Source organism: Phytopseudomonas flavescens (assembly GCF_900100535.1).
GTDB lineage: Bacteria > Pseudomonadota > Gammaproteobacteria > Pseudomonadales > Pseudomonadaceae > Aquipseudomonas > Aquipseudomonas flavescens.
Genome location: NZ_FNDG01000001.1, coordinates 196,698 through 251,188, shown reverse-complemented (window position 1 = coordinate 251,188; position 54,491 = coordinate 196,698). Strand labels below are relative to the sequence as shown.

At 61.2% G+C, this 54,491-nt stretch carries 63 protein-coding genes (1 of these 63 only partly in view); 38 read left to right on the top strand and 25 right to left on the bottom strand.

What is annotated here, in order from left to right:
* From BLR94_RS01200 to BLR94_RS01135, 15 genes are all read right to left on the bottom strand, one after another.
* Positions 1–1,297, bottom strand: the 5' portion of a protein-coding gene (locus BLR94_RS01200) for a DNA methyltransferase (protein ID WP_084305492.1). The gene continues 1,259 nt to the left of window position 1, outside the view; 1,297 of the gene's 2,556 nt are visible here — the first part of the coding sequence; the start codon lies at positions 1,295–1,297; its stop codon lies beyond the left edge, outside the window.
* Positions 1,298–1,535: 238 nt separating this feature from the next.
* A complete protein-coding gene (locus tag BLR94_RS01190) occupies positions 1,536–1,805 on the bottom strand; it encodes an Arc family DNA-binding protein (RefSeq protein WP_084305488.1) in 270 nt (89 codons plus the stop codon).
* 6 nt (positions 1,806–1,811) lie between these two features.
* The gene (locus BLR94_RS01185; RefSeq protein WP_084305486.1) at positions 1,812–2,594 is read right to left on the bottom strand and encodes a hypothetical protein; all 783 of its coding nucleotides are present in this window, start codon (positions 2,592–2,594) and stop codon (positions 1,812–1,814) included.
* A gap of 38 nt (positions 2,595–2,632) precedes the next feature.
* Positions 2,633–3,553 carry a recombination-associated protein RdgC gene (rdgC, locus tag BLR94_RS01180; protein WP_084305485.1) on the bottom strand — a complete coding sequence of 307 codons (921 nt, stop codon included), beginning with the start codon at positions 3,551–3,553 and terminating at the stop codon, positions 2,633–2,635.
* An 11-nt stretch (positions 3,554–3,564) separates the two neighbouring features.
* Entirely contained in the window at positions 3,565–3,963 is a 399-nt protein-coding gene (locus BLR94_RS01175; protein WP_084305483.1) for a hypothetical protein, read from the bottom strand.
* Between the two features lie 10 nt (positions 3,964–3,973).
* A complete protein-coding gene (locus tag BLR94_RS01170; protein ID WP_084305481.1) occupies positions 3,974–4,462 on the bottom strand; it encodes a zinc-finger-containing protein in 489 nt (162 codons plus the stop codon).
* A gap of 10 nt (positions 4,463–4,472) precedes the next feature.
* Positions 4,473–5,057 (bottom strand): 3'-5' exonuclease, encoded by a 585-nt coding sequence (locus tag BLR94_RS01165; RefSeq protein WP_084305479.1) that lies wholly within the window; start codon positions 5,055–5,057, stop codon positions 4,473–4,475.
* Positions 5,058–5,128: 71 nt separating this feature from the next.
* Entirely contained in the window at positions 5,129–6,139 is a 1,011-nt protein-coding gene (locus BLR94_RS01160; protein ID WP_084305477.1) for a DUF1351 domain-containing protein, read from the bottom strand.
* A 5-nt stretch (positions 6,140–6,144) separates the two neighbouring features.
* Positions 6,145–6,924 (bottom strand): hypothetical protein, encoded by a 780-nt coding sequence (locus BLR94_RS01155; protein ID WP_084305475.1) that lies wholly within the window; start codon positions 6,922–6,924, stop codon positions 6,145–6,147.
* Between the two features lie 10 nt (positions 6,925–6,934).
* A complete protein-coding gene (locus tag BLR94_RS01150) occupies positions 6,935–7,162 on the bottom strand; it encodes a helix-turn-helix transcriptional regulator (protein WP_084305473.1) in 228 nt (75 codons plus the stop codon).
* Positions 7,163–7,396: 234 nt separating this feature from the next.
* Positions 7,397–7,537, bottom strand: a complete 141-nt coding sequence (locus BLR94_RS27455) for a hypothetical protein (protein WP_167359693.1) — start codon at positions 7,535–7,537, stop codon at positions 7,397–7,399.
* Complete coding sequence (locus tag BLR94_RS01145; protein ID WP_084305471.1) at positions 7,530–7,742, bottom strand: hypothetical protein; 213 nt, start codon at positions 7,740–7,742, stop codon at positions 7,530–7,532. The genes BLR94_RS27455 and BLR94_RS01145 overlap by 8 nt, the downstream gene beginning before the upstream one ends.
* Positions 7,735–7,893: a hypothetical protein gene (locus tag BLR94_RS27450; protein WP_167359692.1), complete on the bottom strand. Its 159-nt coding sequence runs from the start codon at positions 7,891–7,893 to the stop codon at positions 7,735–7,737. Before BLR94_RS27450 ends, BLR94_RS01145 begins: the two co-directional genes overlap by 8 nt.
* Positions 7,890–8,249, bottom strand: coding sequence for a hypothetical protein (locus tag BLR94_RS01140; RefSeq protein ID WP_084305470.1), 360 nt, complete (start codon positions 8,247–8,249; stop codon positions 7,890–7,892). Before BLR94_RS01140 ends, BLR94_RS27450 begins: the two co-directional genes overlap by 4 nt.
* A gap of 124 nt (positions 8,250–8,373) precedes the next feature.
* A complete protein-coding gene (locus tag BLR94_RS01135) occupies positions 8,374–9,015 on the bottom strand; it encodes a helix-turn-helix domain-containing protein (protein ID WP_084305468.1) in 642 nt (213 codons plus the stop codon).
* 114 nt (positions 9,016–9,129) lie between these two features.
* Between BLR94_RS01135 and BLR94_RS01130 the strand changes: the two genes are divergently transcribed.
* The 13 genes from BLR94_RS01130 to BLR94_RS01065 all read left to right on the top strand — a co-directional run bounded on the left by BLR94_RS01130 (position 9,130) and on the right by BLR94_RS01065 (position 19,672).
* On the top strand, positions 9,130–9,372 hold the full coding sequence (locus BLR94_RS01130; RefSeq protein ID WP_084305466.1) for a helix-turn-helix domain-containing protein: 243 nt from the start codon (positions 9,130–9,132) through the stop codon (positions 9,370–9,372).
* Positions 9,373–9,382: 10 nt separating this feature from the next.
* Positions 9,383–9,556, top strand: coding sequence for a hypothetical protein (locus BLR94_RS27445; protein WP_167359691.1), 174 nt, complete (start codon positions 9,383–9,385; stop codon positions 9,554–9,556).
* Positions 9,557–9,961: 405 nt separating this feature from the next.
* Positions 9,962–10,666 (top strand): hypothetical protein, encoded by a 705-nt coding sequence (locus BLR94_RS01120; protein WP_139207401.1) that lies wholly within the window; start codon positions 9,962–9,964, stop codon positions 10,664–10,666.
* On the top strand, positions 10,663–11,400 hold the full coding sequence (locus BLR94_RS01115) for a replication protein P (protein ID WP_084305461.1): 738 nt from the start codon (positions 10,663–10,665) through the stop codon (positions 11,398–11,400). The genes BLR94_RS01120 and BLR94_RS01115 overlap by 4 nt, the downstream gene beginning before the upstream one ends.
* Complete coding sequence (locus tag BLR94_RS01110; protein ID WP_139207400.1) at positions 11,400–11,750, top strand: hypothetical protein; 351 nt, start codon at positions 11,400–11,402, stop codon at positions 11,748–11,750. Before BLR94_RS01115 ends, BLR94_RS01110 begins: the two co-directional genes overlap by 1 nt.
* A 62-nt stretch (positions 11,751–11,812) precedes the next feature.
* Positions 11,813–12,304 carry a hypothetical protein gene (locus BLR94_RS01105; protein ID WP_244158042.1) on the top strand — a complete coding sequence of 164 codons (492 nt, stop codon included), beginning with the start codon at positions 11,813–11,815 and terminating at the stop codon, positions 12,302–12,304.
* On the top strand, positions 12,301–12,573 hold the full coding sequence (locus tag BLR94_RS01100) for a hypothetical protein (RefSeq protein ID WP_084305455.1): 273 nt from the start codon (positions 12,301–12,303) through the stop codon (positions 12,571–12,573). Before BLR94_RS01105 ends, BLR94_RS01100 begins: the two co-directional genes overlap by 4 nt.
* Positions 12,570–13,232: a recombination protein NinG gene (locus BLR94_RS01095; RefSeq protein WP_084305453.1), complete on the top strand. Its 663-nt coding sequence runs from the start codon at positions 12,570–12,572 to the stop codon at positions 13,230–13,232. The genes BLR94_RS01100 and BLR94_RS01095 overlap by 4 nt, the downstream gene beginning before the upstream one ends.
* A gap of 88 nt (positions 13,233–13,320) precedes the next feature.
* A complete protein-coding gene (locus BLR94_RS01090; protein ID WP_084305792.1) occupies positions 13,321–13,779 on the top strand; it encodes a hypothetical protein in 459 nt (152 codons plus the stop codon).
* A 71-nt stretch (positions 13,780–13,850) separates the two neighbouring features.
* A complete protein-coding gene (locus BLR94_RS01085; RefSeq protein ID WP_084305451.1) occupies positions 13,851–14,453 on the top strand; it encodes a hypothetical protein in 603 nt (200 codons plus the stop codon).
* A gap of 451 nt (positions 14,454–14,904) precedes the next feature.
* The gene (locus BLR94_RS01075; protein ID WP_084305448.1) at positions 14,905–15,750 is read left to right on the top strand and encodes a terminase small subunit; all 846 of its coding nucleotides are present in this window, start codon (positions 14,905–14,907) and stop codon (positions 15,748–15,750) included.
* A gap of 2 nt (positions 15,751–15,752) precedes the next feature.
* A complete protein-coding gene (locus tag BLR94_RS01070) occupies positions 15,753–17,372 on the top strand; it encodes a terminase large subunit (RefSeq protein WP_084305446.1) in 1,620 nt (539 codons plus the stop codon).
* Between the two features lie 11 nt (positions 17,373–17,383).
* The gene (locus BLR94_RS01065; protein WP_084305445.1) at positions 17,384–19,672 is read left to right on the top strand and encodes a portal protein; all 2,289 of its coding nucleotides are present in this window, start codon (positions 17,384–17,386) and stop codon (positions 19,670–19,672) included.
* On the opposite strand, the gene BLR94_RS01060 is transcribed toward BLR94_RS01065, so the two are convergent.
* Positions 19,673–20,119, bottom strand: a complete 447-nt coding sequence (locus tag BLR94_RS01060; RefSeq protein WP_084305443.1) for a hypothetical protein — start codon at positions 20,117–20,119, stop codon at positions 19,673–19,675.
* Between the two features lie 187 nt (positions 20,120–20,306).
* Here BLR94_RS01060 and BLR94_RS01055 point away from each other — a divergent pair, with 187 nt between their 5' ends.
* The 13 genes from BLR94_RS01055 (at position 20,307) to BLR94_RS00995 (ending at position 29,107) form a co-directional block, all read left to right on the top strand.
* Positions 20,307–21,356, top strand: coding sequence for a hypothetical protein (locus tag BLR94_RS01055; RefSeq protein WP_084305441.1), 1,050 nt, complete (start codon positions 20,307–20,309; stop codon positions 21,354–21,356).
* Positions 21,357–21,389: 33 nt separating this feature from the next.
* The gene (locus BLR94_RS01050) at positions 21,390–22,682 is read left to right on the top strand and encodes a phage capsid family protein (RefSeq protein WP_084305439.1); all 1,293 of its coding nucleotides are present in this window, start codon (positions 21,390–21,392) and stop codon (positions 22,680–22,682) included.
* A gap of 59 nt (positions 22,683–22,741) precedes the next feature.
* The gene (locus tag BLR94_RS01045; protein WP_084305437.1) at positions 22,742–23,221 is read left to right on the top strand and encodes a hypothetical protein; all 480 of its coding nucleotides are present in this window, start codon (positions 22,742–22,744) and stop codon (positions 23,219–23,221) included.
* 62 nt (positions 23,222–23,283) lie between these two features.
* A complete protein-coding gene (locus tag BLR94_RS01040; RefSeq protein ID WP_084305435.1) occupies positions 23,284–24,144 on the top strand; it encodes a RyR domain-containing protein in 861 nt (286 codons plus the stop codon).
* A 3-nt stretch (positions 24,145–24,147) separates the two neighbouring features.
* A complete protein-coding gene (locus BLR94_RS01035) occupies positions 24,148–24,816 on the top strand; it encodes a phage adaptor protein (RefSeq protein ID WP_084305433.1) in 669 nt (222 codons plus the stop codon).
* Positions 24,817–24,918: 102 nt separating this feature from the next.
* Entirely contained in the window at positions 24,919–25,164 is a 246-nt protein-coding gene (locus BLR94_RS01030) for an HP1 family phage holin (RefSeq protein ID WP_084305431.1), read from the top strand.
* A complete protein-coding gene (locus BLR94_RS01025; protein WP_084305429.1) occupies positions 25,161–25,673 on the top strand; it encodes a lysozyme in 513 nt (170 codons plus the stop codon). The genes BLR94_RS01030 and BLR94_RS01025 overlap by 4 nt, the downstream gene beginning before the upstream one ends.
* Positions 25,670–26,161 (top strand): lysis system i-spanin subunit Rz, encoded by a 492-nt coding sequence (locus tag BLR94_RS01020; RefSeq protein WP_084305428.1) that lies wholly within the window; start codon positions 25,670–25,672, stop codon positions 26,159–26,161. The genes BLR94_RS01025 and BLR94_RS01020 overlap by 4 nt, the downstream gene beginning before the upstream one ends.
* Positions 26,158–26,541, top strand: a complete 384-nt coding sequence (locus BLR94_RS01015) for a Gp49 family protein (protein ID WP_084305427.1) — start codon at positions 26,158–26,160, stop codon at positions 26,539–26,541. Before BLR94_RS01020 ends, BLR94_RS01015 begins: the two co-directional genes overlap by 4 nt.
* Before the next feature lie 10 nt (positions 26,542–26,551).
* Positions 26,552–27,154, top strand: coding sequence for a hypothetical protein (locus tag BLR94_RS01010; RefSeq protein WP_084305425.1), 603 nt, complete (start codon positions 26,552–26,554; stop codon positions 27,152–27,154).
* A gap of 252 nt (positions 27,155–27,406) precedes the next feature.
* Positions 27,407–28,018 carry a hypothetical protein gene (locus tag BLR94_RS01005; protein WP_084305421.1) on the top strand — a complete coding sequence of 204 codons (612 nt, stop codon included), beginning with the start codon at positions 27,407–27,409 and terminating at the stop codon, positions 28,016–28,018.
* A 10-nt stretch (positions 28,019–28,028) separates the two neighbouring features.
* Complete coding sequence (locus BLR94_RS01000) at positions 28,029–28,586, top strand: hypothetical protein (RefSeq protein WP_084305419.1); 558 nt, start codon at positions 28,029–28,031, stop codon at positions 28,584–28,586.
* A gap of 74 nt (positions 28,587–28,660) precedes the next feature.
* A complete protein-coding gene (locus BLR94_RS00995; protein WP_139207399.1) occupies positions 28,661–29,107 on the top strand; it encodes a hypothetical protein in 447 nt (148 codons plus the stop codon).
* A 6-nt stretch (positions 29,108–29,113) separates the two neighbouring features.
* Here BLR94_RS00995 and BLR94_RS00990 read toward each other — a convergent pair whose 3' ends face one another.
* Positions 29,114–29,434, bottom strand: coding sequence for a GrlR family regulatory protein (locus BLR94_RS00990; RefSeq protein ID WP_084305416.1), 321 nt, complete (start codon positions 29,432–29,434; stop codon positions 29,114–29,116).
* 73 nt (positions 29,435–29,507) lie between these two features.
* Positions 29,508–29,684: a DUF1654 domain-containing protein gene (locus tag BLR94_RS28270; RefSeq protein WP_139207398.1), complete on the bottom strand. Its 177-nt coding sequence runs from the start codon at positions 29,682–29,684 to the stop codon at positions 29,508–29,510.
* Positions 29,685–29,744: 60 nt separating this feature from the next.
* Between BLR94_RS28270 and BLR94_RS00985 the strand changes: the two genes are divergently transcribed.
* Entirely contained in the window at positions 29,745–30,146 is a 402-nt protein-coding gene (locus BLR94_RS00985; protein WP_244158041.1) for a DUF4113 domain-containing protein, read from the top strand.
* Here the strand turns inward: BLR94_RS00985 and BLR94_RS00980 are convergent.
* A complete protein-coding gene (locus BLR94_RS00980; RefSeq protein WP_139207397.1) occupies positions 30,136–30,861 on the bottom strand; it encodes a hypothetical protein in 726 nt (241 codons plus the stop codon). The two genes, BLR94_RS00985 and BLR94_RS00980, sit on opposite strands and share 11 nt — an antisense overlap.
* 124 nt (positions 30,862–30,985) lie before the next feature.
* Between BLR94_RS00980 and BLR94_RS27035 the strand changes: the two genes are divergently transcribed.
* Positions 30,986–31,261 carry a hypothetical protein gene (locus BLR94_RS27035; protein ID WP_139207396.1) on the top strand — a complete coding sequence of 92 codons (276 nt, stop codon included), beginning with the start codon at positions 30,986–30,988 and terminating at the stop codon, positions 31,259–31,261.
* On the opposite strand, the gene BLR94_RS00975 is transcribed toward BLR94_RS27035, so the two are convergent.
* On the bottom strand, positions 31,215–32,321 hold the full coding sequence (locus tag BLR94_RS00975; protein ID WP_084305412.1) for a DUF6161 domain-containing protein: 1,107 nt from the start codon (positions 32,319–32,321) through the stop codon (positions 31,215–31,217). The two genes, BLR94_RS27035 and BLR94_RS00975, sit on opposite strands and share 47 nt — an antisense overlap.
* Before the next feature lie 157 nt (positions 32,322–32,478).
* Between BLR94_RS00975 and BLR94_RS00970 the strand changes: the two genes are divergently transcribed.
* From BLR94_RS00970 to BLR94_RS00940, 7 genes are read left to right on the top strand one after another with little or no spacing between them, the layout of a single operon-like run.
* A complete protein-coding gene (locus tag BLR94_RS00970) occupies positions 32,479–33,684 on the top strand; it encodes a hypothetical protein (RefSeq protein WP_084305410.1) in 1,206 nt (401 codons plus the stop codon).
* A complete protein-coding gene (locus tag BLR94_RS00965) occupies positions 33,669–34,181 on the top strand; it encodes a hypothetical protein (protein ID WP_084305408.1) in 513 nt (170 codons plus the stop codon). The genes BLR94_RS00970 and BLR94_RS00965 overlap by 16 nt, the downstream gene beginning before the upstream one ends.
* 9 nt (positions 34,182–34,190) lie before the next feature.
* Positions 34,191–34,637, top strand: a complete 447-nt coding sequence (locus BLR94_RS00960; protein WP_084305406.1) for a hypothetical protein — start codon at positions 34,191–34,193, stop codon at positions 34,635–34,637.
* Between the two features lie 5 nt (positions 34,638–34,642).
* Complete coding sequence (locus BLR94_RS00955) at positions 34,643–36,481, top strand: hypothetical protein (RefSeq protein WP_084305404.1); 1,839 nt, start codon at positions 34,643–34,645, stop codon at positions 36,479–36,481.
* Positions 36,478–38,586 (top strand): hypothetical protein, encoded by a 2,109-nt coding sequence (locus tag BLR94_RS00950; protein WP_139207395.1) that lies wholly within the window; start codon positions 36,478–36,480, stop codon positions 38,584–38,586. The genes BLR94_RS00955 and BLR94_RS00950 overlap by 4 nt, the downstream gene beginning before the upstream one ends.
* Complete coding sequence (locus tag BLR94_RS00945) at positions 38,583–39,626, top strand: hypothetical protein (protein ID WP_084305400.1); 1,044 nt, start codon at positions 38,583–38,585, stop codon at positions 39,624–39,626. Before BLR94_RS00950 ends, BLR94_RS00945 begins: the two co-directional genes overlap by 4 nt.
* 7 nt (positions 39,627–39,633) lie before the next feature.
* Positions 39,634–40,581, top strand: coding sequence for a hypothetical protein (locus tag BLR94_RS00940; protein ID WP_084305398.1), 948 nt, complete (start codon positions 39,634–39,636; stop codon positions 40,579–40,581).
* Positions 40,582–40,788: 207 nt separating this feature from the next.
* Here BLR94_RS00940 and BLR94_RS27030 read toward each other — a convergent pair whose 3' ends face one another.
* Positions 40,789–41,511 (bottom strand): hypothetical protein, encoded by a 723-nt coding sequence (locus BLR94_RS27030; protein WP_139207394.1) that lies wholly within the window; start codon positions 41,509–41,511, stop codon positions 40,789–40,791.
* Positions 41,512–41,748: 237 nt separating this feature from the next.
* Between BLR94_RS27030 and BLR94_RS27025 the strand changes: the two genes are divergently transcribed.
* Complete coding sequence (locus BLR94_RS27025; protein ID WP_139207393.1) at positions 41,749–42,735, top strand: hypothetical protein; 987 nt, start codon at positions 41,749–41,751, stop codon at positions 42,733–42,735.
* Between the two features lie 2 nt (positions 42,736–42,737).
* Here the strand turns inward: BLR94_RS27025 and BLR94_RS00930 are convergent, their stop codons facing one another.
* Positions 42,738–43,094, bottom strand: a complete 357-nt coding sequence (locus BLR94_RS00930; RefSeq protein ID WP_208601320.1) for a hypothetical protein — start codon at positions 43,092–43,094, stop codon at positions 42,738–42,740.
* Between the two features lie 433 nt (positions 43,095–43,527).
* Positions 43,528–44,292: a hypothetical protein gene (locus BLR94_RS00925; protein ID WP_084305392.1), complete on the bottom strand. Its 765-nt coding sequence runs from the start codon at positions 44,290–44,292 to the stop codon at positions 43,528–43,530.
* A 285-nt stretch (positions 44,293–44,577) separates the two neighbouring features.
* Between BLR94_RS00925 and BLR94_RS00920 the strand changes: the two genes are divergently transcribed.
* Together BLR94_RS00920 and BLR94_RS00915 are read left to right on the top strand one after the other, a co-directional pair.
* Complete coding sequence (locus BLR94_RS00920) at positions 44,578–45,159, top strand: KilA-N domain-containing protein (protein ID WP_084305390.1); 582 nt, start codon at positions 44,578–44,580, stop codon at positions 45,157–45,159.
* Positions 45,160–45,245: 86 nt separating this feature from the next.
* Entirely contained in the window at positions 45,246–52,715 is a 7,470-nt protein-coding gene (locus BLR94_RS00915; RefSeq protein ID WP_084305388.1) for an LPD38 domain-containing protein, read from the top strand.
* On the opposite strand, the gene BLR94_RS00910 is transcribed toward BLR94_RS00915, so the two are convergent.
* Positions 52,712–52,966, bottom strand: a complete 255-nt coding sequence (locus BLR94_RS00910; RefSeq protein ID WP_084305386.1) for a hypothetical protein — start codon at positions 52,964–52,966, stop codon at positions 52,712–52,714. The genes BLR94_RS00915 and BLR94_RS00910 overlap by 4 nt on opposite strands.
* Before the next feature lie 25 nt (positions 52,967–52,991).
* Positions 52,992–54,221, bottom strand: a complete 1,230-nt coding sequence (locus tag BLR94_RS00905; protein ID WP_084305385.1) for a tyrosine-type recombinase/integrase — start codon at positions 54,219–54,221, stop codon at positions 52,992–52,994.
* Between the last annotated feature and the right edge of the window lie 270 nt (positions 54,222–54,491).

The window sequence follows — 54,491 nt, the reverse complement described above, 5'->3', positions numbered from 1 at the left end:
CGCGCTCGGCCTCGGTGTAAATCAGGTCTATGCGGACGCGCTTGGTCTGGCCGAACCGCTGGATGCGGTGCACGGCCTGGATGAAGTCGCGAAATTTGAAGCCGATGCCCAAGAACACGGCCTGGTGGCAGTGGCGCTGGAAGTTGCAGCCGGCGCCGGCGATGACGGGTTTGGCGGCCAACTCTGGGAACTTGCCGTCGCTGAATTCGACGATCAGCTGCTCGCGGTCATCCAGCGGCTGACTTCCGTAGACGCTGACGACGCCCGGGATGGCTGCCTCGATCGCGTGGCGCTCTGCTTCCAGGTCGTGCCAGATGAGCCGGTGGGCGTCAGGATTCTCGGCGCGGATCTGCTGCAGGCACGCGATGCGCGCCGACAGGCTGCTGCGCTTCACCTTGGCGGCGTCCTGCACGCCAATCGCTGCATTGGCGAACAGGCGGCCCTGGCCATCCTTCTCGGCGCCGGCCTGGCTGTGGTCGCTCGGCAGCTCGTGCCAGTGCAGGTCGAGTTCCGGCAACTGGTATCCGTCATCGCTGAAGCCCAGGTCACTGGGCTTCTGGACGAACAGCGCCCAGCTGGCCACCCACAGCCAGAACTCCTCTTCCTTGTGCGGGTGGATGGTCAGGCTGTCGGCCTTCTCGCTGTTGCGCTTGAAGAAACGGGTCTTCGCTGCGCCGATATCCATCACACCCAGGTAGGCGGCGTAGGCCAGCAACTCGATGTAGTCGTTCGGCGATGGGGTGGCCGTGGCCACGAACCGATACCGAATACCCTCGGACTTCACGCCGGCCTGGCGGTCGTCGCCTGCGAACAGCCGCATGAATTCGCGGAATGTCTTCGACCCGCCGAACCCGCGCAGGCAGTCGGCCTCGTCCAGGCTGGTGGCTACGAAGTGACGCGGGTCCAGCTTCCCGTCGCGAACGGTCTCGTAGTTGGTGAGGTAGACGCCGGTGGCGTCCGCCTCCTCGATGCTGCGGATGAAGCGCGGCGGCTCGGCCCAGCCCAGGCGCTCGACCGCATCGCGGCGGAACTCCTGGCGCACGCCCAGCGGAATGGTGATCAGCCCGCGGCCGCCGGCATGCTCGGCAGCCAGGCGTACAGCTTCCAGCTGGATCACGGTCTTGTGCAGGCCGAAGCTGGCGAACAGCGCGCGCCGGCCGCCAGCCAGCAGCCAGGGCACGATGGCCCGGCAGTGGGGCTTCATGCGATCGCTTACCAGCTCCGGCAGCACTTCGAAGCCGTAGGTCGGCGCCACACAGACCTTCTGCTGCAGGAACTTCTCGTAGCAGACGGTCATGCCGAGGCCTCCGCGGGATGGCCAAGACATTCACCCTTCGAGCCGACATGGTCGCAGCTCGGAATCACCTCATAGCCCTTTTCGGCGCACTGACGGGCGACGGTTAGCACCTCTTCGCCAGTCAGCGGGCGACCAGTTGCCCGGTCATGTAGGGTGCCGTCAAGCGCCCTGGGGCGGCGCGCACGGGCGATGACGTATGTTATGGCGAGGGAAACGTGGAACGTGGTGGCTTCGCGGATCATGCCGGCACCCCCGCATTTTCTGTGCGCCACTGCTCGAAGCTGATCGGCGTGTTGCCGGCAGCAAGGAAGCCCTGGTACTGCAGGTTCAGCTCCAGCGATTCCAGCAGCAGGGCCTGGCGCGCTTGGCCGGCCAGATGCGCCTCGATTGCCCGGACAATCTCGGTGTTCATGCTGGTGTACTGGTCACGTGCCATCTGCTCTACACGTGCACGCATGCCATCAGGCAAGCGAATTACGAACTTGTCGGCGTTGCGGGAATTAGTCATGGCCGATTACTCGTACAGGCCATAGCTGAAGTCCTGCGGATCGCAGTCGACTACCAACTTGGCGTTGCCGAAGTAGAGGGCGGCGATGATCCGCTCCCACTTGGTATTGATGCGCATGGCCACGCCGATCTTCTTGTCGTCGAGCTTTGCCGAGTAGACGTCGCAGATCTGATCGGACTCGCGCCACCGATCGCCGGTGTCGCGTTCTTCCTCGACCCGCATATGCACGGCGTGCTTGAGCTGGTATTCGCTCCGTCCGCTTCGTTGGTAGCCAGCCGATATGAAGGAAGATTCCGGCTCGGGATCGAAGTACAGGTGTATGAACTTGGTGCCGTACTGCTCGACTTCTTCCAGGCGAACCTCAGGCGCTTCCCAGCGGTTTTCGGCTGCCTCCTCCTTGTGGTCGTCGATGAAGGCCTGGATCAGCTCACGCAGTCCGTACTCGGCCTTCAGCACACCACCATCGCTGAAGATTTCATCAATCGCTTTGTGGGCGTTTTCGACCAGGCTCGATTCCACGCCGAGGGCGCTCCAGCGTTCTTTGAGCGCGTTGGAGATCAGGGCGTTGTAGCGGTCCAGTTCTACGAAGTCGCTTACATTGGCTGGCAAGGCCGCTTTCACGGCCTCCTTGATCATCTTGGTGAAGTCGCCGTAGCTGCGGAACGTGTCGTCAATGACCTCTTTGAACATTTTGTCGATGCCCGCGTCGATCAGCTCGGCCGGGCGCGCGCTGGCGGTATAGGCCAGGATACGATCGGTGAGCAGTTGCTGCAGAGTTTGCTGAGTCATGGTGTTTCCCTCGGAATGGTCGAAGTCGTGTGGTCGGGTCAGATACCGGTAGGGATGTCTTCGCCGCCCAGCGCTTCGAGCAGCGCCGGTAGGAATTCGCGGAAGGTGAGCATCATCAGGACGAAGGAGGCGTCGAACTGGCTGGCGTCGTCATCGCCCCCGTCGTTGCTGGCCTGCTCTTGCAGGAGGTCTTCGAACTTCAAGCGGCTGATGACCAGCTTGTCGTCGAGTACGAAGGACACCTTGTCCTGCCAGGCCATCGACAGCTGGGTGACCTGCTTGCCTGCACTGAGGTGCACCTGGATCTCTTCGCCGGTGAGGTCTTGATGCTTGGCGGCGATGGAGCCGCCGTCTTCGTGGGTGTCGCGCAGGAACGCCTGATCCAGCAGGTGGAAGTCGGCCGCGGCCTGCTGGGTCTTCAGCCAATCAGTGAGGGTGGCGGAGGGCGCGATCTTCACGGTGATGGGACGCACCGGCAGGCTGCCGATCGCTTCACGCAAGGTCGACAGCAGATCTTCGGCGGCTTTGGGGCTGCTGGAGTTGACCAGCACCAGGCCCTCGGCCGGCATGATTGCGGCGAAAGTGGCCTTCTTGCGGGTGAACGCGCGGGGCAGGAACGCCTGGATGATCTCGTCCTTGATCTGGTCGCGCTCCTTCCGGAACACCTTGCGGTTCTGGTCGGCTTCGATTTCCTCGACCTTCTCGCGCACGGCTTCGGTTACCACGCTGGCGGGCAGCAGGCGTTCTTCCTTGCGGGCGGCGATCAGCAGGAAGCCCTGGGCTTCACGCACCAGGGGCGCGTCTTCGCCTTTGCCATAGGGCGAGACGAAGCCATAGGTGGCCAGCTCCTGGCTTTCACAGGGGCGGGCGGGCTTCTGGCGTAGTGCCTGTTCGAGCGCTTCTGTTGTGAACTCGACAGCTTGGGTGAGGCGGTAAATCAGGAGATTACGAAACCACATAGTGATGATCCTCAGGCTGCGTTAGGGCGGTTGGTGAACGAGAAGTCGTGCGCACGGCAGATGCGGTCGAGGCGGTCGCAACCGATCTTCAGTTGGCGGGATGCGGCGTAGCGGGACAGGCCAATGAAGGCCATGGCCTTGGCGCGCTCGACCAGCGCGCTGTCGTCGGCGGTGGTGCCGAACGGGCGGCCACCCTTGCGGGCAGCCTTTTGCGATTGCTCTTCACGACGCGCCGGGGTGATGACGGTCATGCTGGATGCAGTCCATTGGCGATTGCTGAGCGGACGCTGCTCGATTGGTGACTCAATGACCTGCACGGCCCCAGATTTGGCCATCATTGCCGCCAGCCATTGGCGATCGGCTTCCTTGGATGACGGGGTCGGCAGGTTGAGTGTTGTGAGATGGTGCATGGCTGATTCCTCAGTGAATCGCGACGGAGTTCAGGAACTGCTGGCAGACCTGGCGGGCGAACAGGCAGCGCGGGATGTCGAACAGGCCGAAATGGCACTCGTCGGGCTGCAGCCCCATCTGCTGGCCGAGCCAGGCATAGGCCGCAGAGCGCGACATGTGGCCGTCACGCCAGATCCGTTCGAATGGTTTCTTGCTGCTGCTGCGCGCAAGGCGTAGCGGCTTGTTGGCCAGGGTGCCCAGCGGCAGATCGGTGCCCGGATGCAGGCCGATGTAGGCGAAGCAATCGCGGCAGAGGTAGGCGTAGGGCCACTCGCCGTAGCTGGTGCCGTTGTAGATGGCGGCGTTGTCGACCAGCTCGATGCGCGTGCCCTGGCAGCAGTTGCACTGGGTCGGGATTGGCAATGCGTCCCGAATGCGCAGCAGACGGCGGCGGCTCACCACCGGCAGCGGAGCAGGGGGCACGATTGGTTCGGGGCTGTGGGCGCGCGGATCGATCATGGTCGACGCCTCAGGCTGCTGCTGGCATAGCAACGCCCTGCAGGGCGAAGTAGATGCGGGCGCAGGCGAGGGCGTCAGGCATGGCGCGGTGCGCCTCGGTCAGATCCTCGCCGGTGAAGTGCTTGTAGGCCTCGGCCAGGGTGGGGAGCTTCTTGCCGGGCAGGTTCAGCACCGGGCGGGACTCGTAGCAGGTGCAGAACTTCGTGGTGGAGGTCTTGAACGAGTCGGCTAGTTCTTTGCTGTGGTAGCGGGCGATGGCGATACGGGCGATGCGATCGTCGAAGGTGGCGTTGTGGGCGGCGCGGATGCCAGCGCGGGCATGGATCGACAGGAAGCCTTCGAGGGCTTCGATTTCCGGGATGCCTTCGTCCATGGCCTGCTCCATGGTGATGCCATGGATCGCCGTCATCTCCTCGCTGATCTCCCAGCCGGCCGGGCGGACGATGGCCTGGAAGCGGTCGATGATGTTGCCGGAGGCGTCGCACAGCAGGGCGGCAACCTCGACGATATGGGGCTGGTGGCCGGCTTCGCTCGGCTGTTTCCAGTCCGGGATGCCGGTGGTTTCGAAATCGAATACGTTGGTATCAGTGCTCATTTTGCTGACTCCAGGGTGTAGGAACCCCAACCCACGCCGGAAGGCCGGCGCGGCGGGCAATTCAGGGTTGGTTAGGCGGCGCGGTTGACGGGCTGGGCGATGACGCCAGGCAGTTCCAGGGCGGCGCGCTTGTCGTTGGCCAGGCTGTCGAGGGCGAGCTGGTCGATGATCAGCAGATCTTCAGTGCCGTAGCCGGCGGCGATCGCTGCGATGAGGGCGGACTTGTCGGTAACGACGGCGCGCCACTGGCGGTTGTCCTGGGCGATGCGTTTCGCAGGAGCAGGCTCGGTGACAACTGCCTTCGCTGCGGCCTCGGCAACCGGTGCAGGGCTTTCTTCGGTGGGAACAGCTGGCAACAGGGCAGCGCGCTCACGCTCAAGCTGCTCGCGCTGCAGGCGCATTTCTTCCTGTTGGCGCTGGATATCCTGCTGCTGGCGCTGCATTTCCGCCTGCTGCTCGTCGAATTTGCGTTGCAGCTCAGCGTGCTCGGCCTCTGCCTTCTGGCGCGCCTCCTCGGCAACCTCGAATTCCAGGCGGTCGGACAGCATCTGGGTCAGCTCGTCCATGGCGTTCTGGCGTGCGGCCACGGCTTCCTTGGTGAGGTCGTAGAAGTCGTGCATCGCGTCGATCTCGCCGACGCGGTCGAGCATGTCGGTGATTTCCTGGCTCGACTTGCCGCGCACCAGGCCGGGCATGGCCACGATGGCGTCGACCTTCTTCTGCAGACGCGCGATTCGTTCCTGGCGCTCGCGCTCGATGCGATCGTCGACCAGCTTTTTGGCTGCCTTCATCGGATCTTCCAGGGCGACCAGCGCGGTGGTGATGCGCTTGGCCTCGGCATCGAGGATGCGGCCGGCCTGAAGGTGTGGCTCTTTGGCGGCCTTGCGGGCGGCTTCGAGCTTGGTGCGCAGGCCGGTCAGCTCTTTGATGCCATCCTTGACGAAGGCATAGCCTTCCTCGGTGTTAGCATCGGGCACGGTCTGGTAGCGCTCGCGCAGGCTGGCGAGGGCAGCATCGGTTTTGCTGTATTCGGCTATGTTGACTTTGCCGGTCTTCAGATCCACGTCATTGGCGATAGTCATGGCGGTTACTCCGGGGTGGTGAGACGTGCGGATGGATATTTCTCGTCGAGGAAGGCCATGCGCTCAGCCGCCGCCTCGTTGATGCGTTGCTCGATGTCGCTTGGGTCGTAATTCACGACCTCAGCTTTTTCGCGCGCCTTGGCGCAGACGTTTTTGCGGAGCGCTTCCAGGGCGCGCTGGTTGTTGGCCTTGCCCAGGATCTGGATCTGGGTTTCGACCCAGTTGCGGAATTCGGCCTTGGCTTCGCTCAACACTTCCTGAGCGCCGTCTTCGCCGGCTTCCTCGAGGCGCTGTTTCAGCTTCAGGCCTTCGAGATAAACCTCGTCTTCGAACATGCCCAGGTGCACGTCAGCGCTGAAGCCAACGAGACTCAGGGATTTCTTGATGGCGTCAGTGAGGCTTTTCTTCGGCGCGTCGAAGTCGGTGTATGGGCCGAACTGGCTCTTGCGAACGAACGGAGTGTGACCGTAGTGGGTCACGTGGTTGCGCTTGCCACCGCGGACGTACCAGAGCTTGATCTGGATGGTGTGCACCTGCTCGTAACCAAGCAGGATGCCGTCCTTGCCGGTGATGGGGGCGCCCTGATCGAAGCGATCAACCAGAATGTCGTAGCCCCAGCCCTTGCCGATTGGGCCGAATGCCTCGGTAGCACGCTGCACGATGTACATGCCGTTGATGCTGGTGACGGGGCGGCCGTCCAGTTGCTGGGTCTTGGTGTACTTCTTGTCGGTGGTTTTCACCGAATCCCACAGCTGCATATGCGGGTTGGATTTTTCCAGGGCCATGGTGGCTCTCCTATGCCGCGACGTTTGCGCGGGCGTTCTTGCGTTGTTCGATCCACCCTTCGATTTCATCGAGGGGCCAGGCAACTGGTGCGCTGCGCGCGTCGGAACCGCCGATATCGACGGACTTGGGGAAGGTGCCGGCGCCCATGCGGCGATAGATCGTCGCGCGAGACAGGCCGGTCATCTTCAACACCTCCGGCAGGCGGATAAGCGTGTTGGCTGGTGTGGCTGTGGACATGTGGGTCACCAATTGGCGATGCGATCGGCCAGGCCGAGCGCGACAATGAAAACGATGAAGAAGCCGAGTGCTGCGGCGAAGCTGCGCCAGAGCACGATGCGTCGGGCTCGCTGGTACTGGGTCATGGCGCGCACTCCCCGCTGATCAGGTACACCTGGATGGCGTCCATCAGGCTCGTATCACCGGCGAAAAGGATCACCAGTAAGGTCAGGCAGACGCAGAACACGCTGTCACTCATGCCGGCACCTCGCAGGTGATGAACCAGGTGCCGCGGCGGCGCACAGTGCGTTTGATCTGTGCGGGGCTGGTGAGCCCTGCCGCGATCGCCAGGGCCATTGCCTGGGCGAACTGCTGGCCGGTAAATGGCTTAAGCACGGCGAGCCTCCTGGTTGTCTGCGATGTCTGCCTGACGGCGAAAGTCGTCGTGCTCGGCATCGGTGATCAGGTTTTCGGCATACGCCAGCTCGATCATTCCGGTGGCATAGGCGAAGTTGATGGCGCGGTGCTGGACGCTGGCGCATTGACTGCGCGCCAGGTCGGCGATCGCGCGGCGGATGAGGCGGCGGGAAGTCTCAGACATGGTCGAAATCCCACTGGCGATACAGTTGGCCGCCTTCGCCGGCGTACAGCTCGGCTTCCGCTTCTTCTTCCTGCTCTTCAGTGCTGAGCGGGTCGAGGTAGTCCGGGGCGCGAGGATCCAGGCGAGTGCGCCATTCGTTGTGAGTGTTCACTGGGGCAGCTCCTGCACCAGGGCGGTAGCGATGCGGCGCTCGACTTCAACAGCCACGAACAGCTCTTGGCACTTGTCGACGTGCTGGCGCAGCCACTTCAGAGCTTCACCCTGCAGGCTGTTGTCGCGGTGAATTCGGGAAAGGCACAGAGCGACAGTGGTGTCACTGTCCAAGCTGGTGGCGCAGAAATCGGCGAAGGCACTGCACAGGGCAGGATCGCCTTGCTGGATCTCGTTCACGACAATCAGCTTCAAGGCATCCAGCGAACGGACGCGCTGCTGTTGACGATCCAGCTCGCTCAGGATGACTGAGGGTTGCTTCTTTGCTGAGTCGATGATGCTTTGGCTGAGGTACATAATTGCGCTCGCTGCTTGCGTGGTACGCCATAAATTAGACGTCCCACGCCAATGGCGTCAAGCGCATTTTTTTCGCAGGCCAAAAAAAACCCGCCAGCGGCGGGTTTGTTTTATCGGCTTAGATCTACACCAGCTTCTCCAATTTGGAGATAACAACACCAGAAATCGAGGCGTCTTCATGGATCTGGATGATGGGCTCAGGCCATGAGGGGTTGAGCGCCTTTAAGTACTGCTTGGCGCCTTCGATGACGAGTTGCTTGAAAGTGGCTTCTTGATCGTCATCCAATTTTGCAATGATCAGCGACTTGTTAATCGCGGGCCGATCGGGATCCACAAAGATAAAGTCGCCATCGCGAAAAGACGGTCGCCCGTGCGGGTTGTACATGGATTCGCCGCGAACCCTGAGAACGTAAGTCCTTGGCCCGTGCGCCACAGGGCAGGGTATCCACTCCTCTGCGTCGCCTACTGAATAAACGTCGACCACTTCATTCCAGCATCCCGCTTGCACCCATGAGATCAGGGGAACCATGCCCCTGATGCGTGGGCCATCCTCAACATTGGGAGGCTCAGTGGTGCTTATGTTGATACCCAATGCATCGAATGCGGCCGCCAGGGGCGTGGAGTTCATCGCCTGGGTGCCGCGTTCAACGCGCGAAAGATTGCTCGCATCGAATTCCACTCCACGGCGGGAGAGTTCATCGACGAGCTGTTGAAGCGTCCAGCCCTTGGCCTTCCGCGCATTTCTGATGGTCTGTCCGAAGTTCATGTGTGCATTTTTTCAGTGGATTGCGGCTGACGCAAAGCGTACGGCGCCATTTTTCTTGCATTGGTATTGCGTCCGACGCACACTTATTGGGAGATCAACTGAGCGAGACTCGCTATGACTCCCTTGAAAAAAGCCAGATTGAACCGCGGCTGGCGCCTCAGCGATGTGGCGACCCGCCTGGCCGACCATGACTGTTCGCTTGATGCCGCGAACATATCCCGGATTGAGCGGGATAAGCAGAAGGCCTCTCCCTCCATTGCGGAAAAACTCTGCCTGGCATTTGGCGGTGAACTCACAGAACTCCAGATCCTTTACCCCGAACGGTTTATGGAACCTGCCCCGAAAGCGGTGGCATGAGGAGCGATGCATGTTTCCCCCTGTGAAAGAGAACGAAATCAAAGCCCGATTCGATGACGAAACCCTCGACCGGATCCTGGAGCAGTGCCGTAAGCAGCGGAAACGCCGCGCGGTGCTGATCCGGGAAATTGTCGAGCGTTGGCTCGATGAAGAAGAGCGTAAGGCAATTAGCAATGCGGCCTGAAGGCCCGCGGGAGGCCCTGTTGAGCAGTACAACACCAAGCGCCGGTCGAGACCTGGTTGCCCAGGCGATCGGCGAGATGACAACGGGCGAGCGAACGCGGCTTGAAGCTGCTGCGCGCGCGGCTGGGCTCACGGTTGAGCAGGCTGTTGTGATGGTTGTCAGCGCATCGCTCGCAGGTGAGGGGCGCTGATGGATTGGCTCAGGTGGTGGCACGGGACTGTAACTGACCCGAAATTTCAGCGCATTGCACGTATGGCCGACTCGACTGTTGGCGAGGTGCTGGCTGTATGGGCGTGCCTTCTTGAGAGTGCAAGCTCGGTGCCGGAGTGTGACGCGACTGTGACGCCTTGTGACGTCACATGTGACGGAGGTGACGCCCCTGTGACGGCTGTAACGCGCGGTGACGTGTCGAATTTCGACTGTGACGATCACGATGTTTTGTTGGGCTTTTCCGATGGCAAATGCGCACGGATCGTTGCCGCGCTGACTGAGCGGGGAATGATCTCTGCAGGCCGGCTGGCAAGTTGGGATGAGCGTCAGCCTGCGGTTCGTGATTCCTCGGGCAGGCGCCAGAGCTCAAGTGCGGCGCGGACTGCAGCCTATAGAGCGCGGAAAAAGGCGCTGAATGGTGTGACGCTCGGTGACGGTCACAGTGACGACACTCCTGTCACAGGTGACAAAAGTGACGCTGGTGACGCACCAGAGAAGAGAAGACTAGACAAGAGTAGTAACCCCCCTAGCCCCCCTGTTGGGGGAAAGGCGCCCGGCAAGGCCAGTCGCAAGCCGCAGCCGAAGGCCAAGGCCGCTGCGCCTGCCGTGAAGTCGGATCGGGCCAAGCCCAAGCGTGCCTTGCCACTGCCGTTCCTGATGTCTCCCGAAATGCTCGCTTGGGCTGCCAGTAAGGCGCCTGCGGTGACGCTCGACCGTGAAACCGAGCGGTTCATCGATTACTGGACTGGCCAGGGCGGCGTGAAGGCTGACTGGCCCGCTACCTGGCGCAACTGGATGCAGCGGGCGCAGGACGATCTGGAGCGACGTGGCTTGGCCAAGCAAGCGGCGAAGGGCGACGGCAGTGACACGAGCTGGATTCACGAGGAGGACGGCGTATGAAGTCCGCCACCGAAGTGCTGAAAGTGCTGCCTAACCTGCCCGCTGCGCAGGTGGATGATCCCCGGGCACGCAAACCCACCGACGAGACCGCACGCATCGTAAACACGCTGTTCGATGAGCTGCGGTCGATCTTCCCAGCCTGGAAGCAAGCTTGGCCGAACGATGCAGCGGAGAAGCGAGCGAAGCGCACCTGGGTGAAGGGCTTCATGCGAGCTGGTGTGACGACGGTCGAGCAACTGCGCTATGGCATCGAAGCCTGCCGGCTGATGGATACCGACTTCGCGCCCAGCGTGGGCAAGTTCGTGAAGCTGTGCGTGCCTACGGCGGCAGATCTGGGCATTCCCTTGGATGACCACGCCTGGCGCGAGGTGGTGCGCAACTGCGCCAACCCTGGCCATCACACGTGGAGTCACGAGGCTGTTCGCCTGGCTGGCTCGTCTGTGGGCTGGTTCAACTTGCGCTGCAGCAGCATCCCCGAGGAGACGCTGCGCAAGCGCTTCGATCACGCGTACTACCAACTGCGCCGGCGCCTGGCCATGGGCATGCCGCTCGAGGAGCCGCGCCAGGGCATTGAAGACCAGAGCGGGCAATTGACGCCAGAGCAGGCCGATCGCCGTGGCGAGCAGGCAGTGCAGCACCTCATGCGCGTGCAGGGCCTGGACAAGATTTCTGGCGAGGAAGCTCGCCTGCAACTGCTGCAGAAGATGCGTATTCGACGTGGGGAGGTGGAGTGATGGCCGTGCCTAAAGACAATGAGCCTTTGGCGAAAATGGCTCCCGGATACCGTGAGATGCTGGAGCTGGCGGCGAGGGCCGCCGGTTACGAGATCGTGATCGATGAATTCACCTTCGACTACGACATCTGGCTTGGTGACGAGTGCTGGGATCCTCTTACGTGTGACGGCGACGCGCTACGGCTGGCAGTGAAGCTGGAAATCAACATCTTGCCGACCATGGAGCAGGCGAGCTGCCGCAATCCGGAATATACGGGCTGGATCAACGAGGATGCTTCGCGCGATCCGTTCGCTGCCACCCGCCGCGCCATCGTCCGTGCTGCCGCTGAGATTGGGAGCGCGATGCCATGACGAGCACAGCGACAGCCACAACAAGTAAGACAACAGCCAAGGCGGCGGCCAAGAAGCGCGCCGTGCGGCCGATCTACATGGTCTGGCGGAAGGTCATCGACGAGCAGACCGGCGAAATGCGCATGGGCCTTTGCGCCGATAGCAGCATCGACCAGTTCCTGTGCCGTGAGCGCGAGTACCGCGCCGGCGACCAGGTGCGCTGCGAGATCAAGAAGGCTCGTAACGTGAAATTCCACCGACTGGTGCATGCCCTCGGCCGCATGGTCAGCGAGCAGGTGGAAAAATTCCACGGCCTGGACGCCCACACCACGATCAAGAAGCTGCAGCTCGACGCCAGCGTGTGCTGCACCTACGAGGCGTTCGACATTCCCGACCTGGGCCGGGTGATGCGCCAGATTCCTGAGTCGATCAGCTTCGACTACATGACCGAGGAGCGCTTCCGCGAGTTCTGGCGCGGCATCTGCCAGCACCTGATCGAGAAATACTGGCCCGGGCTGACCGAGGAAGCGATCGAGCAGATGACGGGCCTGATGCCTGGGGAGCGTGAGCAGTGAGCGTTCTTGATCATTTCACTGACGATCAGCTGTTCGAGGAGCTGGTGCGCAGGCGGAACAGCGCGAAGAGCAAACGCCAGCCAGCGCGCTGGTGTGAGCAGTGCCTGAACTTCCGCACCTGGACAGGCCGCGGCGAAGTGCCCGACGACTACAACCCCTGCGCCATGAAGCATCACATGGAATTTCACACGCCCACAGCCTGGCAGTCGCCCGAGTGCTACGGGCATTACCGGACGATCTGCACCGATCGCCAGGAGTGCCCGGAGTGAAGCGCACCGAACTGAAGCGAAAGACGCCCCTGAAGGCCAAGGCCAGCGGCATCAAGCCGCGCACACCGCGGCAGAAGACCTGCGCCAACCCGGTGTGCGGCCAGAAATTCACGCCGGTACCGGGCGCGATCGGCCAGAAGGTCTGCACCTGGCAGTGTGGCCTGGCCATCGCAGATCAGCCCGAAAACCAGAGGAAGGCGCGCGTGGCCCTCGAGCAGTTGGAGCGGCGTGAGATCCAGGTGCGCAAGAAGAAGCTGAAGAGCAAAGGTGACCACACGCGCGAGACTCAGTCCATCTTCAACGAATGGGTTCGCGAGCGTGACCGTGGCCTGGGCTGTGTTAGCTGCGACGCAGAGTCGAGCGATTCTGACTTGCTCACCGGCAGCCGCTGGGACGCCGGCCATTACCGATCCGTTGGCGCCTGCCCGGAGCTGCGTTTCGAGCCGCTGAACGTCCACCGCCAGTGCGTGAAGTGCAACCAGTACCTGTCTGGCAACGTGGTCGAGTACCGCATCCGCCTGGTGAAGAAGATCGGCGCCGACGCGGTTGCATGGCTTGAAGGTACGCACGAGCCGAAGAAATACACGATCGAGGATCTGCAGCAGATCAAGGCCCATTACCGGGCGCTGCTGCGCGAATTGCAGAGGGGCCGTGCGTGAACGATCCAGTTTTTCAGGCCTGGCTGGCCGAGCAGTACCGGATCCTGCGCGAGCAGGGGCTGATTCGATGAACAAGGGGGAGGGGAGCATGGTGAAGCGCACATCGTCGACACAGATCGTGCTGGAGGCGCTGCAGGATCTGCATGCGCAGGAGCAGATAGTCACGCGTGAGGCTCTGTCCGACGTCACCGGCCTGAAGGTGGCTGTGGTGGATGATCGGCTGAAGTCGCTGGTGGCTGATGGGTTGGTCGCCCGGGTGCAGCGCGGTATCTACGTGCCGGTGGAGCAGCACCCACCGGCGCGCCAGATCAGCAAGACGATCCTGCCTGACGGCACGGTAAAGATCGATATCGGCGATGATGTGCTCACGCTGACGCCGCGGGAGGACCGGATGCTCGCCAATCTTTTTGCCGGGGTGACGCTACAGTCGGCGACAATTGAGCTGGGGCATCAGGCGGCGCTGATGTCTGGGACCATGAACTCTCGGCTGAATCGACTGGAGAGGATGTTGGTGCGTGCTGTTGCTGAGGGCGGCGAAGCAGAATGAGGCAGAAGTTGTTCGTTGGGTAGAGTGCGTCTACAGTCGGTTCGTCATTTCTAGTATTGGATGGATCCACTATGTCGCTCATGCAAACAGACAAGTTGTCGTTGTTGAAACAGGATGGCACGCGTACAGACGGTATCTTGGGGGTTGTTACGGCAAAGGGGATTTTCTTAGAAGTTAGTCAGCCCGGCGTGAAAAAGATGCCGCGCGTCGAGCCTGGGGATCTTTTCATCCGATTTACCTCAGTTGGCGATGAAACCTACGAGGTGCTTGATCCGCGATTCTACGAGCTGGAAGCAGGGCTCACTGACGCACACTACCAGTGCAAGGTGAAGAAACTGGGTGTGCCGGAGGCAAAGGCCGCGGTACAGAGCATCACATACAATGTCAGCGGGAATAACTCCCGAGTGAACGTCAATTCCGTAGACAACTCCGTCAACACCGTGAACGTCGATTCCCAGGTGACACAGCTCATCTCTGACATCCGCAATGCGATCAAGGCAGCCGATTTGCCGGCATGCGATGCGCAGGAAGCGCTGGAAGTCGTGGATATGGTCGAGGAGCAGTTCCAATCAGCTAAGCCTAAGCGCTCAGTGGTGCGTGCACTTCTGCAGTCCCTGCCTACAGCTCTGAGTGTCGCATCCTCAATTGCTGGGATAATGGCAGTATTTGATTAGTTGGATGTGAATTCCCGTTAAGGAGCTGGCAATGCAGGAACGGTATGGATATTCCATTGTGTTAGAGGGGCGCCACAGTCGAGGATTCGCATGCGAATTCAAGCCGGTGAATACAGACTCCTTGTGGAACAGAGACACGTACATCGGTTTCTGCGCACTGACCCTCGTCCGTAGTACGTTCGAGCGTGCAGACTATTTGTTTGATGCCTCTGGGCATCTGCTGCAGATCACTGTCGTTGATGGGAGTGGGGAGCGTGCCTGGGACCCGGTTAATAACCAGGATCAAGCGAGCCAGGTTCTAGGCTACAGCGCTTCTGATGAGAAAGCTGAGCGTAAAACACAGATTTACAGCCTTATTCACGACCAGCATCCACAGACCGTAGTAGTCCCCTTTCTTAGCGACCCCTTGTAGGGTTCGACACTCCCCAGGCCACCCGGAAAAAATCCGGGTATGGCCAAAGAATTCCAGGGCGCCAAGCCCACCCCCAAGAAGACCCCGAGTAAGCCGGTAGCCAAGAAGGCAGCCGGCTCGTCTGCGCGTGCGCGTAACACCGTGAAGGTGCATAACGCTGAGGTGGTGCTTACCGCTCTGCAGGTGCGCTTCGTTGAGGAGTACCTGGTAGACCTGAACGCAACCCAGGCAGCTATTCGTGCTGGGTACAGTGCAAAGACTGCAGGGGTCGTAGGTTGCGAGAACCTTACGAAACCTAATATTCAGGCTGCGATCGCTGAGGCCAGGCAGAAGCAGCAGGAGCGCACCGAGATCACGGCTGATCGCGTTCTGCGTGAGGCGTGGAATCAGGTCACGGCTGATGCTCGCGAACTGACCGAGCTGATCGTGGTGTGCTGCCGTCACTGTCACGGCGATGGACACCTGCGGCAGCGCACAGAGATCGAGCGCGACTATGCGTATGCGCTCTGGGTGGCTGAAGGCGAAGACCCTGATGCATTCCCCGAGGACGGCGGCGTCGGCTTCGATTCGAACCGCGAGCCACATTCCAACTGCCCGGAGTGTGGCGGCCATGGCTACCCGCGTGTGGTGCTGAAGGACACGCGCAAGCTCTCCCGCGGCGCTGCATCGCTGTTCGCCGGCGTGAAGCAGACGAAGTACGGCATCGAGATCCAGATGCACAGCAAGGATGCGGCCATGGAGAAGCTGTTCAAGCACCTGGGCCTCTACGAGAAGGACAACCAACAGCGGGTCGACCCGCTCGCCAGCCTGCTGCACTCGATCGCCAACGGTAATTCGAACGGTTTCAAGCCAGTGGCGAAAGACCCTGAGCATGGCGAGGACTGATCATGGCCATGCGCGTGGTGCACGACCAGCCGCTGCAGCCGCTCCCCACGAATGCCGAGGAGTTGGCCAAGTGCCTGGCTGACCCGGAATGGCGGATCTTCTCCGGCTGCCTATACAAGATCATGGTGAAGGGCGACGACAAGCTCGACGAGGACGGCAATATCGTCGAGCAGGGCGAAGCCTTCGTGATGCCGTTCTCGCCGAACAGGGCGCAGAAGCGATTCCTCACACGGCTGTGGCATCGCAACCTGATCCTCAAGGCACGCCAGCTCGGTTTCACCACGCTGATCGCTATCCTGTGGCTGGATCACGCTCTGTTCAACGGTAACCAGCGCTGCGGGATCATCGCCCAGGATCGCGAGGCGGCTGAGACGATTTTCCGCGACAAGGTGAAATTCGCTTACGAGAACCTGCCCGACGAGATCCGTGAGCGCTTCCCGCTGGCAAGAGACAGCGCGATCGAGCTGCTTTTCGCACACAACAACAGCAGCGTGCGCGTGGCCACGTCCATGCGCTCCGGCACCATCCACCGGCTGCACGTCTCTGAGTTCGGGAAGATCTGCGCGAAATTTCCTGACAAGGCGCAGGAAGTGGTCACCGGCTCTATTCCGGCGGTGCCCACCAATGGCGTGCTGGTGATCGAGAGTACTGCCGAAGGCCGCGAGGGCGAGTTCTTCAACATGGTGCAGGTCGCCGAGCGTCAGCACCGGGACAAGAAGATCCTGACGCCGAAAGATTACCGGTTCCACTTCTACGCCTGGTGGCAGGAGCCGAATTACCGCCTACCGAGCCGCACCGTGCCGATCAGCCACGACGAGCACAAGTACTTCGACAAGCTCGAAAAGCTGATGGACTGCAAGATCGACCCCGACCAGCGCGCCTGGTACGTGGCCACGAAGCACGCCGACTTCCCGGGCAAGGAAGAACGCATGTGGCAGGAATACCCCGGCACGCCAGACGAAGCGTTCCAGGTCAGCACCGAGGGCAACTACTACGCCGAGAACATGGCCGACCTGCGCAAGCGCGGTGGTATTACCCGCGTTCCCGTCCTGGATCTGCCGGTAAACACCTTCTGGGACATCGGCAACAGCGACGGCTGCGCGATCTGGTTTCAGCAGGAGCTGCGGGGCGAGGATCGCTTCGTCGACTACTACGAGGAGCACGGTAAGGATCTGCGCCACTACGCCCAGGAGCTGAAAGACCGTGGCTACCTGTACGGCGTGCACTACCTGCCGCACGACGCGGCGCACAAGCGCCTGGGCGACTACAACCGCAGCGTGTTGGAAATGCTCGAGGAGCTTCTGCCGGGCCACACCTTCGTGGTGTTGCCGCGCATCACCGAGCTGATCACCGGCATCCAGCAGACCCGCAAGCACATGAAGGGCTGCTACATCGATGAGGATCGATGCGCCGAGGGCATCAACAGGCTGGAGAACTACAAGAAGAAGTTCAGCCGCTCCGAAAACCGCTTTCTCGACAACGCTCCGAACAAGGCCAACGGCTGCAGTGAGGGCGCAGACGCCTTCCGGCAGTGGGCGCAGGCCAAGGAGCTGAACATGCTGGGCTACATACCGGGCCAGCGCACGTACACCGAAGCCCCAGCGCCTGACTGGCGCACTTGAGGAATCACCAGATGGACGCTACCGCGATCAAATATGTCGATGACCCGCTGCAGGACGAGCAGCCGGTGGACGAGCTTGCCCTTACCCTGGACGAGTACTCCGAGATCATGCGGGAGATCGAGGAACAGCCGAAGTGGCGCAGCACGGCTGACAAGGAGATGGATTATGCCGATGGCAACCAGCTCGACAGCGACCTGCTGGCCCGTCAGCGTGCGCTGGGCATTCCGCCGGCGGTTGAAGACCTGATCGGCCCGGCGCTGCTGTCGATCCAGGGCTATGAGGCCGAGACGCGCACCGACTGGCGTGTGACCCCTGACGGTGAGGTCGGCGGCCAGGATGTTGCCGATGCGCTGAACTACCGCCTGAACCAGGCCGAGCGCCACAGTAGGGCCGACGCAGCGTGCAGTGATGCCTTCCGGCCGCAGATATCGATTGGCCTGGGCTGGGTCGAGGTTTCGCGCGAGAGCGACCCTTTCAAGTTCCCTTATCGCTGCGGCAGTGTGCACCGCAATGAAATCCACTGGGATTTCAGCGCGCAAGAGCGCGACCTGAGTGATGCACGCTGGGTTCGCAGGCAGCGCTGGTTGCGGCCTGACCGCATTGCCCGCGTTTTTCCGGAGCACAAGGAACTGATCATGGCGGTAGGGCGCCACGGCTCGAGCTGGTGGATGGACGATCCGATCGGCAACTATGACGGCGGCGCATCGACAGGCCTGCACAACGCCTGGGCAGAGGCTCGCGCGTGGAGTGTGCAAGAGGAGCGCTGGTACAACCCGACCTCGAAAGAGGTATGCCTGGCCGAGGTCTGGTACCGGCGCTGGGTCGACGTGGGCGTGATCACCGCGCCGGATGGCCGCGTGGTGGAGTACGACGAGACCAACATCGCCCACCAGGTGGCGCTGGCCAGTGGTATGTCGCAGTACAGCCGCGCAGTGGTTGCCCGGGTGCGCCGCAGCTACTGGCTCGGGCCGCACCGGTTGCACGACGGCCCGACGCCTTACAGCCACAGGCACATTCCCTACGTGCCTTTCTGGGGTTTTCGTGAAGACAGCACCAACGTGCCCTATGGCTACGTGCGCGGCATGATCTACCCGCAGGACAGCCTGAATAGCGGCATCAGCAAGTTGCGCTGGGGTATGGCTTCGGTGCGCACCGAGCGGACTAAGGGCGCCGTCGACATGACGGATGCACAGTTCCGCCAGCAGGTGGCGCGTGTGGATGCCGATATCGTCCTGAATCCGGTAGAGATGGCCAAGCCTGGCGCGCGCTTCGAAGTGCATCGCGACTTCCAGCTCAACCAGCAGCAGTTCCAGATGATGCAGGACAACCGGTCGGCCATTCAGCGCGTATCCGCTGTTACCACCGGCTTCATGGGCAAGGAAGGCACCGCCACCAGCGGCCGTCAGGAGCAGATGCAGATCGAGCAGAGCAACCAGAGCCTGGGCCGGGTGATGGATAACTTCCGCGCTGGCCGGATGATGGTGGGAGAGATCCTGCTGTCGATGATCGTCGAGGACCTGGGCGACAAGCCGCACGAGATCGTGATCGAGGGTGATGCCGTGCGTGAAGACCGCGTGGTGGTGATCAACAAGCCTGAGCAGGATCCCGCCGGCTACACCTACCTCTCGAACGACCTGCAGCGCACTCGCCTGAAGGTATCGCTCGAGGATGTGCCGAGCACCAACAGCTATCGTGGCCAGCAACTGTCGGCGCTGTCCGAGGCGGTCAAGTCGTTGCCGCCCCAGTACCAGGCCGCGGTGCTTCCATTCCTGGTCAGCCTCATGGACGTGCCGTTCAAGCGCGATGTGGTTGAGGCGATCCGCGCGGCCAGCCAGCAGGAGAGCCCCGAGCAGATCGAGCAGCGCATCAAGAAGGAGGTGCAGGACGCACTGGCACGCTCTGGCGCCGAGGCGAAAATGCGCGAGGTCGCCATCAAGGAGCGTCGTTCGGATGCGGAGATCGAGCAGATCCGCGCCCAGGCCGTGCAGATCGGCGTGCAGGCTGCCTATTCAGCCATGCAGGCCGGCGCCCAGGTCGCGCAGATGCCGATGATCGCGCCGGTGGCCGACGAGATCATGAAAGGGGCAGGGTACGTGCGCAAAGCTGGGGACGACCCGGACTTCCCGACTGCTGAGGCGACGGCGGCGATGAACATCAAGTCGCCGTACATTCAGGGGCAGGGCGCCGATGATCTGGCCGCGGTGCGGGAGAACACCAGCCCCGCGCATCCGCCGGTGCCGGCGGAGCCTGGGACTGGGATGAGCGGCATCGAAACGGCGGATGTTCGTGACAATGTGTAGTTACCAGTCGTAGTAGTGGACGCCGTTACGGATGACTGGCTGCTTGATGTAACCATCCCCTTCGATACGCACTCTGCCATTCCCAGACTGCGCTCCACCGAACGCACCGCGGACAACCAATTCGCCGAAGTTGGCGATGGATCCAGCTAGTCTTCCGCTTGGCTCAATCAATACGCGTGCTAGGTTGGCTAGGCTGGCTGACCCGTTGCACCTGCCGAGAATAGTGACAGTGCACATCTGATCAATTGCTAGCGAGCCATTCACTTGGCCTTGGATGATCACCGAGCCGCCTTGATACACCGATATAGAACCGTTAACGGTTCCCAGGATGGTGAGCTGACACCCGACAACTTTGATGCTTCCTTGATGCTTGTCGCTTATGACCGTATCAGAGGTGATTGTTAGCTGGGGTACTTTTCGGCCGTCGATGATGTCGTAGGAATCCATTGCCAAGCTCCATGATTGAACGAGCTGATCATATCCCGCTGCGCGACCCCCTGTAGGGTTTTTCCTTTCTTCCTCCCCCCTCGACACTCGTTTGCAAGCCAGGCACGCGCCTGGCGATGCGCGGGGCGCGCTTGCGCCTTGCATCAGCTGAACCCTTGCGGCCACGGCGATATGTGGCGGGACAGGCATGAAACCAGACGAGTTTATCCAGCAGCACGCACCCGACGGTGTGTTGACCGCAGAGCAGGCCGCCCAGCTGATCGAGCTGGCGGAACAGGGCGATACCAGTGCCGAGTCACTGGAAGAAGGCAGCGCGCCCGCCGTTGCCCCTGAAGCTGCAGCAGCACCTGAAGCGGTAGCGGCTGCCGACGACGTATCGAAACCCAATGAGCCCGCGGCTGCCACTCAGGACGAGGTGGATCCGGCCAATGCCGTGATCCTGGCGAAGGACAACAAGCACACCATTCCGTATGACCGGCTGGTGGAAGCGCGGGAAGGTCGTCAGGCCGCCGAGGGCAAGGCGCAGGAAGCGCTGCAGAAACTGCAAGAGGCTGAGAAGGAACTGAACGCGCTGAGGGAGCAGGCGCAGCAACGGGCGGACGCCGGAGCGGCGCCCACCGATGCCGACAAGAACCTGGCTGTCGCCGAGGCAGCCATCGGAGCCGGTATCGACCCGGAGATCTTCGGGGACTTTTCTCCCGAGGAGATGGCCAAGGGCGTGCAGAAGCTGATCGCAACCAGTGTTCCGACGCTGATTGCGCAGGCGCTTCAACAGCAGCTGGCCCCTCTGCAGCAGAAGCAGGCGACCACCGAGCATGAAGCTCACCTGGCGCTGATTCAAGCCAAGCACCCTGATCTGGATTCGATTCTGGAGAGCGCGGAGCTGCAAGCCTGGATCGATTCGCAGCCGAGCTTCGCCCGCCCGGGTTACCAGGCGGTGATCGGCGGCGGATCAACCGAGCAAGTCATTGAGTTTTTGGACACGTACAAGGCAGCAACTGGGAAAGCTCAGGCAGCCGCTGCGCCCTCTGCAGAGAGCGTGCAGGAGGCAGCCAAGAAAGCCATCGCCGCGGCCAAGCCGCAGGTACCCGCCAGCCTCTCGGACATTCCGGGCGGCAAGGTTGGTCCTGCAACTGGGCACGAAGCGCTGGCGACCTTAGGCGCCACCGATATGGCCGAGGCCTTGATGGACAAGAGCCCGGAACAGATCGAGGCATTTCTGAACCGGAGCGTTTGACGCTCCGGGTCCCGTTGAACAAGGAGATTCACCGTGTCCGATAAGACGCACATGCGCTACGGCGACCCCAAGGCGATGGTGGAGCAGGCCGTTGGCCTCTTCGCCGTGCATACCCAGCGCAACACCACCCTCAACCGCCTGACCGGCAAGATGCCGAAAGGCGAGGCGGGTGCTGAGGCCACTCTGCGCAAGCAGACCACTCAGCACATGCCGATCGTCCGCTGCCAGGATCTGGGCAAGGGCCGCGGCGACGAGGTGACCTTTCACCTGCTGAACCCAACCGGCGGCTACCCGATCATGGGCAGCGCTTACGCCGAGGGTCGTGGCGTGGGCATGAAGCTGTCGGAAGACAAGCTGCGTGTGAACCAGGCGCGCTTCCCGATCGACCTGGGCGACACCATGACCACCATCCGCAGCCCGGCCGACTTCCGTCGCCTGGGTCGTCCAGTGGCGCAGGCCAAGATGGACGCCTACGTCGACCAGAGCCTGCTGGTGCACATGGCTGGTGCCCGTGGTTTCCAGGACAACATCGAGTGGGCGATCCCGACCGAAGCGCACAAGGACTTCGGCGCGATCATGGTCAACCGCGTGAAGGCGCCGACCAAGAACCGTCACTTCATCGCGGATGGCGGCAACGGCATCAAGCAGTTTGCCGTCAATGCCGGCGAGGTCGACCTGGCCACCACTGACCTGCTGAAGATGGACACCGTGGACGGTGTGCGCAACTTCATGGACCAGATCGCGCTGCCGCCGCCACCGGTGATCTTCGAGGGTGATGCTGCTGCGAACGACTCGCCGCTGCGCGTGATGCTCGTCTCTCCGGCGCAGTACAACCTGTTCGCCGCGGATCCGAACTTCCGCCAGCTGCAGGCGAGCGCCATGGCGCGTGCTCAGCAGGCAAAGGGGCACCCGCTGTTTCTGGGTGAGGTGGGGCTGTGGAACGGCATTCTGCTCTGCAAGATGCCGAAGCCGATCCGCTTCTATGCCGGCGACACCATTCGCTACTGCGCCGCGAGCGACAGCGAGAACGAGAGCACCTGCGTGGTGCCGGATTCGTTCGGCAGCAACTTCGCGATCGACCGCGCCATCCTGCTGGGTGGCCAGGCCGTGGCCGAGGCGATGGCTGCCAGCGAGAAGTCGAAGATCCCGTTCTTCTGGAGTGAGAAGGAACTCGACCACGGCGACAAGGTGGAGCTGCTGCTGGGTGCGATTCGCGGTGTGAGCAAGATCCGCTTCGCGATCGAGACCGGCAACGGCACCGAGTTCACCGACTACGGTGCCACCGCGATCGACACCGCCGTGCCGATCATCGGCGCCCGCAAGTGATGGGCTGGGCCGGGTAACGCCGGCCCACCTTTCCATAACCCCATCGAGGAGAGCCCATCATGGCCAAAGTTACTCTGCGCCAATACGGCGAGCGCCAGTTCGGCGGCGCTGCAGGCGCCTACGGCAACACCACCACCCTGCGTTTCCAGCTCGTGACCATCGCCAATGGCAGCGCGCAGAACGCGGATGTTTCCACCCCGATCGCTTCTGGCGATGTCGTCGACCTGGGCCCACTGCCAGAAGGCTTCCGCCTGGATGATGCTCAGATCCTGGTGACCACCGGCATGACCGCCACCATCACCGGCTCGCTGGGCTTTGCCTACGAGGATGGTGTCGACGATGCCGGCGTGCCGCAGGACGCGGCGTACTTCGGTGCCGGCATCGACCTGGCCGCTGCCGGCCGCAAGCGTGCCACCGGCTCCAAGCTGGTAGTGCTGCCCAAGCCTGCGCGCCTGATCCTGACCACCGCTGTAGCGGCCAACGCCAAGGCCAGTGCGATCAACGTGCTGGTGAGCGGCGAGCTGCAAGGCCCGCGCTGATCCGCGCTTATCGGGAGGGCCTTCGGGCCCTTTCGTTTATCCAGACCAAGCAGGACATCGACATGAAAGTCATCGTAATTGCTGGTATCGCACACGCGATCCTGTCGTCGCTCAAGCGGCTGGCGGGTGAAGAAGTGATCGCGTGGGCAGATACCGAAGAGAGCTATCAGCAAGGCCTTGTCGCAGGCGTAACTGCGTATGTGGCGGATCCTGAGCTGACCCCTGAGGCTGAGCACAAGGCATGGCTGGAGGCACGTGTTGCTGATGGCTGGACCCACGGCTCTGCTTTTGATGCTGGGCCCAAGAATCACCCTCTGATTCTCCCGTTCGAAGAGCTCCCGCAGGATCACAAGAACATGGCTGTGGTGCTGCACGCGACCGTGCATGCGCTGAAAGATATCCCGGATGCTGATGATGCTGTTGCCATTGCCGTGGCTGAACTGACCGCAGCTGGCCAGGCCACACCTGCTGCGGCCTCGGTTGCCGCTGCGCTGCCTGCTGGCCACATCCCCGTGCAGTACATCGGCCGGCGTGAGAGCTTCACCGATCACCTTTACGGCACCGGCCTGGTGTTCTCGAAAGATCAGGTGCGCAACCTGCCAGGTGACCTGGCCCGCAAGTTCCTGCGCCACGCCGATCAGTTCCAGGAATGTCAGGCGGTTGCCGTAGCCCCGGAGCCGAGCAGCACCGTGCCTGCTGACGACACCGATGCAAAGTTGGCTGCAGCGCAGAAAGCCAAGGAAGACGAGCAGAAGGAGCAGGATCAGCTCAACGACCTGCGTCAGCAGATCGGCGTGATGACCAAGGACGCGTTGTTCGACTACGCCTTCACCCGTTATCAGCAGAAGCTGGACAAGCGCGCCTCTGTCGACAGCCTGCGTCAGCAGGTGATCGGCCTCGTTGACCAGTACGGCCCGGTGTAAACCATGACCCTAGATGAGCTGGTAAAGGACTTTCGCACCACCACCCAGGACAAGGTGGAGCCCTACCTGTTCGAGCAGCAGGATGTGGCGCGCTGGCTCATCGAGGCCGAGCAGGAGGCGTGCATTCGTGGCCGCCTCCTTCATGAGTCTGAAAACAGCGCAGTGTGCGAGATTGCAGTGGTAGTCGGCCAGGCCAGCTATCCGCTGCATGCTGCCCTGTACGAGATCGACCACCTTGGGCTGCTCAACGCCGGCTGCTCTCACCAGCAGCAGATGCGGCTCGTGTCCCGCGAGTGGCTGGATGACAACCAGCCAGGCTGGCGTGACCGGGCCGATGTGCCGCGCTTCGCCATCCAGAGCGACACCAGCATCCGGCTGGTCCCTGCGCCTACCACGGCTGGCATCCTCAAACTGGAAGGCTTCAGGCTGCCGATCCGTGGCCTCACAAGTGACCGCACGTCCAAGCCGGAGATCAGCGCCGCGCACCACCGGCATCTGGTCAACTGGGCGCTGTATCGCGCGTTCACCGTACCCGATGCAGAGACGCTGAACCTGGGCAAAGCAGGGGATGCGCTGGCCGCTTTCACCGAGTACTTCGGCGATCGCCCAGACAGCGATCTGCGCCGCACCACCCGCCATGACGTCGAGCACCACAACAAAGCCTGGGCCTGACCCCCTGTAGGGTTAGCTCGCGCGTCTCCTGCCTCATAGCCTTGCTGCATCACAAGCCCCGCTCTGTGCGGGGCTTTCCATATCTGCAGTAGGGACCGGCGAATGAGTGCCACCGAGAAAGCCATAACCGGGAGCAGCTACATCGGCGCTGTCTTGTCGATCATTGGCGGCATGACGCTGACTGACTGGGGCATCGTGGTCGGCATCATCACCGCGCTGCTGACCTTCGGCGCGAACATGTACTACCAGCGCCAGAAGAACGCGCGCGAGCAGCACCTGTACGAGCTGGAGCTGCAGTTTAGCTACAAGCCGCGCGAGGAAGCCCGGGCAGACGGTGGCCAGCAATGAGGGTCAAGGGCAAGCTGGTGCCGGCTGCGCTGGTTGCTGCGCTCAGCAGCCCTTTGGCGTACACGACCCTCGAGCGCTTGGAGGGTAACGTGCGGGAGGTCTACGCCGATCACTTGGCCGGCGGCATCCCCACCTACTGCGCCGGCCGCACGGACTGGAGCGCGAAGGTAGGCACCAAGCTCACCGACGACCAGTGCCGCGAGGTCAACAAGACCACCATCTTCGAGTACGGCATCGCCGTGCTGGGCTGCACCGAGTGGTCGAACATCACGCCGCGCCGACTGATCGGCCTGACCATGTTCGCCATCAATGTCGGCAAGGCTGGCGCCTGTAATAGCCAGGCGGTCAAGGCCATCAATACCGGCGACATCACCAGGGGCTGCAACCTGATCGCCACCAAGCCGAACGGGGAGCCGAATTGGTCGACCGCTGGCGGCCGCTACGTTCAGGGCCTGCAGAACCGCCGCCAGGCCGAGCGCACCCTGTGCCTGTCAGGGCAGCCGGTATGAACCGCGTGCTGCTGACCGCTATCGCCATGCTGGGCGTCGGCCTGTTGCTGGCGCTTTGGCGCATTGATCACGTCACCAATGACCGAGACACCGCGCAGAAGGCTGCCGATCAGCAGCAGGCCCGCGCTGACTCCCTGCGCAACACCCTGAACCTGACGCGCGAGCTGGCCAACGACCAGGCCGCAGTTGAGGCCACCTACATCGAGGAGAAGCAACGTGCGGAAACTGATGCTGAAAACCTTCGTCGCTGCCTTGCCGATGGCACTTGCGGGCTGCGTGTCGCAGCCACCTGCCCAGTCGTGCGAATGGACGGAGCCAGGCCCGCTGCCGGCGAGCCTGATGCAGGAGCCCCAGAACTTACAGCCGCTGCTCGACGAGCTTATCCAGCCCTCGTTGCCGGACTCAAGCAGCAGCGAGCGCAAATAGTCGGCCTGCAGGCCTCACTCACCAACCTGCACGGTAAGTGCAAGATCGGAGCAACCCGATGAACGACCAAGCTATTGAGCAAGATATCCAGGCCAAGGGCCTGACTGCGCCGCGTGTCACTCCCGCCGACATCGAGGCGAACATCTCGAGTGAGCACTATTTCACTGCCGGCCAGGGCGATGCCAAAGCGGTGGAAGATGCCGCATTTTCTGGTGGTGCGCTAAATGCCGCGGCTTCGCGTTCCACGCCCGATGCGCTCCATCTGCTGACCTTCTGCGTGCTGGTGCTGCGCAACGGCTTCACCGTGACCGGCGAGAGCGCCTGTGCCAGCCCGGAAAACTTCGACGCTGAGATCGGCCGCAAGATCGCACGCCAAAGCGCAGTGCAGAAGATCTGGCCGCTGATGGGCTACGCCCTCAAGGAACGCCTGAGCGGCGAGTGAGGAGAGCGCAATGGCGCCTGAGATCCCCCTGACCATCACCCGAGGCGAGACCTTCGAGTTCGGCATCATGTATGCCGACGAGGATCTGCGGTACCTGCCTATCACGGGCATGCCGAGCACGGCGCCGGCTCGGCTGACAGTGCTGGGCCACCAGGTGCCGGACGGCTGGCCTGTGCGCATCGAGTGCGTGAAGCAGCCTGTTGAGCTCAACACACCTGAAGACGAAACCCGGTTCGCCCGCGTGGTCGACGCCGACACGATCGAGCTGAACGACGTGAACGCTCACTGCTGGCGGCCATTCTCCGGTACTGGGCTGATGATTCTGCGCGCGCCCATGGATCTGACCGGCTGGCACTTCCGCGCCCAGGTGCGCGATCGCGTGGGCGGCAACCTGTTGTTCAGCTGGCACAGCGACCCCGCCGAGCAGCCTGATGGCCTGGTGATCGTCGATCTGGCGCTCAGCCAGTTCGTGCTGACCATGGATGCCGCCACCGCAGGCGCCATCACCTGGAGCCGGGGCGTGTATGACGCCGAAGCGATTGACCCGAGCGGCCACGTCTACAAGGTTGCGGCCATCAGCCTGGTGGAAGTCACCGGCGAGGTAACGGTGTGAGCGTCATCGCCGTGCGTGGCCATGCTGGCCGATCAGCAGTTGCCATCCAGCAACGGCAGCGAGGGGCTGTGGCGGTCAGGCAGGCGAGCCGGCCGGTGGTGGTTGCCGCCGGGTTGCGCGGCAAGCCGGGCCGCGATGGTGTGGATGGCGCCGAGGTAAGTGCAGAGGCTGGCAATCAATTGCAAATACGAGATGACGGTCTGTACGTGGGACCGCTCACCTGGGACACAAACGGCTGGTAGGAGACCCCACATGGCACAGCTCAAGTTTCACAAAATTGACGGCAGTTTGCTCCCGAATCAGCTGGAGCCAAGTGCCTTTTACTACATGCAGCGTGAGGTCACCGTTGGGGGCCAAACCCAAATGGTTGCCGAGGGCTACCTGACCAACCAGGCCGGCGAAGCCCGGGCGCTCGGCAACGTGGCGCTGATCGGCAACATCGCCAGTGAGTTGATCGCTCAGTACATGGCGAATATGCAGGCCATTCGTCTGGCTACCAACATAGCGAACCGTAATGCCATCGCCGCCGAAGATCCGCAGATCAATAAGCTGATTCTGGTGGCCGGCGCCACAGGCGACTCGACAGTAACCGCCGGGTCGGCCCTGTACTTCTACGACGTGTCCGAGGGCGCCTTTACCAAGGTGGCCGAGTACGAGTCGATGGATATTCAGTTCACCTGGGGCAGTCTCGTTGACGGCCCGGAGAGTACACCGGCTCAGGTTGACGAAGCGGTTGCCAAGGCCCATGCCCACGCCAATAAGGGCGTGCTCGACCTCTTGGGTGAGAACGCCAGCCAGCAACTGACCTATCGCGGGGCGGCCATCGGTGGCGGCGCCATGGAATGGGCGACGGTGAACTGGTAAGGGGAACGGCATGGCCGAGTTGAAGGTTCACAAAGTCGTATCAGCTCTGCCTCAGACCCTGGAGGCGGACTCGATCTACCTGGTTCGCGCCGGGGATGGCTTCGATCTTTACATCACCAACCACAACGGGACGGTGCTGCCGTACAAGCTCAATGCCCAGCCAGCAGCCTCCATTTCTGGCCAGGTAGGCACAGCATTTACCGGCAACCCGGGCCTAACCGGGGGCACCAAGCTTTTATTCAATGAGTTCTGGAGCACTCATCCAGACATTACCTACGACCCCGCTACGCGACGGTTCACGTTCAACCGAACAGGTGTCTACCGCTGTCGTTTTAGCGGCCAAACAACCAGTTCAACGAATCGGATAGTCATCGGCTTCAACAACGATGCTCCGGGGCTGGCCAGTCATCGTGGCCAGGCTTATGCGGGGCCATCTGTCACTATTAGTGCCGAAGGCACGTTTGCCGCTAACGCAGGGGATTTCGTGGTTTTCTATCTCTATGAGGGTGGCCTCTACAACGACGCTAACAACCGTTGGAGCCAGTTCAGCATCGAAAGGGTGGCCTGATGAGCATATGGGGATTGATAGGCGCCGACGCCCAGTTGATCGACGACCTTGATCCCGGTCCTGGATGGACTCGGATGGAAGGTGAACGTCCCTCTATGGATCACCTGGCACGGGCTGACGGCACTTGGCAGCTTTCACATGACCGATTGCGAAGTACCGCCAAGGAGCGGTTGAACGCTGACTTTGCCATTGCCATGGCCGCCCTGCATGAGGGCTGGCCAGACTACGAAATCCAGACTTGGACGGTGCAGGCCGAGGAAGCCCGCCAGTGGACGGCGGCCCCGCCTGATGCCAAGCCGTCCGTGCCATTTCTCAGCAGCCTGCATGCCCAGCGCGAGGCGATGGGGTGGGATGGCACGCTGGCAGATTTGGTCGAGCGCGTGATCGAGAATACCAACGCCTACACGGCGGCAACCGCCAGCCTAATTGGCCGGCGGCACGTAGCTGAACGGGCCATTGACGGCGCAGAGGATCCGGCATCAATCATTTGGGATTTTAGTCTAGCCGGCTCATACGGTTGACCACGTTCAAGCTGTGTCAGTGATGCGACGGCCTCTTACGTTAATCGTAAAGCCTGCTGCAGAACCAGAAAGATGTAAGTGTTCGCTGGTGAGAGACCCTTTGAGTTCGACAGTAAAGCTAGAGGCTCCGACAATCGAGGTATTCCCAGACTTCCATTGGCTCACTTGAATATTGGCAGTGACGCTGTCGCCTTCACCTTGGATCGTTCCCCGATAAAGAAAATGCTCGTCGCCGCCATTTACTGACCCATCCTTGATGACGATGAGTCCGCCGCCTTCGTCAGGCATTGATGATTTGAATTCGACCTCATAGATCCCGCTGACCATAATTACCTCGGCTATTGATGGCAAAGTGCTTTATAAAAGTAGCACGGCATTTGAGAAGCGCCTGTCCCCTTGCCTAGCGCGGTACCGCTGATCGGGATTTTTGCGCGGCCGGAGAGTTGATAACCCTCTGAAACCGGGATCTAAGCAATTCATAGGTGCTGGGCCCGCCGCCGAAACAGGCGATTTGCTCGAGCAAGATGTTTGGCGAAAAGCTGGAAGACCTGGCACCGATTCGCGAGGCCCTGGCCACCTACGTGACGCGCCCTGCGAGAAGCTGCGTAGTCAGCAGGGTCTGTGTGGCGCCATCCAGGTGAGCATCAAGACGCAGATCCACAACCCAGCGCTGCCGCTTTACGCGAACGCGCAGACCGTGGCGCTGCCGATGCCTACTGATGACACGCGCGACATCCTGGCGCCTGCCCTGCGCGCACTGGATGCGATCTACCGGCCAGGCTTCAAGTACTCGAAGTGCTCGACCTTGCTCATGGATCTGAGCCAGCGCGGCGAGGTGACGGCGGATCTGTTCGCGCCGGCGGCACGGGCCGGCAGTGACCGGGTGATGGCGGCGCTGGATGCAATCAACAAGCGGGAAGGCGCCGGCACCCTGCGGCTGGGCCGGGTGCCGGTTGACCCCTGGTGGGGGATGAAACGCGAAATGAAAAGCCGGTGTTATACGACTCGGTGGGAGGAGGTAATCAAGGTCAGGGGGTAAATGCCTTGGTATTGCTGGGCTGAATAATATAGGCGTCCAAACTGTCGTTGAGAGTGAAGAATGCCGAGTGTTGCCACTTGGTTAGAACTAAGAACTTACCGTCGACCTTGGATACTAGGTATACGTTCTTCGTCGAGTCTGGCTTCTTTTCCAGAAGAACAGCGAAGTTCTTAGGTAGGTTTGCGAAGTCAGACTCAGCCGTATAGCTGCCGATCTGTTGGCAGAACCCGATTGCTGTGATTAAGCCCGTAATAGTGTATGTCATCGAGAACTTAAAGTAGTCCCGGTTACCCTTGTTGATTGCGGAGATCGTGTCGGAAAGATATGCGCCATACAGGCAAATTGAGCCTAGCATCATGAGCAATGCTACTGGTGGCTTGAGTGGAAAATTCATAAGCCATGCCAAAATGTACAGCGCAATCGGTAGTGCAATGATGCCGAGCACAATAGTAATTAATATATGCCTGAATTTGATATCGCTATGCAGGCAAAGCTGTGCGATTGAAAATCCCAAAGCCATTGATATTGCTGCAGGCATAGAGTTAACAATCGTTTCTGAGTGGCTCAGATAGCTCGCAACCCATTTGGCTCCAATATGTTCGTAATACCCAGTGGAGAACTGAAATCCGCAAAGATATAAAAATATTGGGACGGTTGCGATGATGATTGTGATCGCAGTCGATGAGGATTCCTGCGTGCGGCTTTCAGTGGACATGCATTTCCCTTGCAATATGGAGGTATGGCTGCGGCTGCAGCTTAGCTTACACCAGGGCGCTGCAAGTGCCTTGCCATTTCGATGCCAGTGACATCCCGTTGGGCTCTCGAAACCGAGGGTACCCATGTCATCAGCCGACCAGATACTCGCACAGCTCTACCAGGACGATGGGCTGTACTGCTCGAAGAACCTGAAGATCCGCGACAAAGCGGGCAATATTCTGCCGTTCGAGTGGAATGAAGCGCAGTGCCTGCTGCATGCGAAGGTGGAAGAGCAGCTGACCCAAGGCTGGGTGCGGGTGATCGTGCTGAAGGGCGACAGCAGGGCGTTAGCACCTACGTGGCCGCGCGCTTCTACGGTTTTTTTACTGCGCCGATCAATTCAACTAAGCCTGGTATAGTTGGGCCTGACTCGTTCTGCAGCAGGCCAGTTTCTGTCCGGCTGAATAGCGACTGGATAATGATGTTCTGAGTGTCTTTATCCATTGACGTTTCTTTGATTAGCGCTAGATATACATGGGTAAGCTGTTGCCGCTCCTCTGCATCCCGCTGTAGATGAAAGGCACTGAAGGTTAGTTTGGAAAGGGTTCTAGTTATAAAGACTAAAGTTGAAAGAAAGGCGACGAATATAAAGATGCCGCCAAGACTGGTCAAGTCAACCTTGATAGCAAGTCCAGATAGCCATTTTTCGAGTATCGTATAGAGTGCATAGGCCGCCGCTAGTAGGAATATCAGTAGCATGCTGCCTGTAATATAGCCCTGCTTTGCATTACGTTTCGCTTTCTCTTCCCAGTATTTTGCGGGTGCTTTCAATCGGAGATCAGCGGTGTACGTGTGCTCAAGTCTTTCGATCGCGCTCTTCCAACCCTTTTCCTGCTGGGAATGCATGGTGTCGTTCGCGGTGATCTGGCCTGCTATGACGGAGTTGCTTTTGCTCAATTGAGAGTGTGCTATTTTTAGAAGCTCAGTCATTCTCTGATGATTAACTTCGGCGCGGGATGTAAACGACCCTTCTTCCTCTTGGCTAAATTCATAAGCAAGTAGATAGCCGCGCATAAATCTGAAATCCGAAATATTTGATGAGTCGTTAAATCGAATTGAGTCAAAAAAGGCTTGGCTGACTATTGCGTCTTGGTTGCGAATCTCAATCCATCTGGTAACAAAGTCGGATTCGCTGGGGATCCATAAGCCAGATAAATGATCTGAGCTACCTATAAGATCGTCATAGTCCGACAGAAATGATTTTCTGGCCATTTCAAGCAGATCAATCATGGTGGCGATATATTCTGATTGAGCGGTCGACCGCTTAGCTTCAGACTTGTCAGAGTTTGTTGTGTTCTGGCTAATAATTGACAACTGGTTTTTCCAGAAAGTCAGCTCCTTGTTTAGGAATTTGGCTGCTTCCTCATCGGTGTCGAAGAAATAGCGGTTACCATCGACATCCATTAATTGTTGACCCATTGTCTTGCTCCCTGTTGTAGTGGCAACAAGCTACTGGTGATTATATGCGTTGTCCACTTTCAGATTTCAGCGCGTGCGCTGACCCCCTGTAGGGTTCGCTTCACACCACGCCGCCGCAGCAGACTCTGGCCATTACCAATGACCAGAGTATGGCGCAATGCCTGTTCCACCACTCCGCAACGACAACTGGGCCCAGGGCGCGAACAACGTCGCGAAGCCTGAGCGCTTGCCTGAAGGCGCCGTCGTCGAGGCGGTGAACATGGATCCCACCGTCGGCGGCAAGCTCGAGCTGCGCGTTGGGTTCGAGCGGGTGAGTGACGCCACGGCGAACATGCGTGCCATCTTCGCTGCGGGCGAGCTGCTGGTGTTGGTCGATGGCGATCAGGTGCTGGTCTACAACCCAGCTAATGACACCGCCGAACTGCTGGCCACAATCGCGCCTAGCGGGCCGGTGGCAGCTGCGTACGCCGCTGGCAGCCTCTACCTGAATACGCTGCACGACAGCCTGCGCTTCGACGGGAGTCGGGTCGGCGCCTGGGCGGTGCCGGCGCCTTCGTTCGAGCTGCAACTGGTGCCGGGTAGGCTGCCGGCCGGGCTGTACAAAGTGGCGGTTACGGCAGTCGATGGCGGCGTTGAGTCGGGTGTTCTGCCGTATGTGGTGCGTTTGGGCGGCAGCCAGGAGCTGCGCGTGGTTTGTGGTGATGCCCGGCAGTGCCGAGTGTACTGCAGCACGGCTGATGGCCAGACGTTGTATTACCAGGGCGAGCCATTGGCAGGCGCCCTGCGGCTGACCTACGTGGCCGATGACACCCTGAGGCTGATGACTGCAGAGCTTGAGCCATTGCCATTCTGCGATCGGCTGGCTGCGCACAACGCGGTCATCGTCGGTTCACGTGGCCGGTACCTGTTCCATACCGAACCCATGTGGCCGCACCTGCACAACCCGTCCAAAGGCTTCTTCCAGTTCGGTGCAGAGGTGGCCATGCATGCCTCTGTCGGTACCGGGCTGTTTGTGGCCACCACTGAAGCCACTTTCTTCATCACCGGATTGGGTACCGCCGAGCTGCAACAGCGCCGTGTGCTCGATGTGGGTGCTTCACCTGGTAGCGCGGTGGATCTTCCCGATGGGCGTGTCGCCTGGTTCACCAAGTACGGCCAGGCCATAGGCGGGGCGGATGGCTCTGTCTCGTTACCCAATCGCCCGAATTACGCACCTGATACCGGCACTGTCGGCGCCGCCGGCGTGCTCGACCACAACGGCAACCAGTTGGTTGTCACCAGCATGCGCGGTGAGGTGCAGGGTAATCGCCTGCAGGCGCGCGACTTTGCAGACCTGGAGATCATCGAATGTCCGAACATCTGAACGTCGGTGGTTTCCGCTACCGATTCCGCCTGATCAATCCCGACGGCAGCGTAGCGGATGACTTCGAGGCGGATAACCTTATCCCGGCCGACGGCCTGTCGTTCCTGCTGCAGTCGCCATTCGGCGACGCCTCGCCGATCGCATCGTTCTACTGCGGCCTGTGGCGCGGCAACGTCATTCCCACCGCAGCCCTGAAGGCGACTGACATCCCGGCGAATCTGCAGGAGTTCGTCGGCTATGCCGAGGCGACCCGCCCGGAGTGGCAGCGCGAGTTCGATGGCGTTGGGACCCAGGACAACGCCACCAATATGGCCGAGTTCAACTTCAATACCGACGCGACACTTTACGGTTCCATGTTGGTTTCCGACCCGACCAAGGGCGGCAACTCGGGGTTGCTGCTGTCCTGCGTTCGCTTTCCATCCCCGCGCCAGGTGACCGCAGGCCAGAAGGGCCAACTCATCGCGGGCATCACCTACGTGCCCACCAACGTCATCTGAGGAAACATCATGGCTCTCAAGTTCTCCACCGGCCTGCGTGCTGGTCTGGCTGTCGGCGGCTCGCTGAAATCCCTGCTCGATGGCGGCTCGATCCGCATCTACAGCGGCCCGGTTCCGGCGTCTTCGGATGGCCCGCTCTCTGGCTCGAACGTGCTGCTGGTCGATGTGAAGGTGCAAACCAGCGGCGCGGGGCTGACCTTTGAAGGCACTGCGCCCAATGCGGTGCTCGTGAAGTCGCTCACTGAAGTCTGGCAGAGCAACATCGTCAGCTCTGGCGACGCCACCTTCTTCCGTTTCGTGCAGCCGTCTGACGGCGGTGGCCAGTCCACCACCGATGTCCGCATCCAGGGCACCTGTGGCCTGGCCGGCGCCGACATGCCGATGAGCAGCACATCGCTCGTGACTGGTGCGCCGCATCTGATCGACTACTGCAACATCACGTTGCCGGAGTTCTAAGCAGCATGAATCGCCTGCAGAAGGAGCCCGTGCTCGTCTCTATCCCGGAAGTGCCGGCCATTCCGGCCGTGCCGGCGTATTGCGTCACGGAAACCTTGCTGGTGGGCATGAAGCCAGTCGCTGGCACCGGTTCGAGGTCGGGCAGTCGGCGTCAAGGCGTTCCTTACCTCGATGCCAATGGCAACGTGAGCTATATCGGGGCTGGCGCGGGAGGCTCAGTAGGCGGTGGTTCGGGGTCGCTGCCGGTCTACCAGAGCCAGATCACGTGCTTCCCGGCGGTGTCTGCTCGTGCTGCAGTTCCGGCGCGCACCGATGCGTATGCCAGCATCGGTTGGAATGCGGGCGCTCGCAGCTCCAGGCCTTTGCCTCAGGACGGCTACTTCCAGTGTCGCATTCCGCTGGCGCCGGCCGGCATCGTTATCGGGCTATCCGACGGCTCATATGAGCACGCCTATGGCCAGGTTTCGCATGGGATCGTGTTCAGAAAAACCGGCATGGTGCCGATCAGCCACGGCACCAACCTTGCGGAAACGGCAGATCTGGTGCCTGGAGCGCTGGTTCGCTTCGAGCGAAGCGATGGCGTGATCAAGGCTTTTGTCGACGGTGAGCTGTTCCACACCTTTGCTACGCCGCTGTTCGGTACCGTGTTCGCTGACGTAACGCTGTACGGCATGGCCGACTACGTCGACGAGCCAGAGATTGGCAAGATCCCTACAGGCATCGAGGGGAGGGCGCCGGCCTGGGCGGGCACCATTTCGGCAGAACCCTACTGCTATCTGGATGGACGCGCCCCGTTTCCGCTGATCGAGATCACCAGCAGAATGCTCACCGGCATTTCGCGCGTTGCACCCGCTGCTGTTGGCTTCGTGGGCGCCCGCAAGTTTTCTGGCGTGAGCTCCAGGGCGCCGGTCCCGCTGTTCAGTGCCAGGTCTGGATCGCCGGAGGCAGTCGAGACCGGCATTCTGGGCTACGGCGCTGCGCCGCAGATGGCCATCCGCAGCATGGTGGGCGTACAGGGAGGCATCGGTGGGCAAGCGCCGGCGCCTGCGGGCTATGTTTCTAACGTCCCAAGCTGCGGCATTGACAGCGACTGGGTCGCCGCGCCACGGATGACTGTGTGGATTCCTTACCTGCAGCCAGGGGTCGTTGACGGCGGCGACAAGATCTTCGCCGCCGACTTCGGCCGCCTCGATGACGTGGTGCTGTTCCTGGCCTACGACCATATCAACCTGAGCGACACCGTCGACCTGGTGCTGTTGGTCAGCATGGAGGCCTATGACTACATCGGTATTGGCGACCAGGCCACGCTGGGCGGCGTAATCCGCCTGCTGGCCATGGAGCGGGTGGCGATCAACAGTTCCGCCAGCACGGCAAAGCGCGAAGCCCTGCAGTATGCAGTGAACGTGGTCACAGGTGCGCTGAGCACCTATCAGAATTTCGGCTTCACACAGTTTGCGACCGCAGGCGGTGAGACCTACGCCATCCGCCCGGATGCCCTGTATTGCTTGCGCGGCGATACTGACGATGGCGAAACCCTTCGGGCAGCGATCGACTTTGGGGCGAGCGACTACGGCACTGCCCAGGCGAAGCGAATCGGAAGCGTGTATGCGGGCGTCACAACCGATGGCGAGGTCTATGTGCGCCTGACTGGTGCCGACGGGGTCGAGCGTCGGTACCGTGCAGTCGGGGCAGGCGATGAACTGCGGGCGCCCGTGGCCAAGGGCGTTACAGCTCGGCACTGGCGCCTGCGCCTGGAGATCACTGATGCCACCTATGCAGATCTGGACAACATCGAAGTCGGGGTCGGTGCGAGCCAACGGCGTCTGAGGTCGACAAAGCGATGAGGCCGCGGGTTACGGTGCGCTGCGCGTCGCCGCTTGGTGCGTGGGCGACCAAGCTGGCGCGCAATCTGGCGACGAAGCTTTCGACCATTGGGACCGCGGCAACCCAGTACCAGGTAGTCGATGGATTTTTGCTGCAGGCCAAGCGCTTCAAGCGGCTCTACAGCGCGCAAGTAATGGACCCGCCTGGCTTCATCTACCTGGCCGGTATGAACGATCTTGGCACACCTATCGGACGTAACAACCAGCAGGCTGTCGGCGTTGGGGCGCGGGTTGAGTTCGCGCCGCAGGAGTTGATCGAGGAGGGCGGGCAGCAGCATCAGGCAAAGATGGGCGATGGTCGTGTGCCGGCATATATGCTGCTGCCGTTCAGCGGGCCTCCGGCGGATGGATACGATTTCTCGCTGATCACCCTGGCGCCGACTCTCCAAGACCGCGGCATGCTGTCGGGCGCTTACCTGCAGTGTTCGACCCTGTCCCTGGCTTTTGCCTCGAATTTCAATCCTCTGGATGATCGTACCTATTTTACGGAAGCCACGCCGGCAGCCGTGGGCGGCGGGGCAATCGTGCCGATAGTCTCCGCTGTGGGGATGGCCTTCACCGATACCGGCCCGGTGATCGGTGACGTCCCGCGTGACTATTTGGCCCAGAACGGATTTTGGGTGACAGAGAGCATGCTGTCGGCCAGCTGGCGTCTGCACCCGCGCAGGCAGGTGCAGCATACCGAGTACAGCACGGCTGATGCCTATCGGAGCCGCACCGGCCCGGGCCTCACTCAGCCTGGCTTCACGCACGCTGTGGGGCAGACGGGCGCCTCCGACGGCTTAGACCTGTTCTGCGTTGCAGCCCGTGTGTTCCGGCAGCACCAGGGCACCTGGTACGCGAGTGAGCCGGGCACGTCCTATCGGCCGCGCTACTACGACCGTAATGGCGAGCAGGGTTTGATGGTCGCGATCGGCCAATACAACCGGGCCGATTACAATCCGGAGGACCCGCCGGCACGTGCCGCGGTGCAGTCGCTGCAGATTGTGGTACCTGCGGATCTCCCAATCGCTGAGCTGCGGCCGTTGCCGGAGCTGCTGCCGACCTGGGACGCGTACGACAAGCCGGACCTGCCGAACTTTGGGGAGTTTCTGGTACCGCATCCAGCCCGAGCGGGTGATGGCTTCGTGGTGTTCAGCGTTTACCGCACCCGGCGCGACGAGAACCCCCGTGATGACAGTTCGCCAGACGAGGATCTGATCGGCCCTGCCTATGCGCTGGTAACCACTGTTGTAGGTGGCGAGAGCAGTGTGCTTCTGGCCGACTGGGATTACGGGGATGGTGGTGCACCGATCCCCACCTCATCGCCCACCAGTTTCATCCAGCCCTGGATCGTTGGGGCCTGCCACTTGCGCCAAGAAGGCCCGCAGGGTGAGTCATTCACCGCCGTGTGCCTCGTCTGGGAGCATGAGTATCGCCGGCGAGCAGCGAGCACGCCGAGCCAGAACCGCGGCATTGGTGGGCGGTTTGTGCTGTACACGAGCGATGGCGCTGCGCCTGTGCGCCTGCCCCTGGCAGTGGCGGCGGCACCGTTATTTGCTCCGAGCATGGATCTTCAGCCAGGCGACCCGTATGTGCTGAGCAGCAACGGATCGTTTCCAGGGCGCGCGGCAGGCTCTGCCACCATCGAGCCATTCAGCGAACTGCAGGCCCTGGGTGATAGCACCGCTGTGACGGCTGCGATAGCCAGGCCGTATCCCGCCACCGGCACGGACCGAGTCAGCCAGGCCCTTCACCCCATCCACTGTATGCGTATTGACCTGGCTACTGGTGAGACCGAGCTGCTCGGAGTCATTGCCGATCGGGTGAGGGCTTACACCAAGTGCCTCATCAGTGTGGTGCAGGCACCCATGAACGGCCGCAGCGCGGTGCTGCTGGCTACGGTGGTGGATCACGTGACTAATAACGTCGGCGCGAACGGCCGGGTGTACATCTCTCGCGACGGCGGTGAGGCCTGGGACGAGTACATCACCGATGTGGGGGGGCAGGCAGGCGCCTTCTACATCGGCAACAAGCTGCGCTGGCACAGCATTGAGAGGCCTTTGAGCCTGGGGATCTCCACATGATCATCGACTTTGTCTACGAGCCGTCCGGCGATGACGAAATTTGCAAGTGGGCACGGTACAACACCGACCTGGATTTGGTTATTGACTCTGGAAACTATCGAAAGGCAATCCCTGCGGTAGGTTGGGGGCCCATCGTCTATCAGGGCAGTCGGTCAGTACTGCGCCGCGAGGGCTGGTCTCCTGAGGTTGGCGCCGTGGTGGTGGGGCGGTACAGCCGCTGCCCGGTATCAGCCAACTATGGCGAGGCGCCGACGCCGGCAGCCGTTCTAGGGACCGTCCGTACCGGCATCAATCCGACTGTCGACGAACTTGTGTGGGCGTCTGGCCTGCTTGTTGGGATATCGGGCGAGCAGAACGCGCTACGCATCGACACCTCAGGTGGTGAGCCGGCAGAGGCCGTTACAAGTTGCTCGTTTTGGGGATTTAACCCGATTTTCCAGACAACACTGCGGTTTGCGGACGGCCATGAACGCGCGCTGTTCTTCGACTCCGACGTGTATGAGGTAGTCCGCCTGTATGTCACGACGCCGCTGAGCGAAGGTGCCATGCCAGCGAAGCAGTTGAGCCTGGAGCCCTACCAAGAAGACGTCACCGGTGGTGCAGTGGCCTATGCCCTGGGCATGTACTACGCACTGGAGATTGCTCGCCAGTGTATGGAGTTCGGAGAACTCGTGAAGTGTGGAGACATCGTTGCATTCTCGGGCCTTTTTGAAGGCCACTTCGAAAGCTGGTTGGACTCACAAAGCGGCGTGCGTAAGTCCACTGTCGCGATCAAGGATGGCCGGGCCGTGATGGAAGCGCTGCTGCAGGAATTTGACGGGCCGACCATCACGTACTCAGTACAGCGCATTGAGGTTTCATCCAGCGCAGCTGGCCAGTACAGCGCTCTTTTCAGCGCGCCACGCGCTCTATTCAACTATCCAGTCACCCTCGACGGCGACAGCAACTGGTCTACGGAGCTTTTCCGGGAGGGCACCGTGCAGGTTACCCCCGCGACGGCGTTCTGGACTGGCTTGAAACTCGCCGTCGAAATCCCGTGAGGTAACCATGGCATCCGATATCGACAAGTCGATCGACTTCCTGCAGAGCCACGCCGAATCCGCGCTTAACACGGCCGTCAGCCTGGCAAACCGCATTGGCACCTACACGCCGGGCGCGAGCAACATCTCGTTCTCCTATACGCCGAACAAGCCGAATCTGCAGCCGCCACCATCGTTCGGCGAACTACTGCCCAGCAACACAGCGCCGGCGTCTATACGTTTTCTCGATGCCGAGGTGGATAAATGGCTGGGCAAGTTCTTCCCGGAGCTCTCTGCCAGCCTGCAATCCACGCCTGAGGAGTGGCTGGCCGGCATCATCACCGGTGCATCGCCGCTGGGGCTCAGTAAGGAGCACTTCGACTCGATATGGCATGAGGGCCGCGATCGAGCGTATCGGGCTGCTGGTACGGAACAGGCGACTATTCGCGCGGAGTTCTCTGAGCGGGGATTCGACCTGCCACCTGGCGCGCTGATCGCAACGTTGAATGCGAGCGAGATGCGCGCCAGTGACGCTATCGCCGATATCAACCGACAGCAGAACGTGCGTAATGCCGAGATCAAGCTGGATCTGCTCAAGTTTGCGGAAGAGCAGGCCATCGTACTTAAGCGCGGCATCATGGGCGAGATCGCCAGCTTCTATGGCCGGTGGATTGAGCTGATGAACCGGGATGTCGAGGTGGCCAGGACAAAGGCGCAGGCCTACGCCTCGCTCAGCTCTGCGCTGTCTTCGTATTACAACGTCGAGCTCGGGTTCGAGGAGTTGCGTCTGCGCGCGGCGCAGGGCCGCCTGGAGGTTGGTGTACAGCGCAGTCGCGCAGCTCAGCAGGAGGGCGAGGTACGGGCATCGCAGAACAGCTCCCTTGCGCAGGCTGCTCGAGCGATCGGCGATATCTCCGGCGCAGCAGCGAACGCGCAGTCGAGCCTGCAGGCCGACATCTTCAGCGGTACGGCATGAAGTCGTGCTGGCCCCCTGTAGGGTTTGATCACCACGGGGGGCGGGCGACAGCATGCGAGCATTCCACCAGAGGATTCAGCCATGTATGGCCTCAGACCACTTCCCCAGCGCCTGAATAGCGGCGGCCTTGTCAAAGGGCCAGGTACCGGCACATCCGATTCCATCGAAACTGAAGTGCCCGCAGGCAGTTACATCATGCCGGCCGATTCAACTGCTGCCATTGGCGAGCAGAAGCTCGGCGGCCTCGGCATCAGCCGTGAGATGCTCGAGCAGCATCGCAACCGGAAAGCGAACTCCCCGGGGCTTGGCCTCAACCTGCAGATGCTTCAGGACTATAAAGCCGGCAAGTTCCGCCAGCAGCCCGAAATGCCGGTAGCGCTGAGCAACGGTGAGTATGAGATGCCGCCAGAGCAGGTGCATGCGCTGGGCACGGCCGTGCTCGACCAGGTGAAGAATGCCACCCACACGCCAAGCAGCGGCGATGGCCAGGACGGGCCGCGGCAGTTCTTCGCCGATGGTGGGGCGGTGAGTGGTGGCAAGGGCTTTGGGCTGACCAAGCCGCCTAAACGCGAAGCGCCTCGCCTGGGTCTGCCGGGCTACAAGGCGCCGGCTAATGCTCAGCCCGCTGCCCAGGTTGGCGGTGGTTTCGGGTTGCGGCCTCTGCCAGAGAAGCCCAAACAGCCAGGCCTTGGCCTTGTAGGCCGTTCGCGTGAGATCGCGATCGAGCGCGGGTTGATTCCGCCAGACACAGAACGCCAGGCACTGGCCGACGGCGGGCTGGTGAAAAAAGAGGACAGCGCCGGGCTTGGCCGCATGGTCGGCGGCGCGTTGGGTGTGCCAGTTGCAGCGGCGCGCGAGTTCGCCAATGTGGCCGGTACCGCGGCCGCCAACTTGGGGCGTCGAGCGATCGGCGGTGAGCCGCTGCCACACCCTGGCTACCCGCGTACCACCGAGCTGGCCAAGCAAGTGGGCGAGGGCGCATCGGACTTCGCCGACGCCAACGTCAAACTGTTCAACGACACCCGGGAGGGGATCCGCAACACAGCTGGCGTGCCAGCGGCGGCGAGTACTCCGGCAGCGCCCGTCGCGCACACCACGCAAGCCCAGCAGCCGACTGCACCTGCAGCCCCAGGCCGGCAGCCGCTGACGCCTGGTCGCATCCAGGGCATGACGCGCCAGGTTCTTCCGCCGGCGTCGCCCGCCAGCGCGCCCGCCGTGGCTGCCACCCCGTCGCCGCTGGGTAACGGATATACCCAAGCCGGCAACGATATCGCCATGCGCAAAGGCGCAGGCGGTGACTGGGAGTTCAGCAATGACCCAGCAGACCTGAGCGGCGCGCGCACCATGCCCTCTGGTGGTATGGGCCGGGTCGGCGATCGGAAGGGCGGCACACTCTCGGTTGGTGAGCCTGGAGATGCTGCTCGAGCAATTCAGAGTTTTGATCGGGCGAACGAGATCCGCCGCGAGATGATTGCCGAAAGCCGGCGTGGCGAGATTGGTGAAGGTGGTGGCCGGATAACGGTGGTGCGCGATAGCTCAAGATCGCCAAGCATGGCAGATTTGCAGAATGCTCGCCTCGATGCGCGGCAGGCTGAAACGGAAGCCTCGCGACAGCAGACTCAGCAGGCCGGCGCGGATGGTGCCCTGCGTCGTGAATCGGAAGTGCAGCGGATGGGCACCGAGGGGCTGAACCAGCAGCGGATGCAGCAGCAGATCGCTGAGGGCGACCTGGGCATGCAGGATCGCCAGCGCCTCGACCAGCTCCGCTCGCAGATCAATGACCCAAGCTTGACCGAGCAGCAGCGCAACCAGGCGCTCGATGCCTACAACGCGCTATCGGTCACCCCTGACGCCCGGTTGAAAGCCCAGCAAGAAGCGAGCAGCCAGCAACAGCGGCTGATCGGCGACCTCTACAAGGCGTTCAGTGGAATGCAGGAGCGGCCAATGACTGGACCCGAGAACAGTCGGCGGGAGATGTCGTTCGAAGAATGGCTGCAGCCAGCGCTGCAGGCTATCCAGGGAGGCACCTCGTCTGTTCCTCAGGCCAATCCGCCGAGTGCGGCGGTACAGGCATTGAAGAGCAATCCGCAGCGTGCCGCTGAATTCGATCAGAAATATGGGCCGGGCTCAGCGGCTCGTTATCTGCAGAGCTGATTCTATTTCTCGTCGAATTGATCGAAGAAATTGGGTTCTGCCTTTGGATGCGGTTCGTTATAGATCCGATGGCACGCAGAACTGATCAGCTGCACGGCTCTGACAAATCGGGTGTCCCTGGACTTCTCCAGGGTGCACTCGCTGCCAGAGCGGTAGGAGGCGAACACTCCGCGGCTATCGCCCTGCGGCACCTTGGCCATGCCGCCCGGAAAGTCGGCCTCGCACATCACCACTGCCGCGGTGGTGGCTGCCTGGTTCTGTACGCCAGGCAGCTTGTCGAGCAGGCAGGTGGCGTAGTTGGCTGCTGACGTCAGTGCAGGAGATGAAAGTAAGAAGATAGCGATCAGTAAATTCTTCATCATATGCACTGAGAGATGAGAGGTCTAATTAGATTGTTGAAGTGAGTCGAGGTCTAGCTTAGTCGCTCAAGTTTTCCTATTAGGTCACGTACTTGCGCAATGTTGTATAAAGCCTTGCTCTTCTGCATTTGACCTTGAAGATTGTAGTCGCAAAGTGTGCGTTGTTTCTTCAGTTTCTCAAGTTGGTCAGAAATAGACCGTCCGGGCAAGCCGCGCGAAGCAATTCTCCGTGCCAACTCTGCATGGGAGCCAGCATCGCTAACTGGCATGCGAGGGATGTTCAGTTCGTCTGCACGATCACATGCTTTGTGATACAAGGCGTAGTAAGCCCTGCTCGTAGCGTTACGTAGCTCAAACTGCGTTAGCGTTTCACACGCTAGTTGAGTTTCCGCAAAATCAAGAAAGTCCCTGTAGGTTACGTCCATAAAGATCCCTAGCGTTTAGGCGTCACACCAATACTTATATGTTGTGCAAGAGAGTCTTCGAAGCGTACACAAATTGTATCCGATATTTCGTTATCTATTTCGATGAGTTTATCAATATCGAAGTCAAGTACGTACTCGAACAGAACTCCGAAATCACCGGTCTCTAAAGAAAATACTGATACAGGTGCGTACTTGTTAATTACCTCTGAGGCGACCTGAAGGCGATCAGCAAAATCGCGCTCATTCAAATCATTTTCAGTAATGTAATTGGCGGCCTGCATCGTCTGCTCAAATCTGATGTAGGCTTTGCCAGGAAGATCATCAATTTTTAGTTTGTCCAGATCGTATATTGCACGGCGTGCCGTAACAAACATACCCATCTGGGCACTAGAATTGAGCAGCGTCAATAAGCCGTGAGGATCACCGACTGGGTACTGGTTATCAATCATATCGACGAGCATTTGGGGACGCCCGAGCCTTGGCGCAAAACCAGCCCTAGCTCGGTACCAGGCCGCCGTTTTCCCGTACCAGCCCGAGTAAATATTGAGGGCACGTTGCACCCCTTCTTCGTCGAGCTTGAAGGCCCACATTGCAGCTTCGAGTAGCAGTGCATCCGGCTTGCACTCGAGAGCTGTCTGAAGCTTCTGAATATCACGAAACAGCCGTTTCCAAGCAAACTCGTTGATTTCCTGCCCACCCGACGTCAGGTCGCCCCACATCTCGTTGACACGTTCCGTGAGCTCATGGGTAACAGATGCCGGTGTGCCAGCCATGGCAGAGATCCGAAAGAGAAAGACTTAGCAAGCCTACCATATTGGCCAAATAATATTATCTGGATGGACGAACAGCATCTGACCCCCTGTAGGGTTCGACGCTGAATTCTACCGCTTCGAAACTCGCCTGACCGGGTGCTTGCGCTGGTCTTCCAGTGACATAGCGTCCGGTGTCGGTTCCTTTCGGGGAGCCGAAGCAGGCTAGGCTCGCTACCGAAAAGGGGATGGTTCGCACCGCCCACGCCCTCTGCCTGCTTACCCTTCTCGGGCGGGGAGGTGTGCGCAGTGAACAATGTTCTATCCATCCACTACGAAGGTCATCCAGTGCGGTTCAGCAGCGATGGCTGGATTGATGCCTCGTCGGCAGCAAAACGTTTCGGAAAGGAGCCAACTGGATGGCTACGGACCTTGGAAACCGTTGAATACGTTAGTGCTCTCGCAGAGGGCCTATTTGGTAAAGGTGTCTCTGAGACAGATTTAAATGATCTCCGTGCAATGAACTCCAGGGGCAAGGAAGCTAAAGCGCTGAACTTGAAGCTGGTGAAGTCGACAGGGCTGGTGATCACCAAGAGCGGGCGGGGCGGTGGCACCTGGTTGCACCCGAAACTGGCCGTAGCGTTCGCGCGCTGGCTTGATGTGCGTTTTGCGGTGTGGAGCGATTTGCACATTGACGCCCTGCTTCGCGGCGAGCTGACAGAGAAGCAGCGTTTCGATCAAGCATGCAAGCGTCTTGACGATGGAACGAAAGCGGCCAGCAAAAGCGGCCGTGACCTTGCGCTCTGGAAATTTCAGAAGCCGCCATTGGTGCGAGAGGTTGAGCATTGGAAAGAGCAACTGCAGCTGACGTTGGGCCTGGAACTGCCGTGATACCAGCAACCCCCTGTAGGGTTAGGCCCCACACCCATCGCCTCTGAAACTCCCGCTATTGCGGGAGTTTTCATTTGGAGGGTGTTGTGGCTAATTTCTTCGACGAGTTCGATTCGGGTGGACAGGCCCGCAATTTCTTTGACAGCTTCGACGACCCCAAGCCTCTACAGGCTGAGCCGAAGCAAAACACTTCCCTCATGGGTGACCTCGGTACTGACCTGAAGCGCGGTGTGCAGCAGATCCCTGGCGTGGCCACCGGTCTGGCGGATGTCGTAGCCGGCGCCGTGACCGGCCAGCGCTTCGTCGACGAGGCTGCTGACAGCCTGGGTGAGGCCACGGGCTTCCAGCCGAGCAAGTGGTCGGAAGAGGCGCGCGACGAGTACAGCCCGGCGCGCCAGGCCGGTACCGCCGAGATTGATCAGGCCTGGGAGGACGGCAGCGCCACCGATGTGGCAGGCGCCTATGCGCGTAACCCTGGGAATATTGCTGGCTTGGTCACCGAGTCCCTGCCGCAGATGCTGCTGGGCGGCGCTGTTGGCCGGGTAGGCCTCACTGCAGCCCGCGGCGCCGGCATGGTGGCAGCGCCGGCAACGGCGGCCCAGGCTGCGCGCCAAGCTGTGACGGCTGGTGCTGCAGGTGAGGGGGCGGTGATCGCCGGCGGCACGATGGATCAGATCGACCGGGAGGTCGACCCTCGGCGAGCCGCGGCAGCAGCTGCAGGTGCTGGTGTGATCGGCGGTGCGCTCAGTGGCTTTGGCGGCCGGCTGGCGCAAAAGGCTGGATTGATCGACGTGGAGACGGCGCTGGCCGGCGGCGTGAGTGCGGTGCCCGGCCAAGCGCCTGGGCTTGCAAGACGGGTTGCCGGTGGCGCACTGACCGAGGGCGTGCTCGAGGAGATGCCGCAATCGATCCAGGAGCAGATGCTGCAGAACTGGGCCGAACAGAAACCACTGATGCAGGGTGTCGCCCGGGCGGGTGTGGAAGGTGCGCTCGCTGGCTCGGCGATCGGCGGGGCGGTGAACGTTGCCCGGCGCCGGTCTGAAGAGATGGGCCTCGACCCCACAGCTGGGCCCTTGTCGTCGGCCGCGGCCACGGCAGTGGACAGCACGAGCACGCCGGTGCGCGACGCCACACGCGCCGGGTTGCTGGACGGTGCACCCGAGCCGCAGTCCGGCAGCGGGTACCAGCCGCTCAACCAGCAGCAGGCGCTGGCGCAGGAGATGTTCCCGACCGACGTAGATGCAGATGGCTCGCTGCGTTACTTCCGCTACGACCGTAACCTGCAAACGATGGTGGAGTTGCCGGAGAAGGACGCACTGGCGGCCGCCAAACAGCAATTGGACACCTGGGCGACGGAGGGCTTCGATCCGCAGGATGGCCGAGCGCTCGACGAGCTGGTGTCCCAGGTGGACGAAGACACCGGACCTGGCGGCGGCACCGGCATGGCTGCTGATGACCTCTCCCCCTATGAGCGCAACCAGCTTCGTGCGCTCGGCGTAACCGACGATCAGCTAGGACGCATGACCACGGCAGAGGCCCGCAGCATGCCGTTGCCTGAGGTTACCCAGGATTCCGGGCCGCTCCACGTCGAGGATGTGACTGAGCGCCCACCGCTTCCGACCGTTGAAATGGATACGGGCCCGCAGCAAGCCGAGCAGGTGCAGGGTGTGCCGGTGGCTGGCGATCCCGACTACGACATTCGCGTCCAGAAGAACGGCCGACCGTTCCGCGGTGAGCGTGATATTCGTTTGCAGAAGCTATTCAACGATTTGACCAAGGCTGGCGAGCGGCCGGTGGTGATGCAGCATGACGGCGGATGGGCAGTGGCCGTACCGCGTGCCCCTGTTGAACCGGCCGCTCCGCTGGGGCTGCCGGCGCCAAGCACCATGGTAGTGGATAGCCAGGGGCGTGCTGAGCGTGGGCCAGTGGCTCCGTCGGTGAGCCCCGCGAATCAGGTGCGGCCGCTTGGCGGCTCTGGCATGGAGCGGCAGGCGCCGGTGCGACAGATAGACTTACGCGCGCAAGAGGCGGCCACTTCGCCAAACAACAGCCTGCCTGAGCCCAGCGAAGCACAGATCGAGGCTGGCAACTACCGCAAGGGGCATATCCGCCTGGGTGGGATGGATATCACCATCGAGAACCCACGCGGTTCTGTGCGGCGCGGCAAGCGGCAAGACGGCAGTGAGTGGGCGCACGAAATGAGCGACCACTACGGGTATATCCGCCGGACTGAGGGCGCTGACGGCGAGCATGTCGACGTCTACGTCGGCCCCCGAGATGATGCGAGCCAGGTGTTCGTGGTCGACCAGCTGAACCAGGGCGATGAATTATTCGATGAACACAAGGTGATGATGAGCTATCCCAACCGGGATAGTGCGATCGCCGCGTACCAGTCGAATTTCGATGCGGGTTGGAAGGTCGGCCCGGTGACGGGGCTCTCGCCTGAGGCTTTCCGTGACTGGCTGCGTGATGGGGATCTGACCCGTCCCCTGCAGCCTGCTGAGGCTGCTAAACCTGTAGAGCGAAAGCCAGCGAAGCAGGCGCCTCGGAAAGAGAAGCCTGCCGATACCGTGCAGGCACCCGCAGAGGACGTTGGTGTTACACCTAAGTCGAACGCAGTCAATGCGCGTTTCCAGGTGGTGATGATCAACGAGCGAGACGGTGCCAAGGAGTATCTGTCGTTCGGTAGCCCGATGACGCAGGATCAGGCGATCAACTTCAAAAACCGTTTCACTAACCTGCCTTCGCGGCGCATCGAGCTGGAGCAGGTGCGCAATCCCGATCCAGTGGAAGTTGTAAACGCTGCGCCTGCTCAGGCTGCGGATCCAGGTTCGGCTTTGCCCGAGATTCTGTCGATGCCGCGCAAGCGCTATATCGACCGACGAGCCAAGGCGGATGGACTCAAGAAGGGATCGCCTGGTTACGATCAGGCCATCCAGCGGCTGCAGAACCAATACGAGGCTGATGTAGATCGCGCCTCTGCTGGGATCACGTTCGAGCAGTTCAATGCCCTGAACAGTGACAGCCCGGAAAGCCTGAACCGCCAGGCCTGGGAGGCACTGCGTCAGGAGTTCGGGCAGGCGTACTCGCGCAACAGCTACCGGATGGCGCCGGAGAAGCCCAAGGGGGCCCGCGCCGGGCAGCTCCGTATGGCAATCGCGCAGGTCGCCCGCGATTGGAGGAACGCACCGGCCGTGACGGTAGTGCAGTCCATCAAGGATCTGCCGACCCGCCAGCGGCAGCGCGTTGAGCGTGACGGTGCCTTCGACGTCGAGGGCATCTTCGCCGACGGCAAGGTCTACTTGGTGGCCGACAACCTCACCGGTGCACGGCATGCTGCGTTCGTGCTGCAGCACGAAGTACTTGGGCACGCAGGTCTACAGGGCGCCTATGGTCAGCGCCTGACGCCGCTGCTGATGAGCATCTACAGCAGCAATGCGCAGGTAAAGGCGCAGGCTGATTCGATGGTGCAGCGCCTTGGCTACACAAAAGCCGTGGCCACCGAAGAGGTGCTGGCCGACATGGCGGGTGCTGGCACCGTTGTCAGCCAGCCATTCTGGCAACGCCTGGTCACTGCCATGCGCAATACCTTCAGGTCTCTCGGACTGGGGGTGAACTGGACGGAGGGCGACATACAGGGGCTGTTGGCCAATGCCCGGGCCTATATCGAGAATGGCCGGCAACAGCGGGGCGCCCGGGCGGCGTTCTCCCGCAACGGCCGCTCAGGCCGCGGGCCGGAGTTGGCCGATGCACAAGGCCGCTTGCTGGCACCTAATGGGAAGCCATCACAGTTGAACCAGCGACAGTGGCACCAGGTGCGCAGCGACAACTTCAAACGCTGGTTCGGAGACTGGAAAGCTGCGTCGGCGATGGAGCGCCTGGCGGGCATGGTGCCTGTGCGTGTTCGTGTCCCAGACGACTGGCGAGGCCTGAGCATCGGCCAACTGCGCATTAAGGCCAAGCAAGCGATGCAGGATATCGCTCGCAGCAAAGAGCCGCTGGTGAACGACACGCTCGGCGAGGTGGCGGTCAGCAATAACACCGGTGTGCGTAAATTCATCAGTGGCGGTGCGGACCCGGCCAAGCTGCACTTGGCTGCAGATCTGCGGGAGACATTCCGCAAGGCGATTTACACCTCGTCCGAGGTGCCATCCGATAGCTCAGCAGAGCCGAACGTTCAGGCTTATGAGAAGCTGATCGCCCGTGCTGAGATAGATGGCAAGGACTTGGCGGTGGTGTTCACGGTGCAGCGCACCCGTGATGGGCGGCAGTTCTACAACGCCACCACCCTGGAATTCGGGCAAAAAGAAACCCCAGTAGTGTCTCCGAGGGATACCCCCATTGCTGGGGAACGCGCCACATCGGCCTATACCGGGGTTCCGTCCTCGGTGGATTCCACCGGGGTGCAGGCATTCTCACGCCGCGAGCTTGAACGCGTCAACCCGGATACCGTGTCCAAGGTGACAGACGGTAACGGCGAGCCGCTGGTTGTGTATCACGGTACTACCGGGGACTTCGACGCGTTCGCCCGGGAGACGATCGGTAGCAACATCGTACTGCCGCTCGATGCGCCCCGCGGCTTCTATTTCGCGAAGGATCAGGCCACCGCTGGCCGTTACGCCGCCGGCGAGGGTGCCAACGTAATGCCGGTATTCGTGGCCATCAAGAACCCCGCACCGAGCTTCGCGGACTTTAACGCCGACACGAGCTACGACGGCTTCATCAATACCAAGATCGTGGTGGCCCGCAATCCGCAGCAGGTGAAGAGTGCCACGGCCAACATCGGCACCTTTGACCCGGCCGAATCGGACATCCGTTACTCACGTGCGAGTCAGCGGGATACCGAGGCGCTGCGTAAACTCGGCCTTGCCAAGGTCGACGCGCAGAGCCTGCTGGACCAGGTGCGCAACATGACCCTCGGCGGCCTGCAGACCAAGATGCGCGAGTGGTCGGTACGGTCGGAGGAGGGTGTGTTCGATGGACTGGCCGGCATCCGCCGTGCCGAGGAGGCTGTGGGTGTGGCGGACGTGAACCAGCAGGGCTACGTCTCGGCCCGTATGGCCAGCGGCATTGCCGACGTAATGCACGGGGTTCTGCACTATGCGGCGCCGGAATGGCGCGACGGGATCGTGTCAGGTAAAGCGGACACCCGCGGCGTGCTGGATATCCTGGGCGACCTCGGCCCGGACAACCTGACGCCGTGGCTGGCCTGGCTGGGTGGTAAGCGTGCGCAGTTGCTGAAAGCGCAGGGGCGAGAAAACAACCTGACCGATGCCGAGATCGCCGAGCTGGTGGCCATGGGGCAGGGCAAGGAAGCATTGTTCGAAAAGACCTACCGTGAGTATGCCCAGGTGAACGAGGCTGTTCTGGATCTGGCGCAGGAAGCAGGGCTGATCGATCAGGACGCCCGCGTGAAGTGGCTCACCGACTATTACGTGCCGTTTTACCGCCAAGATGAAAGCGAGGGCATTTTTACCGCACCGCGCAGCAAGCGGGGGCTGTCGCATCAGACAGCTGCAATCAAGGCGCTGAAGGGCGGCGACCTGCCGACCAATGACCTGCTGGCCAACATGCTGTCGGGCTGGACGAAGCGAATCGATGCGTCGATGAAGAACAAAGCGCTGCTTGAGGTGGTGGGCAACTTGCAGGGTAGCGAGTTCCTGACTGACGAAAGCCCGCGCTGGCAGCAGGTGTTGATCTCCCGAGACCAGATTGCACAGCAGATCCGGAAGGATCGCAAAGCCTTGGCCCTGGCTGCCGACCTGCTCGACCTGCCGGCCGGAACCAATCCGATCAAGGTGGTGAACCAGCTGATGAAGCCCGAGAACGAAGGCTTCGAGAAGCTGTGGACGCGCGTGGCGCCGACCGACCCGGACATCATCCGGGTGCAGCGCGACGGCAAGAGCGAGTACTACCGGGTCAACGACGAGAGCCTGCTGCGCGGGCTGAAGTTCATGGAAGGCAGCATCTTCAACGACCCCATCACCAAGATCGGCCGAGCTTTCAAACGGATTCTCACCACGGGCGTGACGGCATCGCCTGACTTCATCCTGCGCAACTTCATCCGGGACGCGGCGCATGCCTGGGTGATCAACAAGGATGGCTTCACGCTTGGCAAAGACTCGATCAAGGGGATGCGCGACGCGTTGCGTGAGGATCAGGACTACCGCGATCTGATGTTCGCCGGCGGCAGCTTCCAGGGCGGCTATGTGCATGGTACTGACCCCGAGGCCTCGGCGCAGATCATCCGCCGGGCTCTTGAGAAGAAGGGCTTCACCCGCCGGCAGCAGGATGCCTACCTGGGCAGCCTGGTGAACACGCCTGCGAAAGCCGCTGCAATGCTCGGCCAGGGCTGGCAGAAATACCGGGAGCTGGGCGACAAGGTGGAGAACGCCAACCGGCTCAGCACCTACAAGGCCGCGATCGCCGCGGGTAAGTCCCGCCGCCAGGCCTCCTACGAAGCCAAGGATCTGATGGACTACAGCCTGCGCGGCAACTTCGCCGCAGCGCAGTGGTTCACCGACGTGGTGCCGTTCCTGAATGCCCGCCTGCAAGGCCTGTACAAGCTGGGACGTGCAGTGAAGGGTGACAAGACCCTGCTGGCCAAAGAAGTGGCGATGAAAGGTGGTTACATCGCTCTGTTCTCGCTGATGCTGGCGGGGCTGAACGACGATGACGAGCGCTATAAAGCCCTGATGGACTGGGACAAGGACATGCACTGGCACATATTCCTCGGCGACCAGCATTTCCGTATCCCCAAGCCGTTCGAGTTGGGGCTGGTGTTTGGTACCGTGCCCGAACGGATCCTGCACGCAATGACGGGTACCCAGGATGGCGGCGACTTGGCCAAGGCGGTATCGCACGGGGTGTTCGATACCCTGGCGTTCAACCCGGTACCGCAGTTCTATCAGCCGATCCGGGAGCTGCAGGCGAACCGCAACTTCTTCCGAGACTCGCCGATCGAGGACATGAGCGACGAAGGAAAGCTGCCAGAGGCGCGTTACGACGAGCGCACCAGTACCATCGGGCGCCTGGTTGGCCAGGTAACCGGGCCGATCGCTGGTGTATCGCCGAAGCAAGTTGACCACCTGGTCGCCGGCTACACCGGCACGCTTGGGCAATATGTGCTGGACATGTCGAGCCTGCTGGCCAGCGCTTTCAGCGATGCCGACCGGCCAGCTAGCCGTAGCGGTGACATCCCGATCCTGAAAGTCATTTACCAGGGCGATGCGCCGCGATCGACCAAGTACCAGTCCGAGTTCTACGACATGATGCGCGAAGCCGATCAGCTAAACCGCACCATCAAGTCATACCGGGAGGAGGGTCGCCTTGATGCGGCTGAGCAGCTTATGGGACAGAACCGCGAGAAGCTGCGGCACCGGCCGGCGCTGGGACTGGCGCGCAAGCAACTCGGTAATATCCGCAGCCAGATGGATGCCGTATACCGAGACACTGCGATGGCGCCAGAGCAGAAGCGGCAGCGGCTGGATGCGCTGCAGGTGAGAGCGAACGGAGTGGCTGAGCGGATCGTCAACCTGGCGGGAGGTGACTTCTAAAAGGCGCCGAGCAGCGCGGCGATGCCGACGACCCCGCCGCACAGCAATGCGAAGCCCCAGAACGTGGATTCTGCTGCTGCGCGCGTAGCGCGATCTGTACCCTTGTAGAGCGCGTAGCCGATGGCGATCAAAATACCCCCGGCTATTGGGTTCGCCAGCAGGGCGACCATGCCGAGCACGAGAAGGATGCCGCCGATCCAGACTTGGAGCATGGGGATGTCTCCCGGAAATGTCTGGTCAGTTTCGGGCATGGCGGCTCTCCGGGGAAGGGCCTCTTCAGGCTCTCTTCGGCAGGCTGACTACGTTTCCGCGCTCGAGCGCGTCGAGGTGATCGGCATACCACTGCATCATGATGCGGCGCTGCTCCAAGTACTTGGCCTTGTTGTACACGCCGGCCACGCCTGCTTTGGCATGGGAGAGCTGCGCCTCGATATGGTTTTCGTCGAAGCCGTGTTCATTCAGTGTTGTGCTCGCGATATGGCGGAAGCCGTGGCCAGTCTGCTCGCCCTGGTAACCCATGCGGCGCAGCGCCATGTTAAAGACCATGTTGCTTAGCGGCTTGGTGCGATCGTTGCGCCCAGGAAACAGCCTGTCGTAGGCGCCCGAATAGATCTGCAATTCCTTCAGCAGGTTGATCGATTGGGTGGCCAGAGGGACGATATGCTCTCGGCGTTTTTTCATGCGTTCGGCTGGTATTTCCCAGATTCCTTTATCCAGGTCGAACTCCGCCCACCTGGCTTCGCGCACCTCGCTCGGCCGCAGGCCGTTGATGATCAGCAGGCGCAGGCCAATGCGAACCACTCGGTTGGAATAGCTGCTCACTGCCTGTAGGAGCTTCGGTAGCTCGGCCTGGTCAACGTGGGCGTAGTTCTCCGATTTTTTCTTCTGCAGGAATTTGTCGAGGCCGTCGACGGGGTTATTCACGGCGCGGCCGGTGACCCTGGCCAGGTCGTAGATCTCTTTGCAGTAACGGCGCACGTTGGCCATCTGTTCGAGGATCCCCTGTTTTTCCATGCCGCGGAAAAGCTCCATCCACTCCATCGGAGTGAGATCGACGTATGAGCGCTTGCCTATCTTGGGGAAGACATGCAGTTCCAGCGCACCCATGACCCGCTTGGCGTAGCCATCGCCCCAGCCTTTGACTCGGGCGGCATACCATTCGCGTGCCAGCGGTTCGAAGGTGCTTTCGGCCTTCGCCTTCTCCTGGGCGACCTCAGCTTTGCGCTGTGTGGACGGGTCGATACCTTGTGCGATGAGCGCGCGCGCGGCGTGTGCTTTGTCCCGCGCCTGCGCACCCGATACGCTCGGGTAGGGGCCGAGGCCAAGCCATGACCTGGCCTTTGTCCCAGGCTTGGCATATCGAAGCTCCCACAATTTCTGGCCCGTAGGCTTCACTCGAAAGTACAGGCCCTGGCCATCGTGCTCGCGGTAGACGGTAGCCTCTGGCTCGAGGCTGGAAAGGGTGGTATCGGCCATCGGCCGACGCTTGATATCAGCGCGCTTCATCGATAATTGGTATGCCGTGTTCGATCGGGGATGCAGCATACCAATCGGCATACCAATTGGGGAGAGATAGGGCGAGACAAAAGGAGATGTGCTGAAACGACAAAACCGGCCACAGGGGCCGGCTTTGTTGAGGTTTCGAGACATGGCGAGCCATGGTGAAACAGGGAAGTGGTCGGAGAGACAGGATTCTAACGTCTTTCCTAACCAACTGATTTTACTGGTTCTTTTCGATGGTTAAAAAAGCCGGCATACCAACTGGCATACCATTTG

What these genes read in the sequence shown, in the direction of transcription:
- BLR94_RS27025 (WP_139207393.1), top strand. Translation starts at nt 41,749, where the DNA reads ATGACGCGCCAGGTTCTTCCGCCGGCGTCGCCCGCCAGCGCGCCCGCC.
- BLR94_RS01170 (WP_084305481.1), bottom strand. Translation starts at nt 4,462, where the DNA reads ATGATCGATCCGCGCGCCCACAGCCCCGAACCAATCGTGCCCCCTGCT.
- BLR94_RS01190 (WP_084305488.1), bottom strand. Translation starts at nt 1,805, where the DNA reads ATGACTAATTCCCGCAACGCCGACAAGTTCGTAATTCGCTTGCCTGAT.
- BLR94_RS00940 (WP_084305398.1), top strand. Translation starts at nt 39,634, where the DNA reads ATGGCATCCGATATCGACAAGTCGATCGACTTCCTGCAGAGCCACGCC.
- BLR94_RS01040 (WP_084305435.1), top strand. Translation starts at nt 23,284, where the DNA reads ATGAAAGTCATCGTAATTGCTGGTATCGCACACGCGATCCTGTCGTCG.
- BLR94_RS01165 (WP_084305479.1), bottom strand. Translation starts at nt 5,057, where the DNA reads ATGAGCACTGATACCAACGTATTCGATTTCGAAACCACCGGCATCCCG.
- BLR94_RS01090 (WP_084305792.1), top strand. Translation starts at nt 13,321, where the DNA reads ATGGTGAAGCGCACATCGTCGACACAGATCGTGCTGGAGGCGCTGCAG.
- BLR94_RS01085 (WP_084305451.1), top strand. Translation starts at nt 13,851, where the DNA reads ATGTCGCTCATGCAAACAGACAAGTTGTCGTTGTTGAAACAGGATGGC.
- BLR94_RS01140 (WP_084305470.1), bottom strand. Translation starts at nt 8,249, where the DNA reads ATGTACCTCAGCCAAAGCATCATCGACTCAGCAAAGAAGCAACCCTCA.
- BLR94_RS00980 (WP_139207397.1), bottom strand. Translation starts at nt 30,861, where the DNA reads ATGTCCACTGAAAGCCGCACGCAGGAATCCTCATCGACTGCGATCACA.
- BLR94_RS00990 (WP_084305416.1), bottom strand. Translation starts at nt 29,434, where the DNA reads ATGGTCAGCGGGATCTATGAGGTCGAATTCAAATCATCAATGCCTGAC.
- BLR94_RS01035 (WP_084305433.1), top strand. Translation starts at nt 24,148, where the DNA reads ATGACCCTAGATGAGCTGGTAAAGGACTTTCGCACCACCACCCAGGAC.
- BLR94_RS00930 (WP_208601320.1), bottom strand. Translation starts at nt 43,094, where the DNA reads ATGAAGAATTTACTGATCGCTATCTTCTTACTTTCATCTCCTGCACTG.
- BLR94_RS01160 (WP_084305477.1), bottom strand. Translation starts at nt 6,139, where the DNA reads ATGACTATCGCCAATGACGTGGATCTGAAGACCGGCAAAGTCAACATA.
- BLR94_RS01110 (WP_139207400.1), top strand. Translation starts at nt 11,400, where the DNA reads ATGGCCGTGCCTAAAGACAATGAGCCTTTGGCGAAAATGGCTCCCGGA.
- BLR94_RS01115 (WP_084305461.1), top strand. Translation starts at nt 10,663, where the DNA reads ATGAAGTCCGCCACCGAAGTGCTGAAAGTGCTGCCTAACCTGCCCGCT.
- BLR94_RS00960 (WP_084305406.1), top strand. Translation starts at nt 34,191, where the DNA reads ATGGCTCTCAAGTTCTCCACCGGCCTGCGTGCTGGTCTGGCTGTCGGC.
- BLR94_RS01065 (WP_084305445.1), top strand. Translation starts at nt 17,384, where the DNA reads ATGGACGCTACCGCGATCAAATATGTCGATGACCCGCTGCAGGACGAG.
- BLR94_RS01155 (WP_084305475.1), bottom strand. Translation starts at nt 6,924, where the DNA reads ATGGCCCTGGAAAAATCCAACCCGCATATGCAGCTGTGGGATTCGGTG.
- BLR94_RS01010 (WP_084305425.1), top strand. Translation starts at nt 26,552, where the DNA reads ATGGCGCCTGAGATCCCCCTGACCATCACCCGAGGCGAGACCTTCGAG.
- BLR94_RS00925 (WP_084305392.1), bottom strand. Translation starts at nt 44,292, where the DNA reads ATGGCTGGCACACCGGCATCTGTTACCCATGAGCTCACGGAACGTGTC.
- BLR94_RS00950 (WP_139207395.1), top strand. Translation starts at nt 36,478, where the DNA reads ATGAGGCCGCGGGTTACGGTGCGCTGCGCGTCGCCGCTTGGTGCGTGG.
- BLR94_RS01145 (WP_084305471.1), bottom strand. Translation starts at nt 7,742, where the DNA reads ATGTCTGAGACTTCCCGCCGCCTCATCCGCCGCGCGATCGCCGACCTG.
- BLR94_RS00910 (WP_084305386.1), bottom strand. Translation starts at nt 52,966, where the DNA reads ATGCCCGAAACTGACCAGACATTTCCGGGAGACATCCCCATGCTCCAA.
- BLR94_RS01150 (WP_084305473.1), bottom strand. Translation starts at nt 7,162, where the DNA reads ATGTCCACAGCCACACCAGCCAACACGCTTATCCGCCTGCCGGAGGTG.
- BLR94_RS00995 (WP_139207399.1), top strand. Translation starts at nt 28,661, where the DNA reads ATGGAAGGTGAACGTCCCTCTATGGATCACCTGGCACGGGCTGACGGC.
- BLR94_RS01030 (WP_084305431.1), top strand. Translation starts at nt 24,919, where the DNA reads ATGAGTGCCACCGAGAAAGCCATAACCGGGAGCAGCTACATCGGCGCT.
- BLR94_RS01055 (WP_084305441.1), top strand. Translation starts at nt 20,307, where the DNA reads ATGAAACCAGACGAGTTTATCCAGCAGCACGCACCCGACGGTGTGTTG.
- BLR94_RS01060 (WP_084305443.1), bottom strand. Translation starts at nt 20,119, where the DNA reads ATGGATTCCTACGACATCATCGACGGCCGAAAAGTACCCCAGCTAACA.
- BLR94_RS01075 (WP_084305448.1), top strand. Translation starts at nt 14,905, where the DNA reads ATGGCCAAAGAATTCCAGGGCGCCAAGCCCACCCCCAAGAAGACCCCG.
- rdgC (WP_084305485.1), bottom strand. Translation starts at nt 3,553, where the DNA reads ATGTGGTTTCGTAATCTCCTGATTTACCGCCTCACCCAAGCTGTCGAG.
- BLR94_RS01020 (WP_084305428.1), top strand. Translation starts at nt 25,670, where the DNA reads ATGAACCGCGTGCTGCTGACCGCTATCGCCATGCTGGGCGTCGGCCTG.
- BLR94_RS01015 (WP_084305427.1), top strand. Translation starts at nt 26,158, where the DNA reads ATGAACGACCAAGCTATTGAGCAAGATATCCAGGCCAAGGGCCTGACT.
- BLR94_RS01025 (WP_084305429.1), top strand. Translation starts at nt 25,161, where the DNA reads ATGAGGGTCAAGGGCAAGCTGGTGCCGGCTGCGCTGGTTGCTGCGCTC.
- BLR94_RS01070 (WP_084305446.1), top strand. Translation starts at nt 15,753, where the DNA reads ATGGCCATGCGCGTGGTGCACGACCAGCCGCTGCAGCCGCTCCCCACG.
- BLR94_RS27445 (WP_167359691.1), top strand. Translation starts at nt 9,383, where the DNA reads ATGTTTCCCCCTGTGAAAGAGAACGAAATCAAAGCCCGATTCGATGAC.
- BLR94_RS01185 (WP_084305486.1), bottom strand. Translation starts at nt 2,594, where the DNA reads ATGACTCAGCAAACTCTGCAGCAACTGCTCACCGATCGTATCCTGGCC.
- BLR94_RS01175 (WP_084305483.1), bottom strand. Translation starts at nt 3,963, where the DNA reads ATGCACCATCTCACAACACTCAACCTGCCGACCCCGTCATCCAAGGAA.
- BLR94_RS01135 (WP_084305468.1), bottom strand. Translation starts at nt 9,015, where the DNA reads ATGAACTTCGGACAGACCATCAGAAATGCGCGGAAGGCCAAGGGCTGG.
- BLR94_RS00945 (WP_084305400.1), top strand. Translation starts at nt 38,583, where the DNA reads ATGATCATCGACTTTGTCTACGAGCCGTCCGGCGATGACGAAATTTGC.
- BLR94_RS00975 (WP_084305412.1), bottom strand. Translation starts at nt 32,321, where the DNA reads ATGGGTCAACAATTAATGGATGTCGATGGTAACCGCTATTTCTTCGAC.
- BLR94_RS00955 (WP_084305404.1), top strand. Translation starts at nt 34,643, where the DNA reads ATGAATCGCCTGCAGAAGGAGCCCGTGCTCGTCTCTATCCCGGAAGTG.
- BLR94_RS27035 (WP_139207396.1), top strand. Translation starts at nt 30,986, where the DNA reads ATGTCATCAGCCGACCAGATACTCGCACAGCTCTACCAGGACGATGGG.
- BLR94_RS00965 (WP_084305408.1), top strand. Translation starts at nt 33,669, where the DNA reads ATGTCCGAACATCTGAACGTCGGTGGTTTCCGCTACCGATTCCGCCTG.
- BLR94_RS00970 (WP_084305410.1), top strand. Translation starts at nt 32,479, where the DNA reads ATGCCTGTTCCACCACTCCGCAACGACAACTGGGCCCAGGGCGCGAAC.
- BLR94_RS01000 (WP_084305419.1), top strand. Translation starts at nt 28,029, where the DNA reads ATGGCCGAGTTGAAGGTTCACAAAGTCGTATCAGCTCTGCCTCAGACC.
- BLR94_RS01045 (WP_084305437.1), top strand. Translation starts at nt 22,742, where the DNA reads ATGGCCAAAGTTACTCTGCGCCAATACGGCGAGCGCCAGTTCGGCGGC.
- BLR94_RS01130 (WP_084305466.1), top strand. Translation starts at nt 9,130, where the DNA reads ATGACTCCCTTGAAAAAAGCCAGATTGAACCGCGGCTGGCGCCTCAGC.
- BLR94_RS00905 (WP_084305385.1), bottom strand. Translation starts at nt 54,221, where the DNA reads ATGAAGCGCGCTGATATCAAGCGTCGGCCGATGGCCGATACCACCCTT.
- BLR94_RS01005 (WP_084305421.1), top strand. Translation starts at nt 27,407, where the DNA reads ATGGCACAGCTCAAGTTTCACAAAATTGACGGCAGTTTGCTCCCGAAT.